This window comes from Microvirga mediterraneensis (genome assembly GCF_013520865.1).
GTDB lineage: Bacteria > Pseudomonadota > Alphaproteobacteria > Rhizobiales > Beijerinckiaceae > Microvirga > Microvirga mediterraneensis.
In genome coordinates this window covers 57,192-113,807 of sequence record NZ_JACDXJ010000002.1, presented here as the reverse complement: position 1 = coordinate 113,807, position 56,616 = coordinate 57,192, and the positions used below count along the sequence as shown (strand labels likewise).

Annotated in this window: 54 protein-coding genes, 2 tRNA genes and 4 pseudogenes (1 of these 60 cut by a window edge); 29 read left to right on the top strand and 31 right to left on the bottom strand. The window is 61.4% G+C overall.

All coding sequences use genetic code 11. The annotated features are described in order from the left end of the window. The 5 genes from H0S73_RS22850 to H0S73_RS22830 all read right to left on the bottom strand — a co-directional run. Positions 1–366 carry the beginning of a YihY/virulence factor BrkB family protein gene (locus tag H0S73_RS22850; protein WP_181054530.1) on the bottom strand. It extends 813 nt beyond the left edge of the window, so the window shows 366 of its 1,179 coding nt (coding positions 1–366); it begins with the start codon at positions 364–366; the stop codon falls past the left edge of the window. A gap of 523 nt (positions 367–889) precedes the next feature. After that, a complete protein-coding gene (locus tag H0S73_RS22845; protein ID WP_181054695.1) occupies positions 890–1,189 on the bottom strand; it encodes a hypothetical protein in 300 nt (99 codons plus the stop codon). A gap of 16 nt (positions 1,190–1,205) precedes the next feature. Beyond that, positions 1,206–2,225: a nickel/cobalt transporter gene (locus tag H0S73_RS22840; protein WP_181054529.1), complete on the bottom strand. Its 1,020-nt coding sequence runs from the start codon at positions 2,223–2,225 to the stop codon at positions 1,206–1,208. After that, the gene (locus H0S73_RS22835; RefSeq protein ID WP_181054528.1) at positions 2,216–2,863 is read right to left on the bottom strand and encodes a DUF1007 family protein; all 648 of its coding nucleotides are present in this window, start codon (positions 2,861–2,863) and stop codon (positions 2,216–2,218) included. The genes H0S73_RS22840 and H0S73_RS22835 overlap by 10 nt, the downstream gene beginning before the upstream one ends. Before the next feature lie 216 nt (positions 2,864–3,079). Then, positions 3,080–3,829 carry a metal ABC transporter solute-binding protein, Zn/Mn family gene (locus H0S73_RS22830; RefSeq protein ID WP_281369209.1) on the bottom strand — a complete coding sequence of 250 codons (750 nt, stop codon included), beginning with the start codon at positions 3,827–3,829 and terminating at the stop codon, positions 3,080–3,082. A gap of 47 nt (positions 3,830–3,876) precedes the next feature. Here H0S73_RS22830 and H0S73_RS22825 point away from each other — a divergent pair. After that, positions 3,877–5,012, top strand: a protein-coding gene (locus H0S73_RS22825) for an IS3 family transposase (RefSeq protein ID WP_181054527.1) whose coding sequence is annotated in 2 segments (ribosomal slippage) — positions 3,877–4,141 and positions 4,141–5,012 — 1,137 coding nt in all. Because the reading frame shifts where the segments join, the coding sequence is not laid out codon by codon here. A 33-nt stretch (positions 5,013–5,045) separates the two neighbouring features. Here H0S73_RS22825 and H0S73_RS22820 read toward each other — a convergent pair. Both H0S73_RS22820 and H0S73_RS22815 read right to left on the bottom strand, forming a co-directional pair. Beyond that, a pseudogene (locus tag H0S73_RS22820) lies at positions 5,046–5,432 on the bottom strand (response regulator); the annotation flags it as partial. Between the two features lie 844 nt (positions 5,433–6,276). Further along, the gene (locus H0S73_RS22815; protein ID WP_181054526.1) at positions 6,277–6,771 is read right to left on the bottom strand and encodes a hypothetical protein; all 495 of its coding nucleotides are present in this window, start codon (positions 6,769–6,771) and stop codon (positions 6,277–6,279) included. 850 nt (positions 6,772–7,621) lie between these two features. Between H0S73_RS22815 and istA the strand changes: the two genes are divergently transcribed. From istA to H0S73_RS22800, 3 genes are all read left to right on the top strand, one after another. Beyond that, complete coding sequence (gene istA / locus H0S73_RS22810) at positions 7,622–8,875, top strand: IS21 family transposase (protein ID WP_181054525.1); 1,254 nt, start codon at positions 7,622–7,624, stop codon at positions 8,873–8,875. After that, a complete protein-coding gene (istB, locus tag H0S73_RS22805) occupies positions 8,872–9,744 on the top strand; it encodes an IS21-like element helper ATPase IstB (RefSeq protein WP_181054524.1) in 873 nt (290 codons plus the stop codon). The genes istA and istB overlap by 4 nt, the downstream gene beginning before the upstream one ends. 174 nt (positions 9,745–9,918) lie before the next feature. After that, positions 9,919–10,176 (top strand): hypothetical protein, encoded by a 258-nt coding sequence (locus H0S73_RS22800; protein ID WP_181054523.1) that lies wholly within the window; start codon positions 9,919–9,921, stop codon positions 10,174–10,176. Positions 10,177–10,186: 10 nt separating this feature from the next. Here the strand turns inward: H0S73_RS22800 and H0S73_RS22795 are convergent, their stop codons facing one another. The 3 genes from H0S73_RS22795 to H0S73_RS22785 all read right to left on the bottom strand — a co-directional run bounded on the left by H0S73_RS22795 (position 10,187) and on the right by H0S73_RS22785 (position 12,207). Next, entirely contained in the window at positions 10,187–10,510 is a 324-nt protein-coding gene (locus tag H0S73_RS22795; protein ID WP_181054522.1) for a WGR domain-containing protein, read from the bottom strand. A 155-nt stretch (positions 10,511–10,665) separates the two neighbouring features. Further along, complete coding sequence (gene repC / locus H0S73_RS22790; protein WP_181054521.1) at positions 10,666–11,820, bottom strand: plasmid replication protein RepC; 1,155 nt, start codon at positions 11,818–11,820, stop codon at positions 10,666–10,668. Positions 11,821–11,994: 174 nt separating this feature from the next. Continuing rightward, a complete protein-coding gene (locus tag H0S73_RS22785; RefSeq protein WP_181054715.1) occupies positions 11,995–12,207 on the bottom strand; it encodes a hypothetical protein in 213 nt (70 codons plus the stop codon). Positions 12,208–13,438: 1,231 nt separating this feature from the next. Here H0S73_RS22785 and H0S73_RS22780 point away from each other — a divergent pair. Genes H0S73_RS22780 through H0S73_RS22770 form a run of 3 tightly spaced genes read left to right on the top strand, consistent with a single transcriptional unit; the run spans position 13,439 to position 14,873 of the window. Beyond that, positions 13,439–14,137: a hypothetical protein gene (locus H0S73_RS22780; protein ID WP_343058473.1), complete on the top strand. Its 699-nt coding sequence runs from the start codon at positions 13,439–13,441 to the stop codon at positions 14,135–14,137. After that, the gene (locus H0S73_RS22775) at positions 14,134–14,547 is read left to right on the top strand and encodes a PIN-like domain-containing protein (protein WP_181054519.1); all 414 of its coding nucleotides are present in this window, start codon (positions 14,134–14,136) and stop codon (positions 14,545–14,547) included. The genes H0S73_RS22780 and H0S73_RS22775 overlap by 4 nt, the downstream gene beginning before the upstream one ends. Positions 14,548–14,576: 29 nt before the next feature. Next, positions 14,577–14,873, top strand: coding sequence for a hypothetical protein (locus H0S73_RS22770; RefSeq protein ID WP_181054518.1), 297 nt, complete (start codon positions 14,577–14,579; stop codon positions 14,871–14,873). An 18-nt stretch (positions 14,874–14,891) separates the two neighbouring features. On the opposite strand, the gene H0S73_RS22765 is transcribed toward H0S73_RS22770, so the two are convergent. Together H0S73_RS22765 and H0S73_RS22760 are read right to left on the bottom strand one after the other, a co-directional pair. Then, a tRNA-Leu gene (locus H0S73_RS22765) sits at positions 14,892–14,976 on the bottom strand. 3 nt (positions 14,977–14,979) lie between these two features. Next, a tRNA-Ile gene (locus H0S73_RS22760) sits at positions 14,980–15,055 on the bottom strand. Between the two features lie 255 nt (positions 15,056–15,310). Here H0S73_RS22760 and H0S73_RS22755 point away from each other — a divergent pair. From H0S73_RS22755 to H0S73_RS22735, 5 genes are read left to right on the top strand one after another with little or no spacing between them, the layout of a single operon-like run. Beyond that, a complete protein-coding gene (locus H0S73_RS22755; protein WP_181054517.1) occupies positions 15,311–15,892 on the top strand; it encodes an AAA family ATPase in 582 nt (193 codons plus the stop codon). Positions 15,893–15,901: 9 nt separating this feature from the next. After that, on the top strand, positions 15,902–16,420 hold the full coding sequence (locus H0S73_RS22750) for an ImmA/IrrE family metallo-endopeptidase (RefSeq protein WP_181054516.1): 519 nt from the start codon (positions 15,902–15,904) through the stop codon (positions 16,418–16,420). Further along, entirely contained in the window at positions 16,417–16,818 is a 402-nt protein-coding gene (locus tag H0S73_RS22745) for a hypothetical protein (protein ID WP_181054515.1), read from the top strand. The genes H0S73_RS22750 and H0S73_RS22745 overlap by 4 nt, the downstream gene beginning before the upstream one ends. Further along, positions 16,815–17,741, top strand: a complete 927-nt coding sequence (locus H0S73_RS22740) for a bis-aminopropyl spermidine synthase family protein (RefSeq protein ID WP_181054514.1) — start codon at positions 16,815–16,817, stop codon at positions 17,739–17,741. Before H0S73_RS22745 ends, H0S73_RS22740 begins: the two co-directional genes overlap by 4 nt. After that, positions 17,725–18,300, top strand: a complete 576-nt coding sequence (locus H0S73_RS22735; RefSeq protein ID WP_181054513.1) for a hypothetical protein — start codon at positions 17,725–17,727, stop codon at positions 18,298–18,300. The genes H0S73_RS22740 and H0S73_RS22735 overlap by 17 nt, the downstream gene beginning before the upstream one ends. Before the next feature lie 1,481 nt (positions 18,301–19,781). Here H0S73_RS22735 and H0S73_RS22730 read toward each other — a convergent pair. From H0S73_RS22730 to H0S73_RS22705, 7 genes and pseudogenes are all read right to left on the bottom strand, one after another. Then, positions 19,782–19,967 carry a hypothetical protein gene (locus H0S73_RS22730; protein WP_181054512.1) on the bottom strand — a complete coding sequence of 62 codons (186 nt, stop codon included), beginning with the start codon at positions 19,965–19,967 and terminating at the stop codon, positions 19,782–19,784. Positions 19,968–20,032: 65 nt separating this feature from the next. Further along, positions 20,033–20,254, bottom strand: coding sequence for a helix-turn-helix domain-containing protein (locus tag H0S73_RS25935; protein WP_246389395.1), 222 nt, complete (start codon positions 20,252–20,254; stop codon positions 20,033–20,035). Positions 20,255–20,317: 63 nt separating this feature from the next. Then, positions 20,318–20,688: pseudogene (locus H0S73_RS25930) on the bottom strand (DUF1612 domain-containing protein); the annotation flags it as partial. Positions 20,689–20,873: 185 nt separating this feature from the next. Next, positions 20,874–21,191: a hypothetical protein gene (locus tag H0S73_RS22720; protein ID WP_181054511.1), complete on the bottom strand. Its 318-nt coding sequence runs from the start codon at positions 21,189–21,191 to the stop codon at positions 20,874–20,876. A gap of 53 nt (positions 21,192–21,244) precedes the next feature. After that, positions 21,245–22,855 (bottom strand): IS66 family transposase, encoded by a 1,611-nt coding sequence (locus tag H0S73_RS22715; RefSeq protein ID WP_181054510.1) that lies wholly within the window; start codon positions 22,853–22,855, stop codon positions 21,245–21,247. Between the two features lie 162 nt (positions 22,856–23,017). Next, a complete protein-coding gene (locus H0S73_RS22710) occupies positions 23,018–23,683 on the bottom strand; it encodes an FABP family protein (protein WP_181054509.1) in 666 nt (221 codons plus the stop codon). A 95-nt stretch (positions 23,684–23,778) separates the two neighbouring features. Next, complete coding sequence (locus H0S73_RS22705; RefSeq protein WP_181054508.1) at positions 23,779–25,389, bottom strand: IS66 family transposase; 1,611 nt, start codon at positions 25,387–25,389, stop codon at positions 23,779–23,781. A gap of 483 nt (positions 25,390–25,872) precedes the next feature. Here H0S73_RS22705 and H0S73_RS25560 point away from each other — a divergent pair, with 483 nt between their 5' ends. Next, positions 25,873–26,523: an SHOCT domain-containing protein gene (locus H0S73_RS25560; RefSeq protein ID WP_202050041.1), complete on the top strand. Its 651-nt coding sequence runs from the start codon at positions 25,873–25,875 to the stop codon at positions 26,521–26,523. A 106-nt stretch (positions 26,524–26,629) separates the two neighbouring features. After that, positions 26,630–27,439: an aminoglycoside phosphotransferase family protein gene (locus H0S73_RS22695; protein WP_181054692.1), complete on the top strand. Its 810-nt coding sequence runs from the start codon at positions 26,630–26,632 to the stop codon at positions 27,437–27,439. A gap of 13 nt (positions 27,440–27,452) precedes the next feature. On the opposite strand, the gene H0S73_RS22690 is transcribed toward H0S73_RS22695, so the two are convergent. Further along, a complete protein-coding gene (locus H0S73_RS22690; protein WP_181054507.1) occupies positions 27,453–27,737 on the bottom strand; it encodes a hypothetical protein in 285 nt (94 codons plus the stop codon). 209 nt (positions 27,738–27,946) lie between these two features. Continuing rightward, positions 27,947–28,918 (bottom strand): acetyl-CoA carboxylase, carboxyltransferase subunit beta, encoded by a 972-nt coding sequence (accD, locus tag H0S73_RS22685; protein ID WP_181054506.1) that lies wholly within the window; start codon positions 28,916–28,918, stop codon positions 27,947–27,949. Positions 28,919–29,068: 150 nt separating this feature from the next. Between accD and H0S73_RS22680 the strand changes: the two genes are divergently transcribed. Continuing rightward, on the top strand, positions 29,069–30,220 hold the full coding sequence (locus H0S73_RS22680) for a site-specific integrase (RefSeq protein WP_246389369.1): 1,152 nt from the start codon (positions 29,069–29,071) through the stop codon (positions 30,218–30,220). A 212-nt stretch (positions 30,221–30,432) separates the two neighbouring features. Here H0S73_RS22680 and H0S73_RS22675 read toward each other — a convergent pair. Continuing rightward, a protein-coding gene (locus H0S73_RS22675) for an IS630 family transposase (RefSeq protein ID WP_246389366.1) occupies positions 30,433–31,390 on the bottom strand; the annotation gives its coding sequence in 2 pieces (ribosomal slippage) (positions 30,433–31,038 and positions 31,040–31,390; 957 coding nt in all). A gap of 463 nt (positions 31,391–31,853) precedes the next feature. On the opposite strand from H0S73_RS22675, the gene repA reads away from it, so the two are divergent. The 3 genes from repA to H0S73_RS22660 all read left to right on the top strand — a co-directional run bounded on the left by repA (position 31,854) and on the right by H0S73_RS22660 (position 35,620). Continuing rightward, entirely contained in the window at positions 31,854–33,110 is a 1,257-nt protein-coding gene (repA, locus tag H0S73_RS22670; protein WP_181054505.1) for a plasmid partitioning protein RepA, read from the top strand. Beyond that, positions 33,110–34,273 (top strand): plasmid partitioning protein RepB, encoded by a 1,164-nt coding sequence (repB, locus tag H0S73_RS22665; RefSeq protein WP_181054504.1) that lies wholly within the window; start codon positions 33,110–33,112, stop codon positions 34,271–34,273. Before repA ends, repB begins: the two co-directional genes overlap by 1 nt. A gap of 84 nt (positions 34,274–34,357) precedes the next feature. Next, positions 34,358–35,620 (top strand): IS256 family transposase, encoded by a 1,263-nt coding sequence (locus tag H0S73_RS22660; RefSeq protein WP_202050040.1) that lies wholly within the window; start codon positions 34,358–34,360, stop codon positions 35,618–35,620. Between the two features lie 912 nt (positions 35,621–36,532). Here H0S73_RS22660 and H0S73_RS22655 read toward each other — a convergent pair. Further along, complete coding sequence (locus tag H0S73_RS22655; protein ID WP_181054503.1) at positions 36,533–36,922, bottom strand: cupin domain-containing protein; 390 nt, start codon at positions 36,920–36,922, stop codon at positions 36,533–36,535. Positions 36,923–37,300: 378 nt separating this feature from the next. Between H0S73_RS22655 and H0S73_RS22650 the strand changes: the two genes are divergently transcribed. From H0S73_RS22650 to H0S73_RS22635, 4 genes and pseudogenes are all read left to right on the top strand, one after another. After that, positions 37,301–37,780, top strand: a complete 480-nt coding sequence (locus H0S73_RS22650; protein ID WP_181054502.1) for a DUF411 domain-containing protein — start codon at positions 37,301–37,303, stop codon at positions 37,778–37,780. A gap of 162 nt (positions 37,781–37,942) precedes the next feature. After that, a complete protein-coding gene (locus tag H0S73_RS22645; protein ID WP_246389365.1) occupies positions 37,943–38,353 on the top strand; it encodes an EF-hand domain-containing protein in 411 nt (136 codons plus the stop codon). A 166-nt stretch (positions 38,354–38,519) separates the two neighbouring features. Beyond that, positions 38,520–38,801: pseudogene (locus H0S73_RS22640) on the top strand (hypothetical protein); the annotation flags it as partial. Next, positions 38,794–40,028, top strand: a pseudogene (locus tag H0S73_RS22635) (HlyD family secretion protein). The pseudogenes H0S73_RS22640 and H0S73_RS22635, both read left to right, overlap by 8 nt. 226 nt (positions 40,029–40,254) lie before the next feature. On the opposite strand, the gene H0S73_RS25555 reads toward H0S73_RS22635, so the two are convergent. From H0S73_RS25555 to H0S73_RS22620, 4 genes are read right to left on the bottom strand one after another with little or no spacing between them, the layout of a single operon-like run. Then, a complete protein-coding gene (locus tag H0S73_RS25555) occupies positions 40,255–40,377 on the bottom strand; it encodes a DUF2474 domain-containing protein (RefSeq protein ID WP_202050039.1) in 123 nt (40 codons plus the stop codon). Beyond that, entirely contained in the window at positions 40,377–41,384 is a 1,008-nt protein-coding gene (cydB, locus tag H0S73_RS22630) for a cytochrome d ubiquinol oxidase subunit II (RefSeq protein WP_181054499.1), read from the bottom strand. Before cydB ends, H0S73_RS25555 begins: the two co-directional genes overlap by 1 nt. Positions 41,385–41,387: 3 nt before the next feature. Further along, positions 41,388–42,812, bottom strand: coding sequence for a cytochrome ubiquinol oxidase subunit I (locus H0S73_RS22625; RefSeq protein WP_181054498.1), 1,425 nt, complete (start codon positions 42,810–42,812; stop codon positions 41,388–41,390). 2 nt (positions 42,813–42,814) lie between these two features. After that, on the bottom strand, positions 42,815–43,399 hold the full coding sequence (locus tag H0S73_RS22620) for a MarR family transcriptional regulator (protein ID WP_181054497.1): 585 nt from the start codon (positions 43,397–43,399) through the stop codon (positions 42,815–42,817). Positions 43,400–43,989: 590 nt separating this feature from the next. On the opposite strand from H0S73_RS22620, the gene petA reads away from it, so the two are divergent. Continuing rightward, positions 43,990–44,538: a ubiquinol-cytochrome c reductase iron-sulfur subunit gene (gene petA / locus H0S73_RS22615; RefSeq protein ID WP_343058469.1), complete on the top strand. Its 549-nt coding sequence runs from the start codon at positions 43,990–43,992 to the stop codon at positions 44,536–44,538. A gap of 22 nt (positions 44,539–44,560) precedes the next feature. Here the strand turns inward: petA and H0S73_RS26405 are convergent, their stop codons facing one another. Further along, complete coding sequence (locus tag H0S73_RS26405; RefSeq protein WP_202050037.1) at positions 44,561–44,977, bottom strand: Rid family hydrolase; 417 nt, start codon at positions 44,975–44,977, stop codon at positions 44,561–44,563. Between H0S73_RS26405 and H0S73_RS22605 the strand changes: the two genes are divergently transcribed. Next, a complete protein-coding gene (locus H0S73_RS22605; protein ID WP_181054689.1) occupies positions 44,871–45,152 on the top strand; it encodes a cation transporter dimerization domain-containing protein in 282 nt (93 codons plus the stop codon). The genes H0S73_RS26405 and H0S73_RS22605 overlap by 107 nt on opposite strands. A gap of 804 nt (positions 45,153–45,956) precedes the next feature. Here the strand turns inward: H0S73_RS22605 and H0S73_RS22600 are convergent. Continuing rightward, on the bottom strand, positions 45,957–46,463 hold the full coding sequence (locus tag H0S73_RS22600) for a hypothetical protein (protein ID WP_181054494.1): 507 nt from the start codon (positions 46,461–46,463) through the stop codon (positions 45,957–45,959). Between the two features lie 650 nt (positions 46,464–47,113). Here H0S73_RS22600 and H0S73_RS25920 point away from each other — a divergent pair. The 3 genes from H0S73_RS25920 to H0S73_RS22590 all read left to right on the top strand — a co-directional run bounded on the left by H0S73_RS25920 (position 47,114) and on the right by H0S73_RS22590 (position 50,254). Then, on the top strand, positions 47,114–47,230 hold the full coding sequence (locus H0S73_RS25920) for a histidine kinase (protein WP_246389363.1): 117 nt from the start codon (positions 47,114–47,116) through the stop codon (positions 47,228–47,230). A gap of 141 nt (positions 47,231–47,371) precedes the next feature. Continuing rightward, entirely contained in the window at positions 47,372–47,791 is a 420-nt protein-coding gene (locus tag H0S73_RS22595; protein ID WP_181054492.1) for a sensor histidine kinase, read from the top strand. A 489-nt stretch (positions 47,792–48,280) separates the two neighbouring features. Further along, positions 48,281–50,254, top strand: coding sequence for a heme lyase CcmF/NrfE family subunit (locus H0S73_RS22590; protein WP_181054490.1), 1,974 nt, complete (start codon positions 48,281–48,283; stop codon positions 50,252–50,254). A 178-nt stretch (positions 50,255–50,432) separates the two neighbouring features. Here the strand turns inward: H0S73_RS22590 and H0S73_RS22585 are convergent, their stop codons facing one another. Then, a complete protein-coding gene (locus tag H0S73_RS22585) occupies positions 50,433–51,704 on the bottom strand; it encodes a L,D-transpeptidase family protein (protein WP_181054489.1) in 1,272 nt (423 codons plus the stop codon). Positions 51,705–52,368: 664 nt separating this feature from the next. Beyond that, positions 52,369–52,977: an SAM-dependent methyltransferase gene (locus H0S73_RS26400; RefSeq protein WP_181054488.1), complete on the bottom strand. Its 609-nt coding sequence runs from the start codon at positions 52,975–52,977 to the stop codon at positions 52,369–52,371. A gap of 784 nt (positions 52,978–53,761) precedes the next feature. Between H0S73_RS26400 and H0S73_RS22575 the strand changes: the two genes are divergently transcribed. Next, positions 53,762–54,691, top strand: a complete 930-nt coding sequence (locus tag H0S73_RS22575; RefSeq protein ID WP_246389361.1) for an amidoligase family protein — start codon at positions 53,762–53,764, stop codon at positions 54,689–54,691. A gap of 531 nt (positions 54,692–55,222) precedes the next feature. Next, the gene (gene hmpA, locus H0S73_RS22570) at positions 55,223–56,437 is read left to right on the top strand and encodes an NO-inducible flavohemoprotein (RefSeq protein ID WP_181054487.1); all 1,215 of its coding nucleotides are present in this window, start codon (positions 55,223–55,225) and stop codon (positions 56,435–56,437) included. The last annotated feature ends 179 nt before the right edge of the window (positions 56,438–56,616 follow it).

Sequence of the window (56,616 nt, the reverse complement as noted above, 5' to 3'; positions counted from 1 at the left end):
ATAGTAGGTCACGCCCGCCGCCACTGCCATGAGGCGGTCTTGGCCGAACTCCTCATAAGTCCGCCACAGGATGTCCTTCCAACCGAGGCTCGGGATCTGAGCGGGTGTCTCGGCCTCGCGCCCACGCCCCTTCTCGTGCATGGCATGGGATGGAGCATGCTGCTTGCCGCCGAACCCAGTCGCCTCCTCTGCCGACGTGCGTCCGGTCTGCTGGACTTGCGGTCCGGGGGCCGACCGGTTCCCGGGCGGCCTGCCAACAACAATCCTGATTAGGGCCCAGCCCAGGACGACAGCTCCGATGGTCGACCATATGGATGAGCCTTGTCTGTCCTGGCGCTTCTCGGGTGGTGGAGTGATGGCAGTCATAGCGAGAGAGATCCCCGGGTCGAACAACCGTGACAATGAACTTGGCAGGCAATCAAACCCTGATAGGAGCCCACGGTTCCACGCGGGAATCATGCTCCAGTGGGTGTCCTCGGGTGGGTTGATTCCCGCGGCTTGGCACGTCGGTGACGAAGAACAAGGCGATTAACGAGGCTGCGGCCTCAAGGGGCGACGTAGTCGCTCACAGCACCTCGATGGCCACCGTCGGCAGATCCACGCCCATCAGGTCTCCGACGATATCGGAAAGGAAAATGGTCAGGCCAGTGAAAAGCATGAGACAAACGGAAACGTCGGACATGCTCTATCGGCCTATGTGCCGGTGAGCGGCGCAATGCGGATGCCCATGGCCAGCCCTCGGCAGGGAAGGCTGAAGAAGGGCGCTACTCGCGGCCAGACGTGCAAGGGCGCAGTTCATCGAAACGTCTGTTCAGTCGAGAATTGCGGGCTTCGGGCTTCGGTTTCAGAACTGCCATTTCCAGACTTTAGGGAATTTCCTGAGGCTCCGTTATTTTTCCCCTGCCTCAGAGAGGGATGGCCAACGGGCTGCGGCTTGCACGAGGTCCGCATCGCTGACCTGCGCCAACGGCCCAGCGATCTTCACGGCCTGGGTCCTCCGGCCTGGGCGCATGATCAGGATCACGGTCTCGAGGTCGGGACATCCGAGGTCTGGGCAGGCAATCTCGCTAATGGCGACGGTATCCGTCTCGCCCAAGCCGAACGCAGCCCGGACGCGCGGCTTCATCTGCGCCACCAGGGCGGCCCGCTCCTCCGCCTGGCTCCGCCGTTCCCGCCACCACTGAAGCATTGCCACGGCCCTCACCTCACGAACCCGCCCAAAGCCCCGCCAGCAGCGAGGCCCCGAGCACGAGCACGAAGGCCGCCGCGAGGAGTTCGATGCCGGCTATCGCGATCGCACCCGAAGCGCCACGTCCTCCGGTCACCTTGAGGGCGAGCGCCTTGGCGAACACCGCAACTGCCGCGATGGCGCTGGTGGTGAGCGCGGTGCCGAGCGACATGGCGAAGGTCGCGGCGATGCCAGCCACCAAGAGGCCTTGAGCCAGCGAAAAGACGAGAACGATCAACGCTCCCGCGCACGGCCGAATGCCGGCCGCTAATGCCACGCCCGCCATGTCCCGCCAGCGGGTGAGACGGTTGAGTTCCTCGGGCGGCGGCATGTGCACGTGATCGCAGCTTTCCTCGGGCACGCTGGCGAGCGGATTGCGCGCCAGCGCCACCACGCCCAGCACCTTGCCGCTCTTGCGCCAGGTGATCACAAGACCCATCAGCGCGACGATGACGAAGCTCAGAAGCTCCACGTTCATGGCCAGCCTGTTCATGGTGGCGGCCGTAGCGCGCAGCACGACGCTGACCGTGCCGACGATGAGAATGGCCACACAGGCCTGCACGGCGGCAGCGGCGAAGCTCAGGAGCAAGCCCTTGCGCAGCGCCTTCTCGTCCGCCACGAGATAGGCCGAGATCACGCTCTTGCCGTGCCCCGGCCCTGCCGCATGAAAGATCCCATAAGCAAAGCCGACGAGAAGGAGAGACCTGAAGGCCGCGCCGTTCTCCTTCAGGGCGCGCACGCTCGCCTGGAGGCTGGCATAGAAGTCCGATTGAATGGAGAGAATCCAGGCACCGATGTTGCCGGACGGCGCAGCTTCCCGAATGCCCATGCCGAAGGGAGTTTTCGGGGCGGGTGCCGCGATGGGGCCGATCCAGAGCGCGAGGAACCCAAGCGCGGAGGCCACGATGGCGACCGCCGCCAGCGTGAGGCCCAGCCTCTGCCAGAGGCGTGTCGAACCGGGCGCCGAGGGGGCGAGCGGAACGGAGGTCACGGACATGCGATGATCGCCTTGTTGGAATATTCGACGCTGAAATTCGCGCCGGGCGGCGCGGCCTGGATCGCGCCTTCGTCCTGCAGGATCTTCTGCATGGCGGTATCGAGCGCCTTGGCCTTGGCGACATTGGACAGGCAGCCCTCGGGGGCGTTGGCCAGGGTCACTGCGGATTGATCGGCGAGGCTGAAATAGACGAAGAAGGTGGGATCGTCGATCTCTATCGCCAGGAGCCCTGCGATGGGAGTTGCGGACTTCAGGGGCAGGAAGAACGACATGGTGACCCGGTCCTTGTCCATGACCATCCGGGCCTCGCGCGGATCCATGACGGCCTGTGGCTTGCCCTTCACCTTCAGGGTCGTGAAGTAGTTGAACTCTGACAGGCCAGCCGCATTCTCCTCCGCCAATCCCTGCAACTCCTCAGGTGTCAGCTTGCCGTCGCTGTTCTTGTCCAAGCCTTGCGTGACATAGGCCGTGTAGGCCTCATCGAAGGTCCATTGGTGGCGCACCCCCGTCACCTTGCCATCCGGCGCGAAGACAATCTCCGCCTTCGCGGTAATCCAGATATGCGGGTGCGCAAAGGCGGGCGAGGTCAGCCCGATCAGACAGAGAGCCAGTAGGGGTTTCAATCCTGGAGGAGCCATGGGATCGCTCTTGCATCGCCGTGCTTCCGGCGAGCCTTGAAGGCGTTGAGTCGAACCATGAGGGTTCACGGCTAAGAGAGGCGAAACAATGGCGCATGATCGCAGGTGCCACGGCAAGGCGGAGCGACCGCCGACGACGGCGCAGCCCTGAGACCTCCCTTGCGCATGACGGCGTCCTGAGCCACCGGATGGCCCAGCCCGCTCCCGCTCCGTACGCTAGCCCATCAGGGCCGCGCTGAACGCCCGGACGTTGTTGCGGATCATGTCGACGTAGGTGCCGGCCGGCCCATCCGGCTCGGACAGGGCATCCGAGTAGATCTTGTCGCCGATGCGGGCGCCCGTCTCCTTGGCGATCCGCTGCATCAGGCGATCATCCGAGATGTTCTCGATGAACACCGCCGGAATCTTCTCTGCCCTGATCTGCCGGATGATCCTGGCGACATCCTGGGCCGAGGCTTCGGCTTCGGTGGAGACACCCTGGGGGGCAATGACCTGGATCCCGTAAGCGGCAGCGAAGTATCCCAGCGCATCATGCGTGGTGATAATCCGGCGCCGGTCGACTGGGATCTTCGCGATGGCGGTCCTGACCTCGGCATCGAGCGAATCCAGTGTGGACAGGTACCGGGCGGCGTTGCCGTCATATGTCTGCTTGCCGCCCGGATCCGCCTGGATCAGGGCGTCCCGGATGTTGGCCACATAGAGCTTCACATTGGCGACATTCTGCCAGGCATGGGAATCGAGGCGATGCTCGGCATGCTCGCCGCCATGCCCCGTGTGCGTGTCGTGGCCGTCTTCGGCTCCTTCGATCGGCTTCACGCCCGTTGAGGCGACGATCATCGGAGCGGTTGAGCCTGAGGCCTTGAAGAAGCGGTCCATCCATCCTTCGAGCCCGAGGCCGTTCACGAACACCACCTGGGCGGCTTTGACCTTCATGGCATCGGCGGGCGATTGGTCTGCCCCCTGCAAAGTGATCCTCCCTGAAGTATGGCTTTTAAGCCGAAGGAGGACTGAAGATGGGCAAGAAGCGGCATACAGCCGAAGAGATCGTTTCCAAGTTGCGGCAGGTTGACGTGCTGACGGCACAAGGCCGGACAGTCGCGGAGGCGATCCGGCAGATTGGTGTGACGGAGGTCACGTACTACAGGTGGCGCTCCGAGTACGGCGGCCTCAAATCCGACCAGGTCAAGCGGCTCAAGGAACTCGAGATGGAGAACGCCCGGTTGCGTCGAGCGGTCTCGGATCTCACCCTGGAGAAGCTCATCCTCAAGGAGGCCGCCTCGGGAAACTACTGAGCCCCGCCCGCCGTCGCGCCTGTGTGGAGCATGTGATCGCCAGGTACGGCGTCTCAGAACGGCTGGCCTGCCGGGTCCTGGGCCAGCACCGTTCCACCCAGCGCAAGATCCCCAAGCAGCCGGAAGATGAGGCGGCCCTGACCGCCGACATCATTGCCTTGGCCACCCAGTACGGCCGCTATGGCTACCGGCGCATCACGGCCCTGCTGCGGGACGCCGGCTGGCTGGTGAACAAGAAGCGGGTCGAGCGGATCTGGCGACGGGAGGGGCTCAAAGTGCCGCAAAAGCAACCGAAGAAGGGGCGGCTCTGGCTCAACGACGGATCCTGCATCCGGCTGAGGCCGGAGTATCCCAACCACGTCTGGAGCTACGACTTTGTCGAGGATCGCACCCATGACGGGCGCAAGTTCCGCATGCTCAACATCATTGACGAGTTCACGCGTGAATGCCTGGCCATCCGAGTGAACCGGAAGCTGAAAGCCGTCGATGTCATCGACGTGCTCTCGGACCTGTTCATCCTGCGCGGTATTCCGGGCCATATTCGTTCCGACAACGGCAGCGAATTCGTGGCCCAAGCGGTTCGGGCCTGGATCGGTGCGGTTGGGGCGAAGACGGCTTACATTGAGCCGGGTAGTCCCTGGGAGAACGGCTATTGCGAGAGCTTCAACTCGAAGCTTCGCGATGAACTGCTGAAAGGAGAGATCTTCTACACCCTGCAGGAGGCAAAGGTGGTGATCGAAAATTGGCGCCGCCATTACAACACGGTGCGCCCGCACTCATCCTTGGGCTACCGACCGCCCGCACCAGAGGTCCTGGTCCTGGCTTCCAAGCTGGCGTCCAGACCAACGCTGAATTAACATCACACACGGATCACCTACATGGGGCAGGCCATAGTCCACCGCGCCTGCCGAGTACCCCTTGAAGACATGCGCGTCGTCCTTGTTGACGGCCGTGAGGAACAGGATCGGCACCCGCGCCGAGCGCGGCCGGGCCCGAATCAGGCCAGCGACCTCGTAGCCGTCGAGCCGCGGCATCTGCACGTCGAGCAGGATAAGGGCGAAGTCGTCCTGTAACACTTGTCGCAAGGCCGCCTCGCCGGAATCAGCCGTGACGATCTCGATCCCTGGTGTGCGCAGGATCTCTTCGACGGCAAGCAGGTTCCTGGGATCGTCATCGACGACCAGGATCTTCGCAAGCACCGGATCGGAGGGAGCGCCGGTCGAACTTACGTGAACTGAGGCCGAACCGGAGCCCACCGGATCACCAACGTCAGTCATCAATTTAGCCCGGTTTCTGTCCGGCCCCTTGGATCGGGTTTGCTGTCAAACAAGCTTTGGGGGAGCATGCTGGTCAGAACGCGTGGTGATCGTGGTTCAGCTTTTTAAATGGCGGCACCTGAGACCAGCTCGCCGCATGGCCCAGGTGTGGGTGCGCGCGGGCACAACGCTGACTCCGAGGAGAGATGGAAGCGGACAAGGGTCACTCCACAGCAGAGCGGGATAAAGCGGACAGCAGCTCTACCCCAAGCCGAGGGGCAAAAGAAGAGGTAGTCGGCAGAGTCGTTTGGAAGGTGTTGCGCACGCTTTCCTCCCTCGTAACACTATAATCCGTATGCAACAGCGACAATCCTGCTGCTTAGAAGAGAGGAGATAGTTCAGAAAGCGGCTGGTCAAGGACCTTTGGGCTGCTGGAAGGACGTCGCCTACACGCCCGGCGATTGGCTCGCCTTCCGTGCAGATGGCTCCGCAGCGCATATTTGAGGCGCAGGAGCAGGTCTGTCGCCAATCCGGGATGCGGCTTGCGTCGAGGCCGAACCGGCCCCGCTCCTGCCGCACCTACCGGAGGAGCTTGGGCACCCCAAGACGCCTCGGGCCCAGGATGCGCCCGAGGAGGATGAGGAGCTGTCTCCTCATGCGAGGCAAGGGCGTTCAGGACCAACTGGCGGGGGGCCTGCCACGGGACCATGGTGCTATCCAGCAACTGCGGCAGCTCCCTGGCTTACACGGCGTCCAGATCACGATTGGATGCGGCGGAGCAGTCTGCAGGACTACGTCACGAACGTCGAGGCTCGAGAGAAAACTGCCGAAGGCCCTGTCTTCCGTTGGAGCCCTCGCCACGCCGTCAATCCTTGACCTGACGGGGGGACCTGGGCGAGGTCGCCGTGACAGGCGGCGGGACCGGCAGCTTATGGGCCCGCGCCAAATCCTCTAGCATAACGATTCGGCGTTCGCGCTGGTCGAGGAGGCCGATCAAGTAGGCGTTCTGGGCCCGGAGAGCATCGCTATCGCGCCGGAGGACCGCCAGCTCGCCCTCCAGGTCTCCCAATCGGCCACGCTTGGACTTCCGCAACCGCAGCTCAATGTTTCTTAGCGCCTGTTGGTACCGTTCGGTGAGGTCCGGGTACTTCCCGACGTTCGGCCGGTCGATCAGGGGGTCGGACCACTGTGCGAGCCTCCCGTCGGGCCCTCCCCAACGGCGCAGCGCAGCGTGGGTCTTGGGAATTTCGCTGCCCTCTGGCACCCCTTCTGTCGCCCAACCTTCCAGGATCTCGACCTTGGCCCTGAACGCCTCAAGGATGCGGCGCTGTTTCTCCTCGGGTGACGCACTCCTGCCCATGATCACCCCCGGTGCTTTCCATGCACGGTTGCCTTCGCGGCAGCGACCATCGTCTTGAGCAACGCGAGCTTGGCCTTAGCGGCCACCTGGTTGGGCTCTCTGGACGCTTTCTCGGCCGCAGCGCCAATCCGCTCGACCCTGCGGTTGATGACCGTCACGTCCTCGCGGAACGCGACGCAATGGCGGCATGCGAGGCAATCCTCCGTCGACGGGAACGCGTAGTCCCGGCCGGTAGTCGCAGTTCGGGCCCGCCTCCTCTGCCTTGTTGCGGAGGCAGATGGCGCCCACCAGATCGGACGGGTCGCCGGGCTGGCAGCCGCAATGGGTGTGCCGGCCTGGATGCGGTTCGATATACCTGTTGGGAGCGGCGTCGCGCAGCAGCCAGATCAGGGCCTCGCGCTCGCGGTCCGGCGACAGTTCGAGCGGCCGCTGATTAGTACGGTGTGGCGAGCGCTTTCGATCATCCTCTCCAACTCGTCGTTGAGCGCCGCACCGGGGCCGATGGGGCTCTGACGTACATGTCTAGGACGCGCTCGACGAAGGTCGATCAATGCCGCCCTGGCCGACGTGAGGACAGCGTCCTACCCTGGCTGTTCCAACTCTTCCGCGGCTTCTTAATCGAGCGTCGATCACCTCCCGCAGCCCCTCCTCGCTGGCTCTGACCTCCTTCTCACGCTGGCGTTACGCGGAGTGGTCCTGCACAACCTTGTTGATACCGGAGTGAAACTCCCCAGACCTGCCGATTGAATTTTCCCCAGGTGAGCGCGGCTGCCGGTGTTTCTGGCCGCCGCCGGGAAGACCGGCAGGCCGATGTCGCCGATGCTGCTCCTGATGGTCAGGAGGGCATGTGGTGATCCAGCTTGGGGAGGTAGTCATGATCCTGGAATGGCACCGGCAGGGCATGTCGGTCTCGGCCATTGCCCGCCAGAGCGGCCTCGACCGCAAGACCGTGCGCAAATACATCCACCGCGGCCTGGAAGCGCCGGCCTATGGCCCGCGCAAGCCACGTCAGACCGTCATCGATCCCTTCACCCGTTACTTGCGCGAGCGCGTGAGTGCCTTCCCTGGCCTGACCGGCTCTCGCCTCTTCCGCGAGATCAAGGAGCACGGCTATAGCGGCGGCTATACCGCTGTCACGGACTTTCTGCGCGAGATCCGTCCTGCAACGCCGTCCTCCTTCGAGGTTCGCTTCGAGACCGCACCCGGCGAGCAAGCCCAGGTCGACTTCGCTCAGTTCCAGGTCGTCTTCACCGACGAGCCGTCGGCCCCGCGCATTGTGTGGCTGTTCTCGCTGGTGCTCGGCTACAGCCGCCTGATCTGGGCTCGCTTCGTCCTGCACCAGGATCTGGCCACTCTTCTGCGCTGTCATGTGGCCGCTTTCGAGGCTTTGGGCGGCGTGCCGCACGAGGTGCTCTATGACCGCATGAAGGCCGTGGTCACCGGCGAAGCCACGGCCGGCGGCATCGTCTACAACCGCGCCCTCATCGATCTGGCCCGTCACTTCGGCTTCCATCCCAAAGCCTGCCGGCCGTACCGGGCCAAGACCAAGGGCAAGGTCGAGCGGCCCTTCCGCTACATCCGCGAGGACTTCTTCCTGGCCCGCTCCTTCAGCAATCTCGAGGATCTGAACCGGCAGCTGCAGCACTGGCTGGCCACGGTGGCCAATCCACGCGTGCATGCCACCACGCGCCGCATCGTCATGGAAGCCTTCGCCGAGGAGCAGCCCTTCTTACGGCCTCTGCCGATGGCCCCGTTCCGCTCGGTGCTGCGCCTGGAGCGGCGGATCTCGCGCGAGGGCATGATCAGCGTGGGCGGCAACTTCTACAGCGTGCCCGATTCCACCCGCCGGCGCGTGGTCGAGGTGCACACCCTGGCCGACGAGATCCGCATCTTCGAGGAGGGCGAACTGATTGCCGCCCATCCGGTGCTCGAGGGTCGGCACCAGCGCCGGGTGGCGCCTGGCCATCGCAAGGGCATGGCCACGGGGCCCTGGCGTGGATCTGAAGCCTTCCCGGTCAGCCGCACCGGCGACGTGGTCGCGCAGCGTTCGCTCGAGTTCTACGACGCGGTGGCCCGCCACCTGGCTCGGGAGACCCGCGCATGAGTGCCGCCCTCGAGCTCACCCCCACCACCCTGGAGCGGATCCGCCAGGATCTGGTTGGCCTGAAGATGCCGCGGGCCCTGGAGGCCCTCGATGCAATCGTGCGGCGCCTCGAGCAGGGCGAGATCAGCGCCCTGGAGGCCATCGACACGCTGTTGTCCGAGGAGCTGACCCTGCGCGAGAACAGCCGCATCAAAACCGGTTTGCGCATGGCGCGACTGGCAACGATCAAGACTCTGTCGGGCTTTGACTTTACCTTCCAGCCCTCGCTCGACCGCGACCGCATCCTGACCCTGGCGCAGTTGGGCTTCATTGGCCGCTGCGAGGTCGTGCACTTCCTCGGCCCGCCGGGGACCGGCAAGAGCCACCTGGCCACGGCGCTCGGCGTGGAGGCGGTCAAGGCCGGCAAGAGCGTGTACTTCTGCACGCTGGCGGATCTGATCGGCATGCTGGCTCGTGCCGAGCGCGAGGGGCGCCTGCCGGAGCGGATCCGCTTCTTCTGCCGGCCCGCCCTGCTGATTGTGGACGAGATCGGCTATCTGCCGGTGGTGTCCGGCGGCGGCAACCTGTTCTTCCAGCTCGTCAACGCGCGCTATGAGCGCGGGGCGATGATCCTGACCTCGAACCGCGGGTTCGCCGAATGGGGCGAGGTGTTTGGCGATCCTGTGGTGGCCACGGCCCTGCTGGATCGGCTTCTGCATCATGCGGTGGTGATCCAGATCGAGGGCTCGAGCTACCGCCTACGGCAGCACGCTGAACTGATGCCCGAGCACGTGCGCTCCAAGGCGCTCATCACGCCGCCCGATCCGGCGCCGGTCCTGCGTCGTCGAGGCCGGCCTCCGAAAAATAGCCCGACGGCCCTGGGGACGTAAGCGGCACAAGTGGGGAATTTTACTTCGGCGCTTCTGGGGACGATTCAAACGGCATTGACACAACCTTCACGAACGCGATGACCTGTCCGTCTGGATCCCGCAGAGGAGCCATTTGGCCATTGGCCCAAAACAAACGTCCATCCTTGAGGCCATTGATCAGTTTGAACGCAGCCCATGAATAAGAAGTTTCAGCCGTTCTCAGATGACAGCACCTCGCTCAGCATTGGCGAGTTCACCATTGAAAACGGCAGGGACAAAGTCGCTCTTTATGGCTCACTCGACATAACGCGCGACAAGAGCGGCCTTAAGCAGGCAAAGGCGTTGAAAGCGGCGGTTGACGCTATCGTGAAGGCCCTGGAGCAGGATGAAGCCTTGCCTGATGAAATCGGCCCAGAGGAAACGCCGCAGCAGGTCAAAAACCCGTTCGCATAAGTCGATCAAATCAGCATGGGAGAAGCGCTCCAATTTCGAAGATGACCTGGTGAACTGAACGTCCCCGAGATTGTTCTTGTCCCTGCCCGCTTCGCAGTAGATAGCCGCGGCGACGCTTTCGCTGAAGCCAGGTTTCGAGGGCTTCCCTTGCACTTGATTGGTTTTCGTAGAGTTCGATCCTCCTCTGCCCCGGCTGACCGATGCGGCCCCACTCGCAGATCAGTGTCACATCACCGAACAAGCTGGGCTCGATCGCCAGGACATAGTAGCGAGCCATGTTGCAGCTTGGATCACACCTGTGCAGGACCAGGTATTGGATTGTGTCTTGAGCCATGCGCCAGTGTCGCGCAGGCGCCTGGACGAGGTCCAATCAAAGTCCTGAATCCTTTGGGCATCAACGATTCACATCCGTGATGCACCCTGCTATTACCGCTCTCTGACCCCAGGTACGCTGGCCAGTCGTCATCTCGACGCGCACGCTTCCCCTCCCTACGCCATTCTTCGCCTCCTCATGGCCAGGATCTCGACGGCGAGATCGATCTTGCCGGATTTCACCATTCGGGTGAGCGCGCGGAAGTAGCCGCCCGGGTTCTTGATCCGGCTCTCCCCACCGTTCCGGGCCATGTCGTCCTCGTAGAGCTGTAGGACGTAGATCACCGCAATGGCTGACCTGACCGTGCCGATGTCCTCCACCGCCTCGGCCCAGGCGCTCTCATGTGCCCCGAGGGCTGCCCGCAGGTAGCGCCCGGCGGAGACGATGTCGGCCAGGTCCCGCACCGGTTGGCCGTAGTCGCTCACGGTGGGGCAGGCCTCCAGGATCAATTCCGGTGATAGGTGCTCCGAGGTTTGTTCGGTTGAACGAACCGCCTCAGCTTTCTTCGGAAAGCTCTTGTTACAAGGCTCACTAGGAGATCCGTTGTTGTTATCAATGTGACGGACTCCGAGTCCGGCTTTGCCCGTTTCATAGAAGGCGTCCTCAACCCGGGTTCTCAACAGCTGCCAGGCCTCCAGCAGGTCAGCCGGCAGCGTCGTCCGGGACCGGGCGGGCGTGCGCGCCTGCAAGAGCTTCAGCTCATCCTCGAACCCGGTGCGGTCGACCGCAGGGAAATGCTCCGCCAGGGCGCTCAGCGCCTCTTCCGCCGCCCGCCGGCAGATGGTGACCTCGTCAAAGGCCCGCTTCTGCACCTCCCGCAGTTGCTTCTGTTCGATGAGCAGCGCCGCCCAGTCGCCCCGGCGGGCATAGATCGGGGTCAGATCGAACCCGAAGGCGTCGACCACCTGCCCGCTCTGGTCCTTAACGGCATAGCGCTTGCCATTGGGCGAGTCTTTGGGCGCGAGCAGTTGCAGGTCGATCAGCTGGCGCAGGATGCGCCGGATCGCCCGCTCGGTCAGGCCGGTGCGGCTGATCAGGTAATCGTTGGACGGCCACACCAGCAGCCGCTCCCATTCCTGCTCGCCCCAGCAGGCGACGAGCTCGGACAGGACCGCCCGCTGGGCTGGCCTGAGGTCGAGAGCTTTGCCCGCGTCCCGGGCAGCAGCCGAGAGTTCTTTACGCGTCACCGTGCGCTCGGCTTCGAGCGCAAGCTTTCTTGCGGCCAGAGCGGCATGTCTCAGCCGCCGGCCTCCTGACGATGCAAGCTGCATCGCACCCTCCATGTTGAGGGCAAAGCGGGAGCGTTCACCGAAACCGATGCTCTTGACAGCCAGTTTGTCGGGATGGCATAAGGACTGTGCAAACCAATCGCTTAGGCCACCCCTCGGTGGTTCTCCAAAGGCCCTCGAAGTTACCAGCTTCGTGGGCCTTTTGCTTTGCCTAGGTTACGTCACGACATTCCGATCCTTTTCGGCAAACATGGCTTCGAGGGCATGAGTGATGACTGCCTCACGGGACTTGAAACGACCACTCTCGACCGCTTGGTCAATCGCAGTGCTCAGAAGCCCGGGAATCCAGACGTTCACTTCCTTGTCTCCCCGCTCCCGGCGAGACTTGCGGAAACGTTGAACCCGTTCGATCCCCTTCACGTCAGGCATGGCATCCACCCGTTGAACTCGTGCCGTTACGAGACATGACCGATTCTGAGTTGGCTGTGGAGTCGCGCGTCAAGAATCCATTCACAATAGATCGATTCAGCGGTGGGAAACTTCTTTAGTCAGAATCATTTAGCCGAAAAGGCCGAATCAATTCGCATGTAAAAGACCGGTTCCGCACGATCGGAACTTACCCACTTGATTCGGGAGTGCGTAGTAGTTCGCCCGCAGCGTGATCGTGACTCTGCATTATGACTCATGAGCGCCGAATCAAACGTGGTTAACAACTGACGATGGACCCATGCCGCTGATCAGATATTTGGCTCAGTTTCAAAGGTGCCATAAGTCAGCCTTTGCGAGCCCGTCAGGTCACGCGTGTTAGTCTCCTCGTCGAGAGCATGCCAAACAAGGAAGGCTCTCGCGAGCTTCAGCCGGGGCCCAGCGCCAGAAATGTCTTGGTTGCCGCTTAATCCTGGGGTTCGAATGCCAGGAATCGCGTCGGAGGTCTGGTGTGCGGCAGCTTTACGCCAGCAGAGAATGGCCTATCACGCCGTGAGATCAGTCCTCGCTCGCCATGCGTTGTGACAATCAGTCGAAAGACATAGTTCGCGGGCTCACACCGAGGCCCAAGGACACCAACCAAGTTCCCTGCTCGTGAAAATGGTGCTCACCGAGCAGGCGGCGCCGGGGATACCCGGAAACGCGATCCTTCCCGGCGGATCCGTGGGTCTCGTCCTGGGAGCTGCGAATGGGGCAATGTTGGATGAACCGATCCTGCAGACCGGATGCGGGAGCCGTCTGATGTCGAAGATGAACCACGAGCGCTTCCGCCCACTGAGGGTCTATGAGCTTGAGGTGCCGGTGGAGTTCCAGGGCAGCCGCAGTGTCCGTCCAGGGCGGACCTGCGCGCCCAGTCGGCGCGGGCCATAGCGGAATATCGAAAGCCCGGCAGCAAGGCTCCTGCCGCCTCCTCTGCCCGATCCACACCAAAGTCAGAGTCCCCCGCGGTGGCGCCTGCCAGCACCTTCCCGCGTGATCTGAGGACCGAGTGCCAATGCGGCCACAGGGCGACTATTCATAGAGCGCCCGCCGACCTTATCGGCCGGAGGCTTCGGTGCACGAGCTGCCGTAAGGCAGCCGTTGCCATTCTGATCTCGGCTGACAAATGGGGCTCTTTTGCACCCTTGACGACACGCCCAGCTTCCTAACATCTATCCGCTCGGAGACTATGACCGTGAGCCACCACGCGCCTGACAATCTTATCGGGATCGGCCTGTACACCCCGGCCGAGGCGGCGAGGCTTGTCCAAGTGTCATCGGCCAAGATCCTGCGCTGGCTTCGAGGGCACGAGATCAGCGGAAAGCACTACGATCCTCTGTGGGAACCCCAAGTGGATCTTGGGGACCAGGGGATTGCCTTGGGTTTCCGAGACCTTATGGAGATCAGGGTGGCCTCCGCCTTCATTGAGCGCGGCCTGAGCGCTCAGAAGGTGCGCCTAGCGATCCAGCGAGCCCGCAAGATCATCGGGGATGAGCGTCCTCTCTCGACCAGCCGATTTCGGACCGACGGCCGCTCCGTCTTTCTCCAGATCGTGACGGAAGAGGGTGAAACGCAGCTCATCGACCTTTTCAAGAATCAGTACACGTTCCGAGAAGTCATGGAGCGCAGCCTTAGCAACATCGAATTCGGTGACGACGGAGCTCCGGCTCGATGGTGGGTGCTTGGGAAGGCGAAATCCATTGTGATCGATCCCGCTCGGTCTTTTGGGCGCCCGATCGAGGCTGAGACATCAGTCCCGGCCGAGGTTCTTGCCGCAGCCGCGGAGGCTGAGGGCTCCATTGAGGCAGCCGCTCGAGGCTGGGATGTTCCGGTCCGGGCTGTGAAGCGTGCAGTTGCTTTCGTGGACGAGATGGAACGTCGGAACGCAGCTTGAAGGTCTTTTTCGACAACTGCACATCACCGACGCTGGCGACTACGGTCGATGGCTTTGTCCAGCATTACGGACACAGCGCCTCCCACATCAAGGATCTCCCCTGCGGGCGAAACGCCAAAGACGTTGAGTGGATCAAGATGCTGGGTGAGGACAAGTCGGAGACGTGGATCATTGTTACCGGGGACACCCGGATACAGAAGAATCCGGCCGAGCGCGCAGCTTTTCGGCAGGCGCATCTCAGGGGCTTCGTGCTTGCCCCAGCCTACCAGAAGACGCCCCTGAACCAGCAGGCCTCATTCCTCCTATGGCGCTGGCCAGACATCGAGCAGTTTGTGAAGCTGACTAGTGCTCCGTTCCTTTTCGAGGTCCCAATGAGCAAGAGCAGCCGCATCAAACAGCTTCCACTCTAAAGCACATCGGAATCTAGTCGGAGTTCCCCTTGCTCATCCAAACAGCGGTTGATGCCTTGAGATCTGGGCGCAGGCTTGAGATCCGATATGACGGCTATATTCGGGTCGTCGAAGTGCACGCCTGCGGATATACGCCCAAGGGCCACGCCGTCATGCGCGTTTGGCAGGTTCGTGGCGGCAGTGTCAGCGGTGAGCGTGCCGGCTGGAAGCTACTCCGGCTCGATGAAACGCGCGGTCTACAGATCCTTGACGAACCATCCGAGGCCCCACGCCCTCAGTACAAGAAGGGCGACCGGGACATGGCCCGGATCCTTGCTCAAATCTGATTACTATCTCGCTCTGATTGGTGCGGACGACGGGGGTCGAACCCGTACGAGCAAGCTCGAGGGACTTTAAGTCCCTTGCGTCTACCAATTTCGCCACGTCCGCATCTGGTGGGCCCGCCCGGACTCGAACCGGGAGCCAGACCGTTATGAGCGGCCGGCTCTAACCATTGAGCTACAGGCCCCATCTCGGGCTACTATGCCCATCTTCGGCGGATTGGCTGTACCCTTGAGGGCACAGCCGTTCGGAACCCGTTCAGAACTCTGCCCTTAGAAGTCAGGTCACCACCATCAAGCGGAGCGAATACCGGGTAAGCCAGAGATCGGGGATTACTGCCAGCGAAGCGCCTTGGCGCTTCCAAAGAGACCTAAGGTAGGATTGGACACCCAGCAGGCTTTCGGCGATGCTACTTGCGATCTAATTCTAATGGGAATGCCCTATGGGTGAGGTGATTTATTTGACGGGAGCTCCTGCCGCAGGCAAGAGCTCTATCAGTCGAGCGCTACAGCAAAGAGTCCGCAATCTGTCGGTGTTTGAGTACGGGGCAGAACTCACAAGGCATGTAAACAAAAAGCATAGCACTGCGATCGAACAAGCTACTATCCGCGAGCAATCATCAAATATTATCACGCCACAAGATATCGCAGACTTGGACAAAATACTTCTCGATTTCGTGCAAAGCCGAAAGCCCACTTCGCACGTCCTCATAGATAGCCACCCCGTAACAAAAGAAGACTACGGATTTCGGATAACTCCTTTCCATATTTCCCAGTTTGCGGCCTTACAGGCGACTCAGATTTGGGTGCTCTACACTCCACCGGATGTAACCATCCAGCGGATTGAAAAGGAATCTGGCGGGCGCCCGACACCTACAGAGTTTGAAGCGAACCTACACACCGCCCTCCAAGCCAGCGTGGCTGCCATTTATGCTATTGGAGCAGGCGGCGCGGTACACCTGTTTGACTCCTCCAAGCCATTGGAGGATCTCGTCGGGCAGCTTGCCAGCCGCCTTACGACGTAGAGGATCCCCATGAGCCGCAGACGGGCAGAAATCGAACAGGTTGCGGAGGAGATCCTGCGGGAACACGTGGCTGGAGACGGACCAACCGACCCCGTCCAGCTGGCGAACCGAATGGGCGTCCGCATCTTTAATTCCAAATTCTCGGAGCCTGGCATTCACGGACTGATCGCAAGACGTGGAGGTGCTTCCACCATTTACGTCGATGTTGACGACCGCCCTGTTCGAAAGCGGTTCACGGTCGCTCACGAACTCGGACACTTCGTCTTGCATCTGGCTGCGGGTGAAGGCGAGTTCATAGACGATGAGGACAACTTCCGCACGATCACGGACCCAGACGAGCCCTGGAACGAAGAACGGCGGCGGGAGTGGGAGGCCAATGTCTTTGCCGCCGCCATTCTCATGCCCTCGAGCGTTGTAAGAGACCGCTGGCCCGAGATCCGGGATGTCGACGGTATGGCAGAATGGTTCCAAGTATCGCGACAGGCCATGGCTCTCCGTCTCAATCAGCTTGGGCTCATTGATCAATGAAGCCGCTCGATATCGCCAAGCCCTCGATTCGCACGGAAGTGCTTGGCGAGGTTACTCCAGGAGACCCATCCACTTGGCAGCCCAACAGCTTTGACGAGTGGGAGGGACGCGAACGCGTTCGCGCCTACCTGTCCGTCTGGACACAGCAAATGGACGAGGAACGGCGGCTTCGATCCCTTTATGCGAAGCTCATATTTGGCCTCGTCAGCTTTGAAGTTGTCGCGGCGTTCATTCTCCTGCTGCTCCTTGGGAGCGGCACCATCACCTTGGATGCAGGTCTTTTGAAGATTCTCTTCCCGGCCGTACTCACTCAGGTGTTTGGCCTCGCTTACCTCGTCACTAAGTACCTCTTCAATCAGCCTATGAAACATGCAATTCCGAAGGCAGGTGAGAAATGACTGCTTCAGCGACCACAGATGCTGGCCCAGAGGATGAGCAAGCCTCTGCTAGTGAGATTGAGGAGCCGCGGCGTCAGGCACTTGATCTCCGATTGGCTCTGAACGCCGTGTCAGACATCGTGGAGAACAGGCCACGTCCCATCCGTGAGTTCGACCAGATCTACATGAAGGTCGGCGACATGATGGTCCATGCCGAGTACATCTGTCGCAAAACTCACGGCCGAAGCCTGGTGTTCGTCGGAGACGGCGATGCGATCGGGCTGTGCATCGCTCATCTTCAGGCCCAGAAAATATTGAACTGGGGACCGTCGAGGATCTTGCTGCTCGATTTCGATGAGCGCATGGTCAATTCGGTGAATCGATTTGCCGAGGCGAACGACCTCACCGATCGCATCTCGGCCACGCTCTACAACGTTCTGGATGCTCTCCCCGACGATCTGCTCGGGCAGTTCGGGGCGTTCCACATCAATCCTCCGTGGGGCCAGTACAACGATGGCGAGAGCGTCGTGGTTTTCATGGAACGGGGAATTCAGCTGCTAGCCCCCAAAGGAAAAGGGGTCATCGTGATCGGCGATGATCCAGCTCGCCCATGGACGCGGCAGGTGCTCGCAAGAACTCAGGGGGAGGCGCTAAACCGGGGAATGGTTGTTTGCGAGATGCAGCCGAGGATGCACCTGTACCACTTGGATGACGCATCCGATCTGACCTCGTGCGCTCTGTCGATCGAAGCTTGGACGGACCACAACATTAAGAATGAACCTACTCCAGCCGAACGCCGGAAAAACTTCTACGGCCGAAAGGATCGTGCTGTGGTCGTGCGTTATGTTCGGGAGACGCCGCAGATCGGGCGCGGTACAGCTGACCCGACTGAATATCATTTTGAGATAATGGAAGAAGAGGTTGAGAATGAGCAGAGCGCCTGATCTCCAGTCAATGATCTTCATGAAGGTCGGCCGCCATGCGGATGAAACCTTCGAGGATATCATCGAGCGGAAGCGCCGTGAGTACGACAAGGCGGGGAAGATCTTCTGGGGCTACGGTGGCGGCACGATGCATCCGATCTCAAAGCTGCAGCCGTTCGTGAGCCACAGGATCGAACATGGCGATGATATCACCCTTGTGATGCAGGAGATCGTATCAAACCATTATGAGGCGGCAGTCGCCACGGAGTATTCGAAAGACGGCATCAACTGGGAACCCATCCCTGAAGGGATCGAGGTACGGGGCTCCAGATACGCCGTTGTCTTGGATGAGATCCAAGAAGGAGATCTCAGTTTTGACTTGAGCGAATACCGGGTCGGTTATGGCCCCTCAGAAGGCAAGATCGCCTCCAACTACATCATGGGCCGTGTTGACAAGGGCTGCCTCGTGCGCGCTGACAAACACAACGAGGTGGTTCCGCGCAAACTGGTGCAATCCCGCTATTTCGCGAAGCTGCAACGTCCGTATGGCGTCCTGCTGCGTACCACTCCAAAGGACTAAGTCGCGCTAAACTGCAGAGCGGCGGCGGTTCGTACATCAAGCACAAGCCTTCGCCACTCCTCTTGCGATCCACCAGCCCAACTTTCGATGCGATGCCTTAGGCGCTGCGTCAATACGGCCGGCCTCGTGAGCTTCACAAAATATGGGGCGACCAAAGTTGCCTCAAGATCAACCGAGTACGCGCCGGCGGCGCTCTCGAGGCTATGAGTTGGCACAACCAAGCTGGTGACTTGAGAGGGCCCGACCTTGCCGCCAGTCCCAGCGTAGTTCCGAAGCGAAGTGTGATCCAATCGGCTGCGCTCCCTCAGCTCCAAGGCGGCATCAGAGTAGCAGACCAAGGCGTAGTGCCGCGTCTTGTCGCCTTTAGCCGTTCGCGCACGGCTCGTGATCAGAGCATGACTGGGCAAATCGACCTCCACGCCATCCTCATCGATGTACGACAGCCAGATGGAAACTGCCGAGGGAGCGCTATCAGCGAGCTTCGGCGCTGACAGCATCCTCGAAAACTTCACAGGGATAGGCCTGCCGGCCGTGCGGAGGTGCTGTACGGCAGACCCAAATGCATTCCCAATACCCCAAAAGAACAGCCCGTTGCCGGCCTTCCGTTCGGCTTCTTTGCGTTGGACGATTACCTCTAGCGGCTGCCCGCCTTCGGCCTGCATCTTGGACCAACAGATCAGATTAGCCGGTACTCTCGGAGCGCAATCCAGGCCCCGTCCTGTCGGATGGCACATCTCGGATGACTGCGTCTCCGTCGGCACGAACAGGTCAAGCTGCCGTCGAGAAGTGCCTGTTGTCTCCAAAGCTGCCTCCGCAGTCATCCGCAGCGCCGACCTGGGCGCTCATCCTACCAGAACACCTGGAGAACAGTAAGCAGTTCGTACTAGTTCTCCAACGTGGCCAAGCTCCGAACTTGACTGATCAGAGGTGTATGCTTCTTCGCCCGTTGAGTAGAGGGGGACCGGCTTTGGTCCACAGGATCTCGCTGGAATCCTTAATGGAGGGTGACAGAGCGCTGCTCGGCACCAGGTCAAAGTTTTTCGGTCCGCTTTGCGTGTGCCAGCCATGTGCCATGGACTGCGCTGAACGGAAATGTGATGGATTGCACATAGCTGCCGAACCTGTTGCAAACGTTGTGAGATTTGCGAAATACCTGGAACGGTCGCAAAGCAATAGAAAAGCCCGCAAACGCAGGCTCAAGTCATTGAAAGTTAAAGAGTAAGTCAGCTTCGGGCGGTTCATTAGCTTCAAGTTGGGAAGCTAACGCTCGCGTAGACGAGGCCATAGGCAGGGCTCACTCACCGCGGCTGTTCCTTCGCCCTTCCCGTGTTCATTTTGCCTGTCCGGTGGGCGACCCCAACGGCGACATCAGACCAAATCCGGCAACCTGCCTCGCTCCCTCGGCCTAGACAGTACTCCGCCTGCTCCCGCGCTCGCTCATATGCAGCCCTCCCCTCGCCGGAGTACCTTACCGAAACTTGTCAGCCGGTGAGATTGGAGCGATCGGTGTTGCCACCGCTGATTTCAAGAAAGCACACCAGGGCAAAGACGCTGATCACCACCGCCAGTTCTGCACCAGACAGCAGCCAGGAGGGAGCACTCGCCCGCAACGGCCCGATGGCCACCAAGGAGAGGAGGAAAGTAACCACTGCGCTCCACATCAACATGGGAAACCGTCCCTACGAACGAGGTGAAGTCTTAACCCATTGAACATCAACAGCCAATGATAGGATCATGTCGCAGCTAAGGAAACCTTAGACAATGCCCCAGGCACGATAGCGGTCCGCCCGGTGAGTTCCCGCGGGAGGGCCCCACCCAACTGCTGCAGCATGAGGTCGACTGCCTTTGGGGTTACCTTCAACAGTTTGGCGCCGAGCGGCACCGTCACCGGCGGGCGGGAGAGGAATAGATCGACCAATTCCGGCAGCTTCGAGTTGGAGCGGGTCTTGGCCATCACCTGCCTCATCAACTCACGTGCCAGGATCAGCCTCTCCAGATCCTTGTTCGCAATATCCAAGGCCTCCTCGACGACACTGCAAAAGCCATCGAGTTTCTCCTTCGCCCCTTCCCTGCCCTGTGGTCGGAACTTCGACTTCTTAAAGCCTGCCGCCAGCGGGAGAAGGTGGTTGGTCAGTCCTCGGGCTCTCAGAATAGAGGCAGCCATTGTCAGCCCAGCCACGGCAAGCGGGTATAGAGGTTAAGATCCAGCCAGCCATTCCATGCCACGGCCGCTGCGGCAACTGCCGGCCAATGGGAAGTCCGTTTGACGAGATCGAGCCACAGGTCTTCGGCTTCAGCCTCATCCTGATCCGGGTCATAGACCAGGTGCGACCGGCTCTTAGGCAGCGGAGTTTCACCTGCCAGTACCCGAGTGGTGCGATCCAACACAGCGTCGATTTCGGCAAAGTGTGCCTTCCACGGGTCTGCATCATCGGCGAAGGCCGGATAGGCCTCTTCATCATCCGGATCGGGCCGCTTGCGTCTCGTTGTCGTCGGCGCTTCCGAACCGATCCCGCCGACACCCCTCAGAGCCGCGAGTCCGTCGAAAGAAATCGGCCAAGGCGCTTTTCGGGCTATCGCAGTCCGCCGAGCTCTGACAGCTGCGGCTGCCCGTGTGAGCTCGTGAGTGGGATGGCGGACATCATTCCGGCATCATGGAGGACGAGATCGCCGACATCGACCAGATGACCATCGAGGATCAGGGCTCGGACGGCTTCGGTTAGATCGCAGCGAGACTGCCATCCAGCAGCCAGACCTGATGCCTCCAACCGGGCGTCAAAGCGGAGAATGGCGATCGTGAGCTGCTCCAGACGACCGGCGATGCTCTCCCATGGCAACTCCGGCACCGGAAGGGCAGGCGCGTCCAGACGCTCAAGATCGGTGAAGTTCATCGGATTGCCCCCTCGCTTGTCCGGGTAATCGGGGCACTTTGGGGGGCCAAGCCTCAGGCTGACCGGATGACGAGGTCAGCCAGCGGCGGGATCCTTGGTCGATGCCCGTTCAGTCCGAGCCGATCCCCGAGATAGTCGAAGAACGACAGCCGGAGCTTGCGGCAGGTCTTCGAAAGCCCCAGCATCACATCCCGTGCCACGCGCCCATCGGCGCTCATCGTGCCACCGGAGATCTTGCGCTTGATCACCCAGGCGCGCAGGTCGTTCTCGGACGCATTGGTGTGCAGCGGAATCTCCGGCCGCTCGAGCACCCGCAGCAGTTCGGCCTTGCGCCGCGCCAGCCGGGCCAGCCGCTCATCGAGTTCCTTGTAGCCCGTGCGCTGGCCAAAGATCCGGTCGAATTGGCGCCGGAAGGATGCCTCAGCGCCTGGTGTCGGGCTCTGCTTCCACAGCTTCAGGCCACGGTAAAAGCACCAGATGGTCTCACGGACCAGTTCCACCGCCTGGGCCTGCTTGGGCGAGGCCGGCATCAGCTTCTCGAGGTGGCGCTCGGCATGAACCCAGCACAGGGCGTGCGTGGCAACCCGGAACTGCCCGGCATCGTCGGAGACCACGACGGTGTTGTCCATCAGCCCGTGATGCCGGAGCGCCCCCCAGGTGGCGGCTTCATCCAGCAGCTGGCGCAGGGGCCGGTCGAAGATGTTGATCGAGCACCGCAGCAGATGCTCCAGCCAGTCCATCTGCGAGCTGAACACCTGGCCCTGGAGCTTCGTCAACCGGGCGATCACGGCGGCCTCGACCGGCTGCCGGCGCAGGTAGTCCAGCGCGGCCTCGTTGACGACATAGTCCTCGCAGTCGCCACGCAGCAGCGTCAGGAAGTTCAGGCGCGATTTCGACCGACTGGTGCGGAAGACGCAAAAGCGCTTGCCGCCGATCTGCGTGGTCACCGCGGGACGGCGGGCATGGCGTGCGCCGGTATCATCGACGGTGATGTAGGGCGAGGAGACCAGGCCCGCCTGCAGGATCGCGCGGTCCTCCTGCGCGAACGGCTCCAGATCCGAGGTGAGCAGGCGCACCACCTCGCGCTTGGAGATCGCCAGGCCGATGCCGTTGAGCAGATCGGTCAGGCGCTCAGTGGTCACCTGGCCCTGTGTGTGCAGGGCGAGGCAGAACCGCTTCACATTGGGCCCGAACCCGCCGGCGATGCCGGGCGGCAAGGGCGCGATGAGGGTCTGGCCCTGCGGTGTCACCCAGCGTTCCCGCTTGTAGCGCACCACCTCGGCGGCCAGAACCAGATCCCGCCGCACGACCGTCTTGTAGCCTTTGAAGCGCGAGCCAGCCGGAACCTCGGCCCGGATCGTTACTTCGCGGGTGACCTGATCCCGTTTGGCACCGCGCCCAGGGCGCCGACCCGGCTTGGTGGGCCGCGGCTGAGTGGCTTTCTCCATACCGGACGGTTTGAACGGTGGACGCGGTGGCAGGTTCTTGAGCCTTGCGATCTCGTCCTTCAGGGCCTGGTTGTTGGCGCGCAGGTTGCTGTTGTCGAGGCGCAGCCGCTCGACCTCATGCTCCAGTCGATCGATCTTGCCGGCCAGATCCGAGACCAGCTCGCGCAGGGCCATCGAGGACAGGGGCTTAGCGAAATCAGGAGGCGATCCCGTCATCCATGGATTGAATCACAGATACCGTTCCGAAGGAATCGTTGCCCCCCAAACTGCCCCGATTACCTTGTCCGGGTCTGTGGGGCATTCTGGGGGGCGACGCTCGAACCGTGGTGTGGGAAAGGTGCGAGACGGGGCAACGTTCGGCAGGCCGCGCCACTTCGCTCAACCTGCCTTCCGCTTGGCTAAAGTCACCGCCAGAGGATTGGGCTTCGCTTCACCGATGCGGTGGAGCGTGTTCCGATCCTGGTGGGCAAAAGGCACGTCCTGGCCATGCACCAGCAGCTCGGTATCGGTCACGTAGCTCCAGCTCCCGTCCGGATGGAAGGTGATCGTGATCCTGTAATGGTCCGTGCGGAAGGCCTGCTCCAGAAAGGTTGTCGAACAGATGCCATAGTCGGTCTGCCCGCGGGCTGCCATCACGACGATCTGGTCTGAATCGGGTGCCGCCTGGCCCGCCGCGATGGCGACTTGCCCGCGCGGGATGGCCACGGTCTGCATCACGAGGCCGGTGGCCGGCTCCCACAGCCAATAGCCGACCTGATCGTGGAAGGTGATGTCCTCTTCCTCGGTCGTGATGTGGATGTGGTAGCGCAGGCCGTAGAGCAATTGCGGCCCGTTCGCCTGCGGGTCGATCGCCTGGAAGTCGATGGTCTCGATAAACACGCGCCGTTCTGGACCGTCCGCCTTGGGGTTGAGGTCGACGCCCTTTTGCGCGCGCCAGCGCCCCGCCAGACGCCGCAGAGGTCCCAGATTGTTGAGCGTTTCCGGATCGACGTCGCTGGGTTCGGTGAAGACGTCCGTGAGGGCAGTCATAGGTGAAGGCGTCATGGCGGAACCATTTTGGTTACAGGTGGCGGGACAAGCGGACACCGACAACGATTGTCCGCCGGGGCGGCGACCATGCGGCGGTGTTCAAGGCGGCCTCAGGCTGTTCGGATGATGAGGTCGGCGAGCGGCGGGATTTTGGGCTGATCCGGGTTCAATCCAAGCCGATCCCCAAGATAGGTGAAGAACGACAGCCCAAGCTTGCGGCAGGTCTTCGAGAGCCCCAGCATGACATCTCGTGCCACGCGGCCATCCACACTCATGGTGCCGCCGGAGATCTTGCGCTTGGTCACCCAGGCCCGCAGGTCGTTCTCGGACACATTGGTGTGCAGCGGGATCTCCGGACGCTCGAGGACCCGCAGCAATTCGTTCTTCCTCCGCGAAAGGCGGGCCAGCAGTTCGTCGAGTTCCTTGTAGCCCGTGCGTTGGCCAAAGATCCGGTTGAACTGGCGCCGGAATAACGCCTCGGCGCCCGGTGTGGGGCTCTGCTTCCACAGCTTCAGGCCGCGGTAAAAACACCAGATGGTCTCACGGACCAATTCCACCGCTTTGGCCTGCTTGGGTGAGGCCGGCATCAGCTTCTGCAGGTGGCGCTCCGCATGGATCCAGCACAGCGCGTGTTGGGCAACGCGGAACTGGCCGGCATCGTCGGAGACCACGACCGTGTTGGCCATCAGCCCGTGATGCCGGATCGCGCCCCAGGTGGCGGCTTCGTTCAGCGCCTGAAGCAGGGTCCGGTCGAAGATGTTGATCGAGCACCGCAACAGATGCTGCCACCACGCCATCTGCGAAGAGAACACCTGGTCCGGATGCGCGGCGAGCCGGGCGATCACGGCGGCCTCGACCGGCTGCCGGCGTAGATAATCCAGAGCGGCCTCGTTGACGACATAGTCCTCGCAATCACCCCGCAGCAGCGACAGGAAGTTCAGGCGCGATTTCGACCGCCCGGTGCGGAAGGCACAAAAGCGCTCGCCGCCGATCTGCGTGGTCACAGCGGGACGGCGGGCATGGCGCGCGCCGGTGTCATCGACGGTGATGTACGGCGAGGAGACCAGGCCGGCTTCCAAGACCGCGTGGTCTTCCTGCGCGAAGGTCTCCAGATCGGTGGTCAGCAGGCGCACGACCTCGCGTTTGGAGATCGACAGGCCGATGCCGTTCAGCAGATCGGTCAGGCGCTCGGTGGTGACCTGGCCTTGCGTGTGCAGGGCCAGGCAGAACCGCCGCCCGCCGGGCCCGTGGCCGCCGGCGACCCCCGCCGGCATCGGCGCGATGATGGTCTGACTGTCGGGGGTCACCCAGCGTTCCCGCTTGTAGCGCACCACCTCGGCGGCCAACACGAGATCCCGCCGCACCACCGTCTTGTAGCCTTTGAAGCGCGAGCCGGGCGGCACCTCGGCCCGGATCGTGACCTCGCGCGTGACGCGATCCCTTTTGGAGCCGCGCCCAGGGCGCCGGCCCGGACCGGAAGGCTTTGGCTGGGTGGCCTTGTCCATGCCGGACGACTTGAACGGTGGCCGCGGCGGCAGGTTCTTGAGCCGGGCGATCTCGTCCTTCAAGGCTTGGTTGTCGAGGCGCAGATTGCCGTTGTCGCGGCGCAACTGCTCGACCTCCTGCTCCAGTCGATCGATCTTGCCGGCCAGGTCCGTGACCAGCCGGCGCAGGGCCGTCGAGGACAGGGGCTTAGCGAAATCAGGAGGCGATCCCGTCATCCATCGATTGAATCACAGATACCGCTTTGAAGGAATCGTTGGCCCCCCAAAATGCTCCGATTACCTTGTCCGGCAGCGCCTGAACGCCTGAGTTAAGTCATTGAGGCTCAATGTACTCGGGGCGGAAAGCGAAGCAATAGGGGATTTGTCTACTGGTTGTCTGATGCCGCATTCTCGGCGCGTTTTGGTATCGATCATGGCCCCTTATCGCTATCAAACCCGTTTTCATCGCTATCAAACCCGTTTTCGGGGCCCTTCGAGCCCTAGGAAGGCAAATATCCGCCGTTCAGCCCGCGTTCCAGGCCAAATCGCCCGGTTCATCCGGCCTCATCCTGGAGCTTCGGACTCTGGGGATCGCACCAAGGAACGTTCCCAAAAGAGCGCTAAGGCCGGACGGGCCGGCAACCATCTGCCATTCCGCGCCGTTCGCCTCCCCTCCCCTACGATCGATCAAACGCCCCTCGCTCGACGACATCAGTTCGATTGTTCTATGGTCTGCTCGGGTTTGAGCAGGGGGCAATTATCGTGGGTGGAGCGAGTATCTGGCACTGGATCGTGGTGCTGCTGTTCATTCCGTTGTTGGTGTTTCAGGTGCTGTTCGTCCTGCGCGCGCGGCAGTTCCTACAGGCCGCAGCACCCGCGGAACGGTTCTGGAACCCGAACTTCGTATGGGGCTGCATCGTCCCCTCCCTCACCGTGATCTGGGTGCCGCTGACGGTGTTCTCCCTCGAGCGGACGGCCCGCCGGGACAACAGGCTCCATAAGGCCCTTGGCGATCGGCTCCTGAAAGCGTGTGGGTGGTTCCTGAAGTATGGCTTCCTCACCATCCTGCTGCTGATTTTTCTCGAATCGTTCCTAGGCCTCACCCTCAGTCCCGTGGCTGGCGACATCGTAAGATGGGTCCTGGCGCTGGTGACTATCGCAACGATAGGCTCGGTGATCCCGTACACGATCCGGCTCAAGCGCCACCTCCCCGCTGAGGCCTCCGATGCCCCAACGCGCCACCCACAAGCGGCCGAACAAGCCGGGGATGTGTTCTCGATGGTGGAGCGCCTCGGCCATCTGAGAGACAAAGGCCTTCTCAGTGCCGAGGAATTTGAAGGCAAAAAGCGGGAGCTGCTGACCAGGATCTAAGGCCTTCCTAGCAGGATCGGCTCCCTGGCAGTGTCCCTCAGGGACTGCCCTCCCCTCTCGTTCCGGGTCCGTGGCACCCGACCGGCCCGCATGATAGGGCATGCTGATGCTTGAGCACTACATTGCCAAGTGGGGCCTCACGCCAGCCGGAGCTCCCATCGTCACGCACACCAGCCAGCTTCTGCCGGTCCTGTCCGACGGCCGACCGGCGATGCTGAAGGTCACGCACGCCGACGACGAGAGGCACGGACACCTGCTCATGCGGTGGTGGGCCGGACACGGCGCCGCCCAGGTGCTGGCTTACGACGATGGCGCGATCCTGCTTGAGCAGGCCACCGGACCACGCTCGCTGGTCACCTGGGCCAACGAGGGCTTGGACGCGGAGGCCACCCTGATCATCTGTGACGTGGCCCGCCAGCTCCACGCCCCGCGGGGCGCCCCTCCCCTCGGTCTGGTGCCGCTGACCACCTGGTTTCAGGCCCTCGCTCCTGCGGCCCAGGCGCATGGCGGCCTGCTCGTCCATGCCGCCAACGCGGCCGCCGACGTTCTGGCGTCGCAACGAGAGATCGTGCCCCTCCATGCTGACCTGCATCACGAGAACATCCTGGATTTCGGGGAGCGGGGTTGGCTGGCCATCGACCCAAAGCGGGTGATCGGCGAGCGGACCTTCGAGTACACCATCCTCTTCTGCGACCCGGATCTCGGCCTGCCCCATCTGACCATTGCCCGAAGGCCCGAAATTTTTGCCCGGCGTATCGAGGTCGTCAGCGAAGCCGCTGCCCTGGAGATGCGCCGCCTGCTCCTCTGGATTCTGGCCTGGGCCGGACTGTCAGGGGCCTGGCAAATCAACGACAACCTAGATCCTGGGATTGAGCTGCAGGTGGCCGAAATGGCGTGGAGCGCCCTGAATACCTGACGCGCACGGCGGGTCACCACGTCTCACCCGGATCCTCAAACTCCATCAACTCGCCGCCGATCCGGCGCAGCGCATCGTCGAGGGGTGATGATCGCCCTCGGCCAAAGCCTTTCGACCGAAGTTCCCTCCCCTGCCCGCGGGTGAGCCTGCGCTTCACCCGCCGCGTGGCCTCGATTGCCAGATACGCCAGTTCCTGATCCGGCATGCCGTCGAGGAGTTCGTCGATCGCGGGTCTGGTGGCCGTCGCGCTAAGAGCCCCTAAGGACACCAGCTTGCCTGCCCGGGTCTCCTCACGCACTGGCCTCGGCGGGGATGGCCGGCGGGCCGGTGTGGCAGGTGGCGGGGTCGCCCCGAACAGGTCCCCTTGTCGCTCATCGCGAACCGGGTTTCGCGCCATTCCCCCTCCAGCCCGTTTTCCTTCCATTAACCATAGTGGCCATCATGGCTTCGTCCATCAATCAGAACGGTAACGGTCCTGATGGCTGCCCGGAGGAGGATGCCCCTCCCCTACTGGCGGCCAGTCTCTTCGTCGGAGGGTGCCGGCAGGCCGGCTTCATGGTGCGGCGGCTCGTCCTTCGCAGGCCCATCGGCCACGGGCGTAAGCCCCCTCGCGGGCAGTCGCATGAGAAGGCTGCACAACCGAGCCAAGGTCGGGCGCAGGTCATGGCGGTGCACCACCATGTCGACCATGCCGTGATCCCTCAGGAACTCGGCTCTCTGAAATCCATCGGGCAAGTGCTCGCGGATCGTCTGGCCGATCACCCGTGGCCCAGCAAAGCCGATCAGGGCTCCTGGCTCGGCCAGATGGATGTCACCCAGCATCGCATAGGACGCCGTCACGCCGCCCGTGGTCGGATTGGTGAGAACCACGATATACGGGAGCTTTCGCTCGCGCAGCCGCTGGATGAGAACCGTGGTTCGCGCCATCTGCATGAGGGACAGGATGCCCTCCTGCATCCGGGCTCCTCCCGAGGCGGTGAACGCCACATAGGGCGTGGCTCGCTCGATCGCCGTTTCGGCACCCCGGATGAACGCCTCCCCGGCTGCCGCCCCGAGCGACCCGCCGATGAAATCGGGATCATGGGCCGCTACGGTCATCGGCAGACCTTCAACCGTTCCTGTGCCGACTTTGATCGCGTCCGGCAACCCAGTTTTCGTCCGGGCCTCTTTCAGGCGGTCAGTGTAGCGCTTGGTGTCCCGGAACTTCAGCGGGTCGGAGTCCACGTCCGGGACGGGCACATCCGTCCACTGGCCCCCATCAAAAGTCAGCGTCAGGCGCTGGATCGCTGACAGGCGCAGGTGGTGGCCAGAGCCGGGGATCACCCACTGGTTCGCCTCAACGTCCTTCTGGAACACCACCTGCCCAGAGTCCGGGCACTTGATCCAAAGGCTGTCTGTGTCAGGCGCATCCCGCTTGAACAGGGTTTTGATCTTTGGCGCGACATCGGTAATCCAGCTCACGCGGCGTTCCTTCCCCATCTGCCGGCGCGGCACAGACCATGGGAATGCAGCAGGAGTGCGACGTCAGACTGGGTGAATTGCCTGCGGCTGCTCAGCCACAGTTCACAAATCACAGGGGCTCGACCATAGTCCGGCCAGAAGAACGATCTTGACGTAGGGCAAACACCGTTGGCCAACTCGGCATCTCAGATCAGCCGCGCTAAGCAACTCGACGCACTGGCGGCCGTGCTGCCGATGGCGGCAGCTGATCGCTATGCCGAGATCCTGACCGATGCTGATGTCGCCACCCTGAAGCATCTCGCCGATACAGGTATGGGCGCCAATACTCTACGCGCCCTCGCCTCTGATCTCGCCTACCTCGAGGCTTGGTGCCGCGCTGCGACCGGGCGTCCGCTCCCCTGGCCGGCCCACCCTGAACTCGTTCTGAAATTCGTTGCCCATCACATGTGGGACCCAGAGCATAAAGCTGTCGATACAGCTCATGGCATGCCTGATGACGTGATCGAGGAACTCTGGGATCGCAAGGTCCTGAAAGTCCGAGGCCCTCACGCCCCGAAGACGGTCTCCCGGCGGCTCTCGAACTGGTCGACCCTGCACCAGTGGAAAGGCGTTGAAGGTCAGTTCGACGACCCGGGCATCAAAAAAGCCGTGCGTCTCGCCATGAAAGCGTCCGGGCGCACTCCCCAGCGCAAGAGCCGCAAGCCCGTCACCCGGGATGTTCTCGACCGGCTTTTGGCCACCTGCGGAGGCTCGAAGGCCATCGATCTTCGGGATCGGGCCATCCTCCTGATTGCATTCGCTGCCGGCGGACGGCGGCGCAGTGAGGTGGCAACCCTGAGGCACTCCCAAATCAGTGTTGTCGATCCGATCAAGCTCCGGCCAGCGGATCAGGCGTCTCCAACCGTGCCTTGTGTCCGCATTGCTCTCGGCCGTACGAAGACGACCACGGCAGGGCAGGGCGCCTTCGTCTTCGCCGCAGGACGGGCCGCTGTTGCCCTCCATGAGTGGATGCAGGCAGCTGGCGTGACGTCTGGTCCGATATTCCGCGAAGTGCGAAAGAACGGTTCTATCGGGATGAACCCGCTCACCCCGCAGTCGATCAACCTCATCTTAAAAAAGCGCTGCCAGATGGCGGGGCTCGATCCCACTGATTTCAGTGCGCACGGGCTGCGTTCGGGCTTTATGACTCAGGCAGGACGAGATGGGATTCCGCTTGTTGACGCTATGCGCCAGTCTGCCCACAAGTCGGTTCAGCAGGCAGCGGGATACTACGATGAGCAGGAGCATGCTCAAAGTATGTCCGTCCGAGTTGGACTGTAATGTTAGCTTGCTGGTGCGTCACTCAAAGTGCTGAACCTTTTGTGGTCAGCTGACCACAAAAGGTTCAGTCTTAACCGCCACTCAAACAGGCACGCCAATTTTCAGGAAGGGCAGGCGGCCTACCTTCTGCGGCAGATCACTTCTCAACTTTGCAGTCTCAATTCCGCGCTCTCAAACCTGTCCTGTTTGCCTTGCACTAGAGCATCGGACGGTTAAACGGACGCATAGCCGGCAGCCTTGAGGAAATTCCAGCATTCTCGCGGCTCAAACAAATCACAGATGTCCCCGAGCGCCCGCCAGAGTGTGTCGAACGTTCGGGCCTCAGCCTTACGCAGGTGTGCCTTGATCTTGGCGAAGGCCTGCTCAATCGGGTTCAAATCGGGCGAATAAGCCGGCAGAAACAGGAACCAGGCGCCTCGCTGTTTCAGACACTGGGCGGCCTTGTCGCTCTTGTGAACCGCCAGGTTGTCGAGGATCACCACGTCACCTTGGTGCAGGGTCGGGGCAAGCTGCGTCTCGATGTAAGCCTCGAACGCCAAGCGGGTCATCGGGCCATCGATGATCCACGGCGCACACAGTTCGTTGCACCGCAGCCCGGCCAGGAAGGTATGCGTCTTCCAGTGGCCGAAGGGCGCGCTCATGCGCAACCGCTGGCCTTTGCGCGAGCGCCCGCGCAGGCGGGTCATCTTGGTGTTGACGTAGGTCTCGTCCAGGAACACCAGCCGGTGCGGCTGTTGGCGCATGCGGGCCTGACGGTGTTCGCGCCAGACCCGCCGCTCATCCCGCACGTCGGCGCGTGCGCACTCCGCCGCCATCAGGGCTTTTTTTATAACTGAAGCCGCGCCGGCACAGGAAGCGCGAGAGCATCGCCGGGGCGGCCACGATCCCGTGCTCCTCCCGCAGGCGAGCGGCCAGTTCGGGCATGGTGATGGCGGGCTTGGCCTCGACGGTCTGGATCAGGAAGCTCTCGTAAGCCACCAGCTTGCCGCTTCCGGGCGGTCGGCCTTGGCGGGCCGGCGCCGGTGAGCCGGTGTCCCGCATTCGCCGCACCAGCTTGATGGCGAAGCTCTCGCTGACGTCAAAGTGTTCGGCGGCCGCCCGGCAGGGATGGCCCGCCTCGACAAAGTCAGCCACCCGCACCCGAAGATCGAGAGAATAGCAGTGACCCATGATCCACCTCCCGTTCCAGAGAGTGAATCACAGATCGCGCCAGCTCAAAACCCCAGGAGTCGGATTTCCTGTCCGGTGCTCTAAGCCATTGGCTGGAAGGCCCAAGTTGCACAAGACGGTGGTCAGCTGACCACAACCCGAAACATTTGTCGGCTTGATGTCGCGAACGCTAAGGCTTGCCACTTGCAAAGCCATTAAGCAAGCAGTTAGCACATAATAACAATACGTCGTCCACTTGCCGCCCTGTGGTCAGCTGACCACCAAATCAACTGTGAACGAACAAAGGAATGGGCCTGCCATTGCTAGCAAATCGCGATGGTGCGGCCGCTGTCTGGGCGGAATCGGTCTTCTGCGCCAAGCGTCCTGACAATATTCCAGTTGTCTCCGCCAGTGGTCAGCTGACCACGACTCAAAACCGCGAACGCATTAATCGGTTTTTAACGTCTGTCGGGCCTACTCACGGATGAAAGCAGTTCTTCACACTGCAGACCGTTACTCCGAAAGGCGAACCGTGGCCCAAGCGTTATTAAAGTCAGATCTCAAGACAGTTCTCGAAGACCTGATTGCCGAGCATGCCAGTGGTCTGTCAGAGAAGCTGAATGAGCAACGTTTGATGCTCTATCCCCCGACCGCACGCAAAACGTTGCGAAAATTTACGTCGGGTGAGGTAGCTCGCCTCGTAGGCATCAATGACAGCTATCTCCGGCGTCTTTCCCTGGAAGGGAAGGGGCCTGAACCTGAAATGGCGCCTAATGGCCGCAGACTCTACTCTCTTGAGGAGATCAATGCCCTGAGGTCCTACCTCGACGAAAGCGGCAAATCTGAACGCGGCTACGTCAAGCACCGCTCGGGAAGCGAGCACCTTCAGGTTATCTCCGTTGTGAACTTCAAAGGTGGAAGCGCCAAGACGACAACGGCTGCCCACTTGGCCCAGCATCTGGCCCTAAGCGGATACAGGGTTCTTGCAATTGATCTAGACCCCCAAGCGAGCCTGTCCGCCCTTCATGGCTTCCAACCGGAATTTGATGTCGGTGAGAACCAAACTTTATATGGAGCAATCCGGTACGGCGATGAGGTCAGAGATATCAGTGAGGTGATCCAGGAAACATACTTTCCTGGACTCCACATCATTCCCGGCAACCTCGAGCTTATGGAATTTGAGCACGAGACACCCAAGGCCTTGACGAGCCGAGATCCTAACCAACCGCTATTCTTTGCCCGCATGGGCATCGCCCTTGGTCCCGTTGCTGAGAACTATGATGTCGTGATTATCGACTGTCCGCCGCAACTCGGCTACCTCACACTGTCGGCTCTATGCGCCAGCACCGCGATGCTCGTCACAGTGCATCCACAAATGCTGGATGTCATGTCTATGTGTCAGTTTTTGACCATGACATCTGATCTTCTGAGCGTCGTCCGAAAGGCTGGGGCAACTCTCGAATACGACTGGTTGAAGTATCTCGTTACCCGTTATGAGCCCGGCGACGGACCACAGAATCAGATGGTTTCGTTCATGCGGGAGCGGTTTGGGGGACATGTCCTGAACTATCCGGTACTCAAGAGCACCGCGATTTCTGATGCCGGCATCACCAAGCAGACCCTCTATGAGGTTTCGCGCGAACAGTTCACCAAATCGACCTACGACAGAGCGTTCGAGTCCCTGAACAACGTCAATTCGGAAATTGAGAGCCTCATCACCAAGGCTTGGGGGAGAGCATAATGACCCGTAAGATCATCGCTAGTATGCTTTCCGGTGCGATCAACCCTCCCGGCACCCCAGAGAAGTCGCCCGAAGCCGACAATGTACAACAGCATCCCGCTTCACAGGCTCCGCGCAAGCGCTCGCCTCTTGCGCAAGGAGGGAGCATCGCCAGCAACAGCCCTGTTGGCGCGATCAACAAGGCTCTCGAGACTGTACTATCTGCGCAGGGGGACGTAAGCGAACTACGTGCTCAGCTTGCCTCTGGCCAAGCCATTGTCGAGCTAGATCCTGAATTCATTGAAGGCTCATTTGTTCGGGACCGCATGGATGGGTCCGATGTTGCCCATGAATCCCTCGTAGAAGCCATTAGAGCCCGTGGTCAGCAGGTTCCCATTCTCGTTCGGCCTCATCCGACCAAGCCCGGTCATTACCAAGTTGCATATGGTCACCGCCGACTGAGAGCTGTGACGCAACTCGGAGTAAAGGTCCGAGCAGTCGTTAAGGAAATGAGTGACGACGAACTCGTCGTCGCCCAAGGCCAAGAAAATAACGCGCGCCTCGATCTAACTTATATCGAGCAGGCAATGTTTGCCTTCCGCCTTGAGCAACGGGGGTTCTCGCGCTCCACCATCATCGAAGCTCTATCAATTGATAAATCCAATCTCGCCAAGCTGATCAGCGTCCCTAACAAGGTTCCACATGCGGTTATTGAGGCGATTGGTCATGCCCCTGGCATCGGACGAGGACGCTGGCTCGAACTGACGGACTTCTTCCAGATTCCGTCTAATGTGGAGCGGGCGCAATCAATCATCAGCCGTGATCAATTCAAGAGCGCGGAAAGCGCGGATCGTTTCCAGATCTTGTTGACAGACCTCTCCGAGGCTGCAGATTTCAAAGGACAGGAGGGTGGGGCAGGTGCTTCTACAAATACCCAGAATGGTCCTAGCTCACCTGTAGCAGCATCTAAGCCCGTACCTAGCTTCTGGAATGACCCTGCTGGCCGAAAGCTTGCTCGGATCGTCAAGGATCATAGGAGTTTCACTCTTAAGGTCGATCGGAAGCTTGCTCCTGATTTTGGTGAGTATCTAGTCTCAAAACTGGACGAACTTTACGCCAGCTTCCAGACTGAGAACCAGCAAAGCGGTGCCCACGGTGCCGTCCGGGAGGTGGTAGACTTTTGAAAGGGTGGCGTAGTCTCCGGGTGTTGCAACCCACACAGCGGGATTCGGGCGTTGGAGCGCTCCGGTCCCGCGGGAGACCACGCCATGACGGATCTTATCAGCAAGTCACATTCTGTGCATCCAACCGGTCAGCCTGAGGCCCGGCTTTTCGACACCTGGATCGACCCGATCGAGACGGGCGTGCGCGAGCGGGTCCGCGACTGGATCGAAGCCCTCATCGAGGCCGAACTGGAGGCCGCTCTCGGCCGCCCCCGCTACGGCCGGGCGGCGGGTGACGAACCTGCTGTCGGCACGCGCGGCTATCGCCATGGCCGCCGCTCGCGCACGCTCACCGGCACCTTCTGCCCGACCGAGATTGCGGTGCCGCGGGCCCGCCTGCCCACCCAGAACGGCGGCACCACCGAGTGGAGGAGTGCAGCCCTTCGGGCCTATCAGCGCCGCACGCAAGCCGCCGATGCCCTGATCGCGTCCGCTTATCTGTCGGGCACCAACACCCGGCGGGTGCGCCGGGCCCTGGCGGCCCTGTTCGGCGGAGCCGTCGGCAAGGACACGGTCAGCCGGGTCTGGCGCAAAGTGCAGGCCGACTGGCAGGCCTGGAACCAGCGCTCGCTCGCCGACGAGCCGATCGTGCGACTGATCCTCGACGGCACCGTGGTGCGGGTCCGGCTCGACAACAAAGCCACCTCGATCTCGCTGCTGGTGGTGATCGGCATCCGCGAGGATGGGCAAAAGATCTTGCTGTCGGTCAAGAACATGGGCGGCGAGACCACGGCGGCCTGGCGTGCGGTGCTCGACGACCTCGTGGCGCGCCAGTTGCGCCGGCCGGCCTTTGTCATCGTGGATGGCGCGCCTGGCCTGGAGCAGGCTTTGGCGGCGGTATGGGAGGGCGTTCCCCTGCAGCGCTGCACGGTGCACAAGCTCCGCAACCTGCTCGCCCATGCCCCCAAGCGCCTGTATGACGAGATCACGGCCGACTACACCGACATGATCTACGCCGCCACAGCCGAGGAGATCGAGGAGCGACGCAAGGCCTTCGTGAAGAAGTGGCGGCTGCGCCACGCCGCGGTGGCCGACAGCCTGGAGGAGGCGGGCGAGGCGCTGTTTGCGTTCACGAAGCTGCCGCCGTCGCAGTGGAAATCAGCGCGGACCACGAACGCCATTGAACGGCTGCATGAGGAATTCAAGCGGCGGATCAAGACCCAGACGGTGCTGCCCTCGGACGCGACGGCCGCTATGCTGTTCTGGGCTCTGCTCGCGTCCGGTCAGATCACCATGCGCAAGGTCGACGGCTGGAAGACGCTCCCACAAGCATCAGCCTCACAGGAGACGATTGACCTCGCTGCCTGACCCGATACCATCTTCATGCCGGAGATCATGCCATTCCAATTTCTACAGCCCTCGCGACGCTACCGTGCCCACGAATAGAGGCGAAGAGGGCAGAAACATACAATTCTGCCCTCATGCTCTTCTCTCGGGGCTCTTGGCCTCTCTTGGCTTCTCGGACTTGTCTCGCTCCGCAACGACCGGAGCCATCGCGTCGGGAGCGGGTTCTGGAGTTTGAGCGCCTCCTCTGTGGGAGCGTTGAGCTAGGCCTCATACTCCTCGAGCGTAGTCAGGATCACCGGCGCCGCTTTGGTGCCGATTGGCCAAACCAAATTGTTCGATTCCAACGTCAGGAATGAATAGAGCAGGGGTCACCTTCAATAGGATCAGCCTTCGTTCCACACTAGCCGGTCCATGGCCGGCAAATGCTAGCAAAGGCGGTAGTAGGGGAGGGCATGAGCTTGTAAGGACTGCTAGCCCCAGACGATATTCTGTACATAGTCAGAGGTTGCGTTCAATCGATCGTTTGAAGACGTATTTTAAGCAATCTCGTTAACCAGCGGGGGAGGGAGGACTTACCCAAAGCCCGCAAAAGTGCTTTGAAAACAAAGGGTTTGGCAGTTCCATTGATAACGTCAGACCCACACGTGCGTACGTGATCAGCTTCCGAGCGTCCAAGACACGATGCCGTACGGGAAATAGCGTGAATGCTTCTATCAAACCGTATTCAGAGCGGTAATCGCTTCCCCTGTTAAATTCAAAACAAGGAATATCAACAGCTTAGCATTTGCGAGAAAGCGTAGCGTTTAGGATCGGGGCTTAGCGACTGGCGATCCAATTCCGCGGGTCACCACTACCTCACGCATAGGATTGGACCAGGAGCTGATCTTGCAAGTTCCTAGCACTTGATCGCTCGAGGGAAGGGGAGGGGCCGCATCATTCCACCATCTCGGTATCGAACTCGACCAGGGTGCCCCGCAACTGTGATCGATCGTCCAGATTTCTCAAGCGAGCGATGAGCCGATCCAGCCGCGGCGTGAGAAAAATCAGGTAACGGCTCGGTTCTATGACCCTGTAGGTATGCGCCAGCCCAGCCGGGACAAAGACGGTGGTGCCGGCGGAAGCGTCTGCCTCACCGTGTTCGAACCGGAACCGGAGACATCCCTCCAGAACATGCCAGGCTTCATCATCGGAGTGGTGAATGTGCAGGTAGGATGGCCCAGAGTCGGTCCACTCGCGGATGACCAAGGTATCTCCAGCGGCTGAGACCGGCCCAAAGCCCGGAGTGACAAAGGTGGGCTCAAGCAGAACCGGTGAGGCTGTCATGAGGGTCCTCCAGCGGCGAGGCCAATCGCAGCAAGCGGCATACGCCCTTGTCTGCGACTGCATCATAGCTGGGTCGACCAACTGGATTCAGTGCGGTGCCTCACATCGGTCTGACTCACCTGGAGCAGGTTGTTCACCTCGCACGGTCTGTGGCTCAGACCGGATGCCTAATGAGTAAGCTTAAGCCCTATCGCGCGGCGGAGAAGGGGAGGGCAGGTCACAGGCGGCAAGCGGACCTTCATTCCGTAATGCTGTAGGGCAGTCCGTGACCGCCCTCATCGTCGTGCTCTTCGTGATCGCGGCGCTCGTCAAATACGTTTTCTTCCGATGAGGAGTATCATGATCCACAAGCCCCGTTGCCGAACCCAGGAGAATGACATGAGCAACACATTCGCATGCACCCGGCGTGCCTTCGTGGCCGGACTGGCAGGGGCCGTCCTCGCGAGCCCCCTGCGTGCCAGTGAAGGTTTGCCGAAGGTGGTCGTCACCAAGGATCCGAATTGCGGCTGTTGCAGCGGCTGGGCCGACCACCTCAAGCAGGCCGGCTTTCCGGTCGAGATCGCCGAGACCGCCGAGATCAGCCGTGTGAAGGCGCGATTGGGGGTGCCGCAGGCGCTCGCGTCCTGCCACACCGCCGAGGTCGGTGGCTACGTGATCGAGGGCCATGTGCCGGCCGCATCGATCAAGCGCCTGCTGGCCGAGAGGCCCCAGGCGGCCGGGCTGGCCGTTCCTGGGATGCCGGTTGGATCGCCGGGCATGGAGGTCGAGGGCATGGAGCCCGACACCTATGAGGTGGTCCTGTTCGGGCCGTCGGGCCAGCGCACCTTCGCGCGCTATCGCGGCGCCCAGGCGGCCTGACGAATTCCAGGCTGCCGGGAGAGCCGCGCAAGAAGAGGTCGAAGACCCGATTGGTTGGGGGCGAGCCGTACCACCGATGTCACCGACGCGCTCCGTTGAGCGCCTGAAGACAAGGAGGAGCCCACGATGTTGACCACACTGTCACACACAGCCGCCTTGGCCATGATGATTGCCGCCGGCATGACGGCCGCGGCCACCGCGCAGACCACCGCAGCCGACCCGCACCATCCCGGGATGACGCTCGCACAGGCGATGCAGCCGTCCGGTCCGATGGGATCGGGCATGATGAGCCAGGGCCAAGGGGCACAGTCCGGTCAGTCCACAACAATGCCACCCGCTCAATCCGGAATGATGTGCGGCATGATGCAGCCCGGGATGATGGGTCGCGGCATGATGGGCGTGCCCGCACCCGCGCCGATGAAGATCTTCTTTGCCTTTGCCGATGCGAACGGCGACGGCGGGCTCTCCTTTGACGAGGTGACGGCCATTCACAAGCGGATCTTCGACAGGATCGACGCCAACAAGGACGGCAAAGCGACACCCGAGGAAATCCAGGCCTTCATGCGGGAGTAGCCGAGCCCCACACCGCCGATCTCACGGCTACCACCTGCGGAGTAACGAGGCAGGCTCTCAAGGCTCTGGAACTATAACAGCTTCAGACAGGGCGCGCTCATGCGCGCCCTTTTTGTATCCGGGGCATACGTCTGGCACAGACCTCGGATTTTCGTAGCCGCACGATGAGTTCGAGATCGTCGCCGTGCTGGGGCTCCTCGCCTTGTTCACGCACATCCAAGCCTTCTGGGTGGCCGGGCTGTTGCTCGCTCTGATCGACATTCCCGATTTTGGCAATCCGCTGCGCAGGATTGCCGGTTCCCTTGAGAGGATCGCCGGCATCCCGCCCGGTAAGGGTGCTGACGAGCCCAATGGAAGCGCGGCCGACCACGCCCCGGGCGAAGGCTTGGCCGAAGTACCGAAAGTCGTTACTTTATCTCGCATGCCGAAGGACCAAGCCGATGCTTGAGCTTCTTCTCTGCTCCCTGCTGACAATCCTGCCGGACTACCTTTACCGCCGTTACGGACAGGGCAAGCGGATCGGCAAGGAAATCACCCTCTTCTCAGTATGGTTCGAGCTCCGGTGGGGTATCATCACCTGCCTGATGCTCACCATCGGGCTGATCACGGTGATCTTCTACAACCACCCGTCGACCACTAACGCCACGGCTTTCTTCCGCACAATCCCGATCCTGCCCGAGACCAACGGACGTGTGGCTGAGGTCAATCTTGGCGTAAGCGGCGAGATCAAGCAGGGCCAACCGATCTTCCGGCTCGACAGCTCGAAGCAGGAGGCAGCGGTGGAGACCGCCCGCCGCAAGATTGCTCAAGTGGACGCGGAGCTGGTGGCGGCACAGACCGATGTCGCGGCGGCCGAAGGCAAGATCCAGGAGGTCAGGAGCGCCCATCAGCAGGCCGTAGACGAGCTGGCAACCAAGCAAGAGATCTACCGGCGCAACCCGGGTGCCGTGGCCACACGGGACATCGAGAAGCTGCAGGTCGCCGTTCAGGGGCGCCAAGGCGGCATCGACGCCGCCGTTGCCGCCAAGGAGCAGGCGGAAACGCGGATCTCCACTTTGCTGCCGGCCGAGAAGGCCAGCGCCGAGGCCGAGCTGGCCCAGGCACAGGTGGACCTGGACAAGACCGTCATCCGAGCCGGTGTGGATGGGCGGGTGGAGCAGTTCACCTTGCGGGTGGGCGACATTGTCAACCCGCTTATGCGGCCAGCCGGCGTCCTGATCCCGGAGGGCGCCGGGCGCGGGCGACTGCAGGCTGGCTTTGGGCAGATTGAGGCGCAGGTCATGAAGGCTGGCATGGTTGCCGAGGCTACCTGTGCGTCGAAACCTTGGACGGTGATCCCTTTGGTGGTGACCGGGGTGCAGGATTTCATCGCCGCCGGCCAGATCCGCAGCGGCGAGCAGTTACTCGATCCACAGCTGGTCGTACGGCCGGGCACCATCTTGGTCCTTCTTGAGCCGCTGTACGAGGGTGGGCTCAACGGCATCACGCCGGGCAGCAGTTGCGTGTAAATGCCTATACCAGTAACTATGAACTGATCGCCTCGGGCACCATCGGCCCATTCCGACGCTTCGCCCTTCACGCGGTGGATACCGTTGGGCTCGTGCATGCCATGATCCTGCGCATTCAGGCGCTGGTGTATCCGATCCAAACCCTCGTGTTCGGCGGCGGACACTGAAGGAGATGGTTGAGGGAATGCCGTGGCCTCTGTCCCTTCGAGCGGGTCTTGGCTTGGTAGGATAGTAGCCTGAAAAGAGCATGAGGATCTGCGGGGCGGTCAGGCATCTGCCCGTCTGTGGTCCTTGTCATTGTCGTTCATCATTCCGGGATATCAGTGCTGTGGCCAGGACAAAGGATGGGAGGCACGCCGATTGCGCTTGGTTGGGTCTGTCCTGCATGGGACGTCATGTCAGCCAGAGCCGGATAACAACACTGACCGTTCCGGTGGTGCCCACACCTGCGGCCCAGAGGCCGACGAACCACAGCCATCGCCTGAGGCCGCAGCCCTGTTCGAGATCGTTGGTCATCAATGGTATCCCTCGTGTCCGGTCTTGCCGCGGAACACCCAGTACGAGTACCCGGTGTAGGCGAGGATGATCGGGATCAGCACGCTCGCACCCATCAGCATGAATAGCAGGCTCGACTCGGGTGCCGCGGCTTGGTGGATGGTGACCGCGTTCGGCACCACGTACGGGAACATGCTCACGCCCAATCCGACGAGGCAAAGGGCGAACAGCCCCAGCGTCAGCAGGAACGGCCAGTACTCCCAGCGGCGCACGAGGCCCACGAGCAACGTCCCTGAGCAGAGGCCGACCAGCAGCGGCACCTGGGCGGTGAACAGCACCTGCGGCCAGGCAAACCAGCGCTCGTAATAGGCGCCGCTGAGGAATGGCGTTGCCGCACTGACCAGACCGATGCAGACGATCAGCCCAAGAGCGAGCTTGCCGGCGAGGCGATAGCTGTGATCCTGGACGGCGCCCTCGGTCTTCATCACCAGCCAGGTCGCGCCGAGCAGGGCATAGCCGATCACGAGGCTGAACCCAACCAGCAGACTGAATGGTGTCAGCCAATCCCACCAGCCGCCGGCATAGGAGCGCCCCTCGACCACGATGCCCTGGAGCAGGGCGCCGAGCGTGATACCCTGCGCCAGGGTTGCGACGACGGAGCCCGTCGTAAAGGCGAAGTCCCAGTAGCGGCGATGGCCTGGATCGCGCCAGCGGAACTCGAACGCGACGCCGCGGAAGATCAGCGCCAGCACCATGGCAATGATCGGGGCGTAGAGGGCCGGCAGGATGATGGCGTAGGCGAGGGGGAAGGCTGCCATCAGGCCGCCGCCACCGAGCACCAGCCAGGTCTCGTTGCCGTCCCAGACCGGGGCGACCGAGTTCATGGCGCTGTCGCGCTCCGGTCCCGGCGCGAAGAACGGGAACAGGATGCCGATGCCGAGATCGAAGCCGTCCATCACCACGTAGGCAAAGACCGCGAAGGCGATGACGAAGGCCCAGAGCGTGGGAAGATCGAAAACAGGCATCATGATCTAAGCCTCCGCGCCGAGGGTGCGGGCCGGATCGACCGAGGGAGCCGGCGTGATACCGGCGGTGCGGATGGGATGGTCGGGGCCGGCTTCGGGCCCGGTCTCGCCCGGATGCGGAGCTTTGCCCATGAGCTTCAGGATGTACCCGGTGCCGGCCCCGAACACGATGAAATAGACGACGATGAAGGTGAGCAGCGAGGCCGCGACGGCCGGAGCCTCGAGCGGCGAGGCGGATGCCGCCGTCTTGAGCAGACCATAGACGGTGAAGGGCTGCCGCCCGACCTCCGTCGTGACCCAGCCGGCGATCACGGCCACGAAGCCCGACGGTCCCATGAAGAGCGCGAGCCGGTGCAGCAGGGGCCAGTCGTAGAGCCTGCCGCGCAGGCGAGCCCAAAGGCCGAGCATCCCGAGAGCGAGCATCGCGAAGCCGATCGCCACCATGATGCGGAAGGACCAGAACACCACGGGCACGTAAGGCCAGTTCGCACGGTCGACCGTGTCGAGCCCGTTCAAGGGGGCGTTCGGATCGTGCTTGAGGATGAGCGAGGAGGCCTTCGGGATCTCGACGGCATGGCGCACCGTGCCGGCCTCCTGATCAGGGATGCCGAACAGGATCAGGGGCGCACCCTCGGGATGGCTCTGGAAGTGTCCCTCCATCGCCATGACCTTGGCGGGCTGGTGCTCCAGGGTGTTGAGGCCGTGCATGTCGCCGGCGAAGATCTGGAGCGGTGCGACGACCGCTACCATGCCCATGGCCATCGAGAACATCACCCGGGCGCCCTTGTTGGCGCGCTCGCGCAGGAGATGCCAGGCACCGACACCGCCAACGACTAGAGCCGTCGTGAGGTAGGCGGCGAACACCGTGTGCACCAGGCGATAGGGGAACGACGGGTTGAAGATGATCGCCCACCAGTCCTGGGGCACGAACTGTCCGGCCTCGTTGATCCCGTAGCCGACCGGAGTCTGCATCCAGGAATTGGCGGAGAGGATCCAGAAGGCCGAGATGAAGGTGCCGACAGCGACCGCAAGCGTCGCGGCGAAGTGCAGCTTGCGTCCGACGCGCCCCATGCCGAACAGCATGATGCCGAGGAAGCCGGCCTCCAGGAAGAAGGCGGTCATGACCTCGTAGGCCATCAGCGGGCCGATGACCGGCCCGGCCTTGTCGGAGAACACGGCCCAGTTGGTGCCGAACTGGTAGGACATGACGATGCCCGAGACCACGCCCATGGCAAAAGCCAGGGCGAAGATCTTGAGCCAGTACTTGAACAGGTTGAGGTAGACCTCGCGCCCGGTCCACAGCCACAGCCCCTCCAGCACGGCGAGATAGCTCGCCAGCCCGATCGAAAACGACGGGAAGATGAAGTGGAACGAGACCGTGAACGCGAACTGGAAGCGCGCGAGCAGCAGCGCATCGAACTGGTCGAACATTTCTACTTGTCCTTGGCGTCGTCGCGGCGGCTCTTCTTCGATCCCGGCACGACGAAGAGGCGGTCCTTCATCTCGAGGATCTTCTGCACCTTCGAGCCCAGCGTCAGGAGCTGGACGAGACGCTCCGTATCGAGCCGCTGCACGTCGGCGTACCAGCCGGTGAGAAGCTCGAAGAGGTCGTGCATCTCGCGCATGCGCTCCTGGGCATGGCGCTCCTCGCTACTGGCGGGCTCCTGCATGAGCACCTCCCGAAGGAGCGTCATGGTCGGGTCGATCTCCCGCTTCTTGCGCTCCTCGACGAGGGTGCGGACGATCTGCCAGATGTCGTCGGGCGTGGCGAAGTAGTCGCGACGGTCGCCCGGCTTGTGCTGGAGCCGCACCAGGTTCCAGGCCTGCAGCTCCTTGAGGCCCATGCTGACATTGGAGCGGGACACGCCGAGCCGCTCGACGATGTCCTCGGCGTTCAGCGGCTCCTTTGAGAGGTAGAGCAGGGCGTAGATCTGCCCGACGGTGCGGTTGATGCCCCAGCGGGAGCCCATCTCGCCGAAGTGCAGCACGAAGGTTTGGACGATCGGAGGGAGATTCACGGGGCATCCTGTAATTTCAGAATTTTCTGAAATATCGGATGTCATTGATCGAAGTCAAGTCATGTGGCAGTTGTGCTGAAAGACAGGCCTCAGGTCTCTTCAAGGTCAACAGGCCCAAAAACTGTGTCGACTTCGACGGCGGCTTGGTGCGTCAGCACTGGACCCAAAGCGTGAGCAGGTAACTGCGCGGGACGCGACTGCCGAGCTTCAAAAGATAATCGCTTGCTGCGAAGCTGCTTTCCAATCTACCTGGTCTGTGGAACTGATTACGTTCTACAACGATCCCTGCGTCTACGCGGCATCTGCCTGGAGGCGATAGGTGAACCCATGCCGCCGGTTTGGGCCGCGGTGCGGGACACCGTTTCCTCCGTCGACGCACAGGCCGACTAGAATGAGGCGGCTGACGTCCAGGATAAGCAGACCGGATTGGGCCGTAGATAAGCCGTCCGGGCAACTCGGTGTCCAGTTCCGCTCTGTTCTGTCCCACCGGGATGGAAAGATCACCACCTAACATGATCGTGATTCTTCTCGCTCTAGCTTCTAAGGCATACAGGCGCGTCTTTCGACCTCAACAAGTGCAGGAGATTTACGTGACCGAGACCGCCCCTCACGTCACTGAGCCGACTCGACGCGATTTCTTGTTCGTTGCAACCGGCGCAGCCGCCGCTGTTGGCGGAGCCACCCTGGTGTGGCCCTTCGTCCAGTCCCTGGCGCCCGATGCGGCGACGGTGGCTGCCGGTGCTCCCGTCGAGGTTGATCTGGGACCCATTGCTGAAGGGCAACTCGTAAAGCTCTTCTGGCGCGGCAAATTGGTCTTCATCCGCCACCGCACGTCCGAGGAGATCAAGGCGGCTGAGGATGTTAACATCGCCTCCCTGCGCGACCCGCAGGCCGATTCCGAGCGCGTGAAGAACGGCAAGCCGCAGTGGCTCGTGGTTTACGGCAACTGCACCCACCTGGGCTGCGTGCCGCTCAGCAACCAAGGCGAGTATAAGGGTTGGTTCTGCCCCTGCCACGGCTCGGTGTTCGACACCTCGGGCCGCGTCCGCGGCGGACCGGCGCCGATCAATCTGCCGATCCCACCCTATTCCTTCGCATCTGACACAAAGGTGGTAATCGGCCAACGAGAGACGGCATGATTTTTGGGTAACGATGACGCTATCACACTAAGTCGTTCACAGTTCGGATTTGACCATTTCTGGCGGATGATTTGAACAACGGAAAGAGAACTGAACGATGCTGCGGGCTGGCGTATCCTCCCGCAGCCACCCTCGCTCTATCACCAAAGATAGCTGGAACGAGATCCTGCCTGTGCCCGGCCAGATAAGTTCTCATCTGGAGGATACCACATGGGCGGGCATGCAGCGCTACGAGCGTTTCAGGAAGGTTGGCGAAGCACTGGCGGGCTTGAGCAGCATCTTCCTTATCGCCAACCACGGCACCGGACGCGTCAAGAGCGACCTGACCGGAGATCGCCGCCGAAGGTGCGACAGCGATCTCTGCAATCGCTTCAGAGACCCCTGAGAGAGCCGAGGGTGCACTGGAGGCCCATGATCTAAGGACCGGCCACGCAGGCAAGATGGCCTTCGTCGATCTTCATCTGGTCGTGCCGGGCGCGATGTCGGTCTCGTTCGCTCATGACATCTGCGACCGCATCGAATGGACCCTCCGTAAAGAGGTCGAATATGCACTGATCACACTCCGTGTCGAGCCGGGGAACAAGGCCAAGCCCGCCGGAATTGTCGTGGTCTAGCTCGGGATAAAGCCAGTGCCTCGAATGTTGCTGCGGATCAGGGCGCTAACATCCATGCACTACTGCACGAATAGATGTTTAGCGGCGTGACCTGATTGCAGCAGAGGCAACGCCTCGCGTCGCCCTTTATCGTTCGATGACGACCGAACAGGCTGCGGGTGCAGCTCGAGATTTTTGATGCGCAGGCGTAATTTTCACAGTTAATTTGGCGCCACGCAGGGCAACCAAGCCGATCATGCCTGGCAACATGAAAGTGGGCGCACCTTACATCCGTACGGCCCCCTGTTCTCTTGTGGCGGAGCAAAGTAGACGGGATTAATTTCGTCTCGAGAGCGACTGTCCTTGGTTGAAAATGCGACTGTGTTATTGGAAGCAGATCTCGCCTGACTCCTCAGTGCAAAGACGCGGCTGATGGCATGATTGCCTGCATCGTCGCGTTAGCCCGTGTGCCAGATCTCAGATGGGAGCGACACTCGGTTTCAGGCGGGGGAGTGCCACAGGGACGATCTCTGCCGTTGTCTCGCCAGCAGCGCACCCGCCGGAGGCAATGGTTCCATGCTCGTGCTTGGTGCAGGGTGCAGGGTGCTCTCACCCAGTTGCCTTAAGGGGACTTTGCCGATCTGGCGTGTGGGCTTGCCTTTCGCCTTTACGGCAGACGCAAAGGGTTCGTCATGGTAGGGGTCGTCTACAACAGCATCACGCGGATCTTTTGGCTGGGCTGCTGCCATAAGGCTGCGCCGGCAACAGCCATCAATGCCTTTGGATTAAACCAACCCGCCTGTGCGAGGCACATATGAACAGATATTATTTTGCCGCCGACCGGCTATTCATACGAGCTTGCCTTACCTGCCCGTCTGAGTGAACAAGGACCTCAACCACATGAGACAGTCGGTTAGCCAAGTCAGCGGCTTCGGCCTTCTGACGCCGAGAGGCTTTCATGGCATGAAAACGCATGCGGTAGAGATCCGCCAGAATAGAACAAGCAGTTGCCAAACTGTCGGCGATCTCACCTGTCGGCGACGTCGCATCTAGGAAAGTCCGGCAACGGGCCGCGCTACGTTCGAGATCTCCTAGGGTATCGTTCAGATTATCCAAACTGACCCCACGTGCGAGCAAAGCATCGCTCGCTGGGAGACCAAGAAGTCCGGATAGAAGGTCTGCAACATGTACCAACGCAAGTCCATAGGCCTGAGCCTTCCTATTGCCTCCTTTGTCTATTTTGGCGCGAAGCCGGATGAGCAGTGATTTTGCCCGCGCGAGATCTCTCTCGACTGCATCACTGTCGTGATGTCCTGCCATCCATTTGCACATTTGCGTATCTATTGTTTGGGAATCAGCCCATCGGCTGAGGTCGCAAACATAAGGCATTCTAAGGTTCAGGCAAGGAACCAAGGGGGATGAGATCCCTTCTGCGACATCATGCTCGAAGTCCTCGGAACGCTCCAAAGTGACAGACCTGAACGCGACCGAATTACAGACTAAGCTGTGGCCGACGCCAGAGGACCTCCTATCAGCCCTAGCGTTTCTGTTCCCATCAACACGCGGCACCAGCGTGCTCGTGATCTCTAACGTCTAAGGGTTGCCTTGAGCGCGGTGGATCCTGCGTACCCTTACGATCCACCGCGGCGGCAGATCATTTTATCGACAAGTTGATGTAACGAGGCAGAGCTAATTGATGTTCACGTCCGGCCACAGCCATCTTGATCGATGACGTGGACGAGAGCGGAGCCCCGGTCCTGGTCGCATACCGGAGTTCCGGGGCAACCAACTGGACGACCGTGGTCGCTGTCCCGCTCTCTCGTCAATGCACCAGTCACGGGCGTCCCGCGGCAGATGGAGGGAATGGCGACCTTCCTCGATCCAGCCAGCGGCCTCGCCACACTGTTCACGACACGCCAGGTAGAGCAGCCGCTCTGATCGCTGTCGGATCAGGTCACGGGAGCGAACAAGAGGTCAGCGCAGTGTCCAGGCCATTGCTCGCCCTTCAGGAGGAGGAGTGGCAACGTATCGCCCGCGAGCTGCATGCCTCGACGGCGCAGCACCTCGTGGCGGCGAACCTCGGATTGTCGGGCCCTTAGGCCGGGGTCCGGCAGAGCCCTGCGGGCCGGAAGGTCCTGGCTGAGGTCGAGCCTCTGCTCACCGAGGCGCTGAGGGAGTTGCGCATCATCACCTGCCTGCTGCATCCACCGAACCTGGAGAAGGACTGACTCCAAGCCTCGGTGCGGGACTTTGCCGAAGGCTTCGTGGAGCGGACGGAGCTTGTCGCCCAAATCCGGATTCCGGAGGAGATCGACGAGCTGCCGCCGGACATGCAGCGGGCGGTCCTGCGCGTGGTGCAGGAGGCCCTCCCCAACGTGCATCGGCACGCCGGCGCCTCGCACGTGTCGGTCAATGCCCGAACCGTGTCCCGATATCTGGCCGTCGGCATCCGCGACAACGGACACGGCATGGCAACCTCGGCCCGGCCAGATGGAGCGATCCGGTTCGGCGGCGACCTGCGGATCCGACCGAGCCGGAGCGGCACCGGTATCGTCACAATGGTTCCGGCCCCAAGTGCCGGCCGGGCGCCGCTCCCTGCCGGACACTGCGGATGCCGTGACCGGCCAAGGCGGACGGCCGGGGCCTTCACCGAAGTTTAAGGGTCTGCCACCTGCTGTTTCAGGGTTTTGCAAATGGGTTTGCTCCCGGAGGGGCAAACCCCAAACCGTACAACGCCTCGAGACCATCCCGGAGCGCAAGGATCGCGCTGGGTTTGCTTATGCTTAATGGGGCAAAGCCCCGACCACCCTCCATCTTGATTGAAATGACATCTCGTCCAACATCGGCCTCCCTTGGTTGATTGCAGCATTCGGCCTGCTGCAACAGGTTGCCGGGTTGGTGCTATCGCTTGCCGTCTCAACCAAGTGGCATCGTAGGCGCGACGCCGCATGGGCCTCTGCCGGTTCGTCGTTATTCAACCAGGGGTTGGTCAATAGTGGATCAACGATGACCTTCCAGATTTTCTGGTCTGCGAGTAGGCTTGAAGAGCGTCGCTTGAGTGACCTTGACCCCGGGATTGCTGAATCCAACCGGGCGTCAACGAGCGATCAGACCAGGCGCGAACGCTGATCAGAGAGTGGAGATGACCAATGCTCATTGAGGCCGGACATTATGCCCTCGCGTTGGCTTTGAGCTTATCTTTGATCCAGATCATTGTGCCGCTCTGGGGTGCACGGGTCAACGATCCTGCCTTGATGGGGGTCGCGCCGGCAACCGCCCTCGCGGTGGCGGGCTGTGTTGCCTTTGCCTTCTTGGCGCTGACCACCGCTTATGTGACCTCCGACTTCTCGGTTCTGAACGTGGTCGCAAACTCCCACTCGACAAAGCCGATGATCTACAAAATCTCGGGGGTGTGGGGAAACCACGAGGGCTCGATGCTCCTCTGGGTTCTGATCCTGACCTTGTTCGGGGCCATTCTTGCTATGGCAAAGGATGCAGTGCCGCAGCGGCTTCGGGCCAATACGCTTGCCGTCCAAGCATCGATTACCCTGGCGTTTCTGCTCTACCTGCTCATCGTCTCAAACCCGTTCACGCGGGTCACTCCTGCTCCGCTCGAGGGGCAGGACCTGAACCCGCTGCTGCAGGATCTCGGGCTCGCGATTCATCCGCCGCTCCTCTACCTCGGCTATGTGGGCTTCTCGATTTCATTCGCCTTCGCCGTGGCAGCCCTGATCGGCGGGCGCATTGATGCGGTCTGGGCGAGAGTCGTGCGCCCCTGGACTCTCGGGGCCTGGATCTTCCTGACACTGGGCATCGCTATGGGCTCGTACTGGGCCTACTACGAACTCGGCTGGGGTGGCTGGTGGTTTTGGGATCCGGTGGAGAACGCTTCCTTCATGCCTTGGCTCGCTGGCACAGCCCTCCTGCATTCCACCGTGGTCATGGAGCGCCGGGATGCACTCAAAGTGTGGACAATCCTGCTCGCCATTCTCACTTTCTCCTTATCGCTGCTCGGAACGTTTTTGGTCCGATCCGGCATCCTAACGTCGGTGCACTCCTTCGCCGTTGATCCGGCCCGTGGTGTCTTTATTCTCGCCATTCTCATCGTCTTTATCGGCGGTTCGCTGGCCCTGTTCGCATGGCGTGCACCGCTCCTACGGCAGGGCGGCCTGTTCGCGCCGGTGTCGCGGGAGGGGGCGCTCGTGATGAACAATCTCTTCCTGGCGACTGCCTGCGCGACCGTCTTCATCGGCACGCTCTACCCGCTGGCCTTGGAGGCTCTGACCGGGGAAAAGATTTCGGTCGGAGCGCCCTTCTTCAACTTAACCTTTGTGCCACTTGTGGTTCCGCTTCTCCTGCTGTTGCCTCTCGGCCAGGCCCTAGCCTGGAAACGGGGCAACCTCCTTGGCACGACCCAACGCCTCTTCCTGGTGTTCGGCTTCACCTTGTTTGCCACTTTCGTTCTCTTTGCTCTCACGATCAAAGGGCCCGTTGCAGCGCCGCTCGGCGTTGGTCTCGGCGTGTTTCTGATCCTAGGTTCCCTCAATGAGATCGTGACGCGATCCTGGCGACGTGGTCAGCCGTTCAGCATTACGTTGCGCAAGGTGGCTGGCCTGCCGCGCTCGGCCTGGGGTATGGTGATGGCTCATGCTGGCGTTGGTCTAACTGTGATTGGCATCGCCGCGTCAGCCTGGGGCGTCGAGAATATAGCGACGATGCGCCTGGGTGAGCAGGTCAGAGTAGGGTCATATCACGCGCGTCTGGAGAGTGTTCAGCCGAGGACCGGCCCTAATTATCGCGAGGATGTGGCACGGCTGTCAGTAATTCGGGCTGACCGGGCCATTGGCACTGTCGAGACGATGAAGCGCGTCTATCCAGCCCGAGGCATGCCGACGACGGAAGCCGGCATTCTCACGATCGGGTTGAGCCAAATCTACATCAGTTTTGGTGACGTGCAGGCGGATGGTGCGATTGCCATCCGGCTTTACTACAAACCTCTGATCCTGCTCATCTGGCTTGGTGCGATTGTTATGGCTGCGGGCGGCACCTTGTCACTGAGTGACCGGCGCTTCCGCATCGGAGCGCCAGTGCAGGCGAGGATGGTGCCTGTTCCAGCCGAATAGATGCCGTGGCAGATCCTTCGAGTCGCCGGTTGGGTCAAGGTGAGACAGTTGCTGTCGTCCGGCTCTGTATGTCGATCAATCACGGCGGTCAGCCCCTCCGCAATCCAGAAGTGCGCGCATCGAACTTTGAGCAGGGGCGAGAGCAGATCGAGACAATGCTCAACAAACTGGCTTCCCTCTAGTTTTGCAGGAACATCTCCTGATCCGGCTCGGTCGGGGTGCGGCTCGCCACCGGGATGGCGTTGCCGAGGCCGTCCATGTTGTAGATGTCGTCGCGGAACTGCACCAAGCCGTCCGGGGTCGCCCAAGCCGTGATGTAGACCCAGTAGACATTGATCGCCTGCATGAGCCTAGCATCGATGCGGTCGCCGGACTTGAAGGTGGCGTCGATCTGCTCGCGGCTCCAGCCGGGGGTGTCCTTCAGCAGCCACTCGATGTAGTCACGCACATTCTGTACGCGGATGCAGCCGGACGACACGAAACGGAAATCGTCGCCGAAGATGCCTTTGGACGGAGTGTCATGCATATAGACTCCATCCTTATTCGGCATGTTAATGCGAACGAAGCCCATCGAGTTGATCTCACCGCCGGGATCTTGCTTGAACATATACCGAGTGGCTTCATTTGAGTTCCAGTTAATCTGCTCGGGTCTAATCTCCTGACCCTGACCGTTGATGATTCGGATCTTGTTTTCGGTCAGGTAGTTCGGCTCCTTCTGCATCTTCGGAATCAGGTCTTTCCGAATGATCGAAGCTGGAACCGTCCAGAACGGGTTGAAGTTCACTTCCGTGATCTTAACATTGATGATGGGCGACTGACGGTCGATCTTGCCGACGCCGGCCGCGTGACGGGTATGAACGACGCCGCCCTCCACCGTCTCCACGAGAGCCGCCGGGATGTTGGCGACCACGTACTTGTTGGGAAGTCCGGCGCCGCCGAGGGTGCGCAGGCGAGAGACGTTGATCTCAAGCTGACGGATGCGGACGTCGACCGGCACGTTCATGGCCGCCACCGTCGGGGCGGTCACAGTACCGGTGGAGCTGATGCCGTGGCGGGCTTGGAAGCGGCGGACGGCAGCCTCGACATAGGAATCGAAGATCGGCGACTCGCCGGCGGCCGGATCCAGGTCGCCCGTGACGATGAGGCGCTGGCGCAGGGCCATGACGGCCGGGCTCTTGGAGCCGACGCGCAGGCCCTGGACGCCCTGGACGGGCTGCCAGCCGCCGCGGGCCGCGATGTTGCGGTAGTACTCGATCATCTGCTCGGTGGCGGCGAGCGCCTCCGCGGACAGCATCGGGGTCGAGGTGCGCTGCACGCGGGTGCGGGACACGGCCTCGTAGTTCTGCGACCACTCGGCCTGGCTCTGGGCGAATTGCTGGGCCAGGGCTCCGGTAGCCGGCGTGAAGATCAGGGCGAGCGATCCAGTCAGGAGGGTACGGCGAGACAACATGAGCGCAAGCTCTTCCCGGTTAGGTATGGTCATGGCGGGAGCGGCGGACAGGCGCCCGCTCCCCCTTCTCCTGGCGATAAGTGCCGGGATAGGATTAAAGAACGGTATCGAAAACAGGGAACATCGGGTTCGTTGTATGGCAAATGGAACCGCCCGATCTCACTTCTGCGTGAGGAGCTTAGCTTGGTGCTCACGAACGCGGTCCGCCGTAGCGCATCGAGCGGAAAACTGGACCCGGTTTTTTGCTCACGTGGACCTTCGGTTCGGATCCAACGATTCGAACTTCAAGAAATGGAGCATCGTTGGATACTACAAACAGGAGCCCGCTTCTGGATCCAATACTCTAGCAGCCTGATGACCAGTCTTGTGGGTCACAGCCGGATTCTCCTCGCCCGGTGACCGAGAATTCTTCCCCGGTCCGGAAGCGCTCATCCTGTGCCTTCAGCAAATGCGGTTGCTCAGCGTCGAGCAACTTCGCAATAAGTTTATCTCGCAATTCAATCTGATGCCGTTGCTCGACACGATCCATCAGACCGCTGTCTGACACAGCGAGCAAATGCTCAAGCGGCCATAGAGATGGCTCAAGTGAAGCGATGCTATACCCGCCCCGGTGCAGGGATCAACCGCAGAACACCTGATCTACATGCTCATCTTGCAACACGTATCAGCGACGTCGATGGCCGATTGTGCAGACCAAAGAGCCTCTCCGGCGTGGTAGAGCCTCTACACGTGTTCCCGTCCATCCAGCGCCGATCATGTCGAGTCGTGTATCCTCGCCGAGTGCAGTGGCACCTCCCAGCGATGCTTGGGCATCTGTTGCAATGATAATGCGACCACCAGCGGAGATAACGTCGGATAGCCTGCGAAGAATTCCAATCCGATTTTCCACGTCTTCGACTGTGTTGATGCAGAGCACTTTATTGACAGGCTCGATGCCGCCGCTTAGGGCCTCCAGCGCTCCGTGACGCAGACTCAGCCGACCTAGAAGACATGCGGCGCGGTTGCGGCGGTACGCGATGGCGAGCTTCACCAACCAAGGATCGAAGCCAACAACCCTGCTTGCGCCGTAGGCCAGGCAGAGAGACAGCTCTAGCCCGGAACCGCATCCCAACACCAGAATTCGGTCACCGGGTTGAACGTCGAGAAGTGCTGTGAGCCAATAGTGCTGTTGCCATCTGAAGACACACGATGTTCTCTGTACAGAAATCCCAAGAAGGGTTCCGAGTTGCCCGGACAGACAATGTGAAGGTGCAGCGCGCGGGAAGTCGCTCATTGCATTTACACTCCGTCAAAAGCCGCAGCAGAATGGTGCACAATGATCTTCACGGACGGCCTTGTCCCCGATGTACCTGTATGCCGAAAGAAACCGGCGGTGAGTTCGGATCGGCCTCCGGCCTTGTGACCTCAACACGTGTTACTTGCCTATACGGCTCCTCCCGCAAATACCAGATTAAGTATTTTCCATGACTCAGACGAGCGGGGCGTCCGTTCAGAATGGCTCATACTCGCTTGATGGGACGACGCCGGGTGGACTCCCGCGCGACTAAGCAGCCATTTTCCCCTGCCAAGCTGTGACCTGGAACAGGTAAGAGCCGTTAAACCGCACGCCAACCGATGCAGCCCGATCCTCAAAGCCTGCCGGGGCTATGTCGGCATCATGGAGAGGCCGCTCAAACGTCCAGCCTTCTAAGTCGAGGAACCTGGGTACGGGCCAGTGTTCCGGCACAGCACAGAGAAGCTCAGGCCGCGGCCTGTTCCGGAACAGGTTATAGGTGCACTCGCGTGCGGATGGTCTAGCAGAAGCCAGCAACGACATGGACATCGCGGTAAGGTCCTTTGGAAGCCGTCACTCGTTTAAGTTGTTGATCCAGAACGGCTGTCGCAAGCCTTACCGGACCTTAATAATATTTTGTATCGTCCTCATGAGGTATACGAGGCAAGAAGTAATGCATTCCGGCACGGCCTTATCCTTGTCTGCACCAGCCGTCCGCAGATTGTACAGGAGCCGCAGGATCGTTCATTGAGGTCAGTCTCCATCGTCCCCATGTCAGGCGATGATGAACGACATTGCCATCACAGCCGGCGCTCTTAACCCACCCATTCTGATGGGCGCGGACGGCTCGTTCCGGCGAGTCGGGGTTGAGATCGAGTTCCTGGGCCCCACAGCCCGGGCTGCCGCGGAGGCCCTTGCGAATGATCTTGGCGGAAGCTGTGAGGCTGAGGACCCGCACGCTTTCAGGGTCACCGGCACCGGCCTGGGCGACCTGCTGATCGAAACCGACCTGCGGCACGTTCACCCTGACCGCCATCCGGAACTCGACCTTAGGCTGAACCGCCGCTTGGCGACATGGCTCGGCACAGTGACCGCACCGTTTGTCCCGCGCGAGCTCATCACCGCCCCCTTGCCCATCGCCCGGCTCTCGCAGATGGACATCGTCATAGCCAGCTTGCGGGCAGCGGGAGCGCATGGCCGCGGGGCCGTGCTCTGGGACTCGCTGGGCCTCCACTTCAACATCGATCCACCGCATCTTGATGCGACAACGGTAATGGCCTTTCTGAAGGCTTTTCTCCTGGTCGGCGACCGGCTGCGGCGGGAAATCGCGCACGGGAGCTTTCGTCATGCCCTCGTCCTACCGCCCGACTACCCGCAGGCCTACAAGCACCGCGTGCTTGATCCCACCTACTGGCCGCGCCTGCCGGAATTGACCGAAGATTATCTTGTGGCGAACCCGACCCGGAAGCGTGCGTTGGATCTTCTGCCCCTGCTAGCTCACTTCGATGAGGAGCGGGTGCGCTCTGTTCTGCCGCATGAGAAGATCGCATCCAGGCCGGTGTTTCATTACCGGCTGCCGCAGGCGCACCTGAGCGATCCTGCCTGGAGTATCATGCCGGACTGGCAGCGCTGGCTGAGCGTGGAGCGTCTAGCAGCGTGTACGGAAGGGCTTGCCGCATTGGGTAAGGCCGTTCTGAGCCGTGGGAGCGCATGACCAAGTTCGGCAGGGTTTCGTAAATGTGATTCGAGTCCACTGATAATCGCTCTTTGACCATCTGGCTCTTAATCGGAAGGTCCTGGGTACAGATTCCAGTGCGCTCACTAGCAGTATCGTAGGCTGATCGGCATTTACCCTTCTGTGACATGTCCATTCAGGTGGCCTGATGCTCCGGGTGGCGCTGGGATTTGCTTATGGTAGCTACCTGGCCGAAGCCGACGCGAGTGAGAGGCGGGGACTTAATTGTCTGCTCCGCTCGTCGGAGACGGGTTGGACACGGTTTATGCGGTGTATAGTGGCAAGACTGGATTCCTGATTTTACGAATGAGCTCGCCTACATCATGGGCTGCTGCGGCCAATAGAGATCAGGAACTCCCCTTAAGGATATGACCTGGATTCCCGGTCATTCTGTGAGAGGGTACATATCGCTGATCCTCAGGGGCGGGATCATGATGTGGATTGGGTCCACCAATGCATTGCGCTTCCGCAATCATCCCGTCCACCCACGACGCATCGAAGGATGATCCCATGTCTACCTCGCTCAGCGACACGACCATTCATCTGGTAAAGGCCACGGTCCCGGCCCTCCAGGAGCATGGCTTGGCGATCACGAAGCGCATGTACGAGCGCATGTTCCGGAACGAGGAGATCCGCGACCTCTTCAACCAGTCGCATCATGGCGAGACCGGATCCCAGCCGAAAGCCCTTGCCTCCGCTGTTCTCGCCTATGCGCAAAACATCGACAATCTTGGTGCGTTGGCACCCGCGGTGGAGCGGATCGCACAGAAGCACGTGGGGCTGAACATCCTGCCCGAGCACTACCCGCATGTGGCCGAGGCGCTGCTCGAGGCGATCAAGGACGTGCTTGGCGACCCCGCCACCGACGAGATCTTGGCCGCCTGGGGCGAGGCCTACTGGTTCCTGGCTCACGTGCTGATCGGGCGCGAGAAGGCTATCTACACCAGCCTGGCCACGGCACCCGGCGGCTGGAACGGCTGGCGCAATTTCCGGATCGAGAGCAAGCAGAAGGAGAGCGAGATCATCACCTCGTTCGTGCTCTGGCCCGAGGACGGCGGTCCCGTCCTGCGCCATCAGCCGGGGCAGTACCTGACCTTCTGGATCGATGTGCCGGGCCAGCATCCGCTCAAGCGCAATTACAGCATCTCCAGTGCGCCGAACGACCAGACCTACCGCATCTCGGTCAAGCGGGAGCCGCAGGGTGTCGCGTCCACCTGGCTGCACGACAAGGCCGAAGTTGGGACCATTCTTAAGGTTGCCCCGCCGGCCGGCGAGTTCTCCCTCAACGAGGAGTCGCCGCGCCCGGTTGTGCTCCTGAGCGGCGGCGTCGGGCTGACCCCGATGATGAGCATGCTGGAGACCATTGCAGCCAAGTACCCCAACAAGGCCGTCCATTACGTGCATGGCACGCTCAACGGCTCCACCCATGCCATGAAGGACCGCGTCCGCTCCCTGGCCGAGGCCCATCCTAACATCCGGGTCACGACCTTCTACGTCGAGCCTCGCCCGGCGGACCGTCAGGGAGAGGACTACGACCATGAGGGTCTGATCTCGGTGGACTGGGTGCGGGCCAACACGCTGCTGGACGAGGCCGGTTACTACCTGTGCGGCCCGCGGCCGTTCCTGCGGGCGTTCGTGGGCGGATTAGCCCTTGCTGGGGTCCGGTCAAATCGCATCCACTACGAGTTCTTCGGACCAGCCGACGAAATCCTGGCAGCGGCTTGAGCGGTTGGGCCCTCGACGGATCCAGTGGCGAATAAAACGAGGGCGGCTGGAGCCGTGCCTGCGGATCTTGAACAATTTAGGAATAGCAGCGCGGGTTGCCACGCGGATGAGCCCACGCTCTGGCCAGGCTAAGCGACCAGCCTTTTGAACCTCTGGCCAGCTCGCCCTTCTGGCAGCAG

Excerpts from the sequence above, each read along its gene's own strand:
- H0S73_RS22845 (WP_181054695.1), bottom strand. The coding sequence starts at position 1,189 with ATGCTTCAGTGGTGGCGGGAACGGCGGAGCCAGGCGGAGGAGCGGGCC.
- H0S73_RS22840 (WP_181054529.1), bottom strand. The coding sequence starts at position 2,225 with ATGTCCGTGACCTCCGTTCCGCTCGCCCCCTCGGCGCCCGGTTCGACA.
- H0S73_RS22835 (WP_181054528.1), bottom strand. The coding sequence starts at position 2,863 with ATGGCTCCTCCAGGATTGAAACCCCTACTGGCTCTCTGTCTGATCGGG.
- H0S73_RS22815 (WP_181054526.1), bottom strand. The coding sequence starts at position 6,771 with ATGGGCAGGAGTGCGTCACCCGAGGAGAAACAGCGCCGCATCCTTGAG.
- istB (WP_181054524.1), top strand. The coding sequence starts at position 8,872 with ATGAGTGCCGCCCTCGAGCTCACCCCCACCACCCTGGAGCGGATCCGC.
- H0S73_RS22800 (WP_181054523.1), top strand. The coding sequence starts at position 9,919 with ATGAATAAGAAGTTTCAGCCGTTCTCAGATGACAGCACCTCGCTCAGC.
- H0S73_RS22795 (WP_181054522.1), bottom strand. The coding sequence starts at position 10,510 with ATGGCTCAAGACACAATCCAATACCTGGTCCTGCACAGGTGTGATCCA.
- repC (WP_181054521.1), bottom strand. The coding sequence starts at position 11,820 with ATGCAGCTTGCATCGTCAGGAGGCCGGCGGCTGAGACATGCCGCTCTG.
- H0S73_RS22785 (WP_181054715.1), bottom strand. The coding sequence starts at position 12,207 with ATGCCTGACGTGAAGGGGATCGAACGGGTTCAACGTTTCCGCAAGTCT.
- H0S73_RS22755 (WP_181054517.1), top strand. The coding sequence starts at position 15,311 with ATGGGTGAGGTGATTTATTTGACGGGAGCTCCTGCCGCAGGCAAGAGC.
- H0S73_RS22750 (WP_181054516.1), top strand. The coding sequence starts at position 15,902 with ATGAGCCGCAGACGGGCAGAAATCGAACAGGTTGCGGAGGAGATCCTG.
- H0S73_RS22745 (WP_181054515.1), top strand. The coding sequence starts at position 16,417 with ATGAAGCCGCTCGATATCGCCAAGCCCTCGATTCGCACGGAAGTGCTT.
- H0S73_RS22740 (WP_181054514.1), top strand. The coding sequence starts at position 16,815 with ATGACTGCTTCAGCGACCACAGATGCTGGCCCAGAGGATGAGCAAGCC.
- H0S73_RS22735 (WP_181054513.1), top strand. The coding sequence starts at position 17,725 with ATGAGCAGAGCGCCTGATCTCCAGTCAATGATCTTCATGAAGGTCGGC.
- H0S73_RS22730 (WP_181054512.1), bottom strand. The coding sequence starts at position 19,967 with ATGTTGATGTGGAGCGCAGTGGTTACTTTCCTCCTCTCCTTGGTGGCC.
- H0S73_RS25935 (WP_246389395.1), bottom strand. The coding sequence starts at position 20,254 with ATGGCCAAGACCCGCTCCAACTCGAAGCTGCCGGAATTGGTCGATCTA.
- H0S73_RS22720 (WP_181054511.1), bottom strand. The coding sequence starts at position 21,191 with ATGAACTTCACCGATCTTGAGCGTCTGGACGCGCCTGCCCTTCCGGTG.
- H0S73_RS22715 (WP_181054510.1), bottom strand. The coding sequence starts at position 22,855 with ATGACGGGATCGCCTCCTGATTTCGCTAAGCCCCTGTCCTCGATGGCC.
- H0S73_RS22710 (WP_181054509.1), bottom strand. The coding sequence starts at position 23,683 with ATGACGCCTTCACCTATGACTGCCCTCACGGACGTCTTCACCGAACCC.
- H0S73_RS22705 (WP_181054508.1), bottom strand. The coding sequence starts at position 25,389 with ATGACGGGATCGCCTCCTGATTTCGCTAAGCCCCTGTCCTCGACGGCC.
- H0S73_RS22695 (WP_181054692.1), top strand. The coding sequence starts at position 26,630 with ATGCTTGAGCACTACATTGCCAAGTGGGGCCTCACGCCAGCCGGAGCT.
- accD (WP_181054506.1), bottom strand. The coding sequence starts at position 28,918 with ATGGGGAAGGAACGCCGCGTGAGCTGGATTACCGATGTCGCGCCAAAG.
- repA (WP_181054505.1), top strand. The coding sequence starts at position 31,854 with ATGAAAGCAGTTCTTCACACTGCAGACCGTTACTCCGAAAGGCGAACC.
- repB (WP_181054504.1), top strand. The coding sequence starts at position 33,110 with ATGACCCGTAAGATCATCGCTAGTATGCTTTCCGGTGCGATCAACCCT.
- H0S73_RS22660 (WP_202050040.1), top strand. The coding sequence starts at position 34,358 with ATGACGGATCTTATCAGCAAGTCACATTCTGTGCATCCAACCGGTCAG.
- H0S73_RS22655 (WP_181054503.1), bottom strand. The coding sequence starts at position 36,922 with ATGACAGCCTCACCGGTTCTGCTTGAGCCCACCTTTGTCACTCCGGGC.
- H0S73_RS22650 (WP_181054502.1), top strand. The coding sequence starts at position 37,301 with ATGAGCAACACATTCGCATGCACCCGGCGTGCCTTCGTGGCCGGACTG.
- H0S73_RS22645 (WP_246389365.1), top strand. The coding sequence starts at position 37,943 with ATGATGATTGCCGCCGGCATGACGGCCGCGGCCACCGCGCAGACCACC.
- H0S73_RS25555 (WP_202050039.1), bottom strand. The coding sequence starts at position 40,377 with ATGACCAACGATCTCGAACAGGGCTGCGGCCTCAGGCGATGGCTGTGG.
- cydB (WP_181054499.1), bottom strand. The coding sequence starts at position 41,384 with ATGATGCCTGTTTTCGATCTTCCCACGCTCTGGGCCTTCGTCATCGCC.
- H0S73_RS22625 (WP_181054498.1), bottom strand. The coding sequence starts at position 42,812 with ATGTTCGACCAGTTCGATGCGCTGCTGCTCGCGCGCTTCCAGTTCGCG.
- H0S73_RS22600 (WP_181054494.1), bottom strand. The coding sequence starts at position 46,463 with ATGTGCAAATGGATGGCAGGACATCACGACAGTGATGCAGTCGAGAGA.
- H0S73_RS22590 (WP_181054490.1), top strand. The coding sequence starts at position 48,281 with ATGCTCATTGAGGCCGGACATTATGCCCTCGCGTTGGCTTTGAGCTTA.
- H0S73_RS22585 (WP_181054489.1), bottom strand. The coding sequence starts at position 51,704 with ATGTTGTCTCGCCGTACCCTCCTGACTGGATCGCTCGCCCTGATCTTC.
- H0S73_RS26400 (WP_181054488.1), bottom strand. The coding sequence starts at position 52,977 with ATGAGCGACTTCCCGCGCGCTGCACCTTCACATTGTCTGTCCGGGCAA.
- H0S73_RS22575 (WP_246389361.1), top strand. The coding sequence starts at position 53,762 with ATGAACGACATTGCCATCACAGCCGGCGCTCTTAACCCACCCATTCTG.
- hmpA (WP_181054487.1), top strand. The coding sequence starts at position 55,223 with ATGTCTACCTCGCTCAGCGACACGACCATTCATCTGGTAAAGGCCACG.